At 69.1% G+C, this 56,508-nt stretch carries 56 protein-coding genes and 1 pseudogene (1 of these 57 only partly in view); 29 read left to right on the top strand and 28 right to left on the bottom strand.

Annotated features, from left to right (window positions below):
- The 4 genes in view from LPN01_RS12100 to LPN01_RS12085 are tightly spaced (at most 48 nt apart) and all read right to left on the bottom strand, a layout consistent with a single transcriptional unit that may run on beyond the window.
- On the bottom strand, positions 1–9 hold the 5' end (the start) of the coding sequence (locus LPN01_RS12100) for a hypothetical protein (protein WP_262828675.1). It extends 405 nt beyond the left edge of the window; only the first 9 of its 414 coding nucleotides appear in the window; the start codon lies at positions 7–9; the stop codon falls past the left edge of the window.
- On the bottom strand, positions 6–353 hold the full coding sequence (locus LPN01_RS12095) for a hypothetical protein (protein WP_262828674.1): 348 nt from the start codon (positions 351–353) through the stop codon (positions 6–8). Before LPN01_RS12095 ends, LPN01_RS12100 begins: the two co-directional genes overlap by 4 nt.
- A gap of 48 nt (positions 354–401) precedes the next feature.
- Complete coding sequence (locus LPN01_RS12090; RefSeq protein WP_262828673.1) at positions 402–833, bottom strand: CoA-binding protein; 432 nt, start codon at positions 831–833, stop codon at positions 402–404.
- Positions 834–843: 10 nt separating this feature from the next.
- Positions 844–1,791, bottom strand: a complete 948-nt coding sequence (locus LPN01_RS12085) for an Mrp/NBP35 family ATP-binding protein (RefSeq protein WP_262828672.1) — start codon at positions 1,789–1,791, stop codon at positions 844–846.
- A 70-nt stretch (positions 1,792–1,861) separates the two neighbouring features.
- On the opposite strand from LPN01_RS12085, the gene hflK reads away from it, so the two are divergent.
- From hflK to LPN01_RS12060, 5 genes are all read left to right on the top strand, one after another.
- Positions 1,862–2,998 carry an FtsH protease activity modulator HflK gene (gene hflK / locus LPN01_RS12080; RefSeq protein ID WP_262828671.1) on the top strand — a complete coding sequence of 379 codons (1,137 nt, stop codon included), beginning with the start codon at positions 1,862–1,864 and terminating at the stop codon, positions 2,996–2,998.
- Complete coding sequence (hflC, locus tag LPN01_RS12075; protein ID WP_262828670.1) at positions 2,995–3,870, top strand: protease modulator HflC; 876 nt, start codon at positions 2,995–2,997, stop codon at positions 3,868–3,870. The genes hflK and hflC overlap by 4 nt, the downstream gene beginning before the upstream one ends.
- 114 nt (positions 3,871–3,984) lie before the next feature.
- The gene (locus LPN01_RS12070; RefSeq protein WP_262828669.1) at positions 3,985–5,547 is read left to right on the top strand and encodes a Do family serine endopeptidase; all 1,563 of its coding nucleotides are present in this window, start codon (positions 3,985–3,987) and stop codon (positions 5,545–5,547) included.
- A 122-nt stretch (positions 5,548–5,669) separates the two neighbouring features.
- Entirely contained in the window at positions 5,670–7,310 is a 1,641-nt protein-coding gene (locus LPN01_RS12065; protein ID WP_262828668.1) for a DUF853 domain-containing protein, read from the top strand.
- Between the two features lie 82 nt (positions 7,311–7,392).
- Positions 7,393–8,607: a M20 family metallopeptidase gene (locus LPN01_RS12060; RefSeq protein WP_262828667.1), complete on the top strand. Its 1,215-nt coding sequence runs from the start codon at positions 7,393–7,395 to the stop codon at positions 8,605–8,607.
- 24 nt (positions 8,608–8,631) lie between these two features.
- Here the strand turns inward: LPN01_RS12060 and LPN01_RS12055 are convergent, their stop codons facing one another.
- Positions 8,632–9,588, bottom strand: coding sequence for an isopenicillin N synthase family dioxygenase (locus LPN01_RS12055; RefSeq protein ID WP_262828666.1), 957 nt, complete (start codon positions 9,586–9,588; stop codon positions 8,632–8,634).
- A gap of 313 nt (positions 9,589–9,901) precedes the next feature.
- Here LPN01_RS12055 and LPN01_RS12050 point away from each other — a divergent pair, with 313 nt between their 5' ends.
- The 7 genes from LPN01_RS12050 to mtnP all read left to right on the top strand — a co-directional run bounded on the left by LPN01_RS12050 (position 9,902) and on the right by mtnP (position 17,691).
- Entirely contained in the window at positions 9,902–11,056 is a 1,155-nt protein-coding gene (locus LPN01_RS12050) for a M23 family metallopeptidase (RefSeq protein WP_262828665.1), read from the top strand.
- Positions 11,057–11,360: 304 nt separating this feature from the next.
- Positions 11,361–11,699, top strand: coding sequence for an iron-sulfur cluster insertion protein ErpA (gene erpA / locus LPN01_RS12045; RefSeq protein ID WP_262828705.1), 339 nt, complete (start codon positions 11,361–11,363; stop codon positions 11,697–11,699).
- A 3-nt stretch (positions 11,700–11,702) separates the two neighbouring features.
- On the top strand, positions 11,703–12,473 hold the full coding sequence (gene xth, locus LPN01_RS12040) for an exodeoxyribonuclease III (RefSeq protein WP_262828664.1): 771 nt from the start codon (positions 11,703–11,705) through the stop codon (positions 12,471–12,473).
- On the top strand, positions 12,470–13,261 hold the full coding sequence (locus LPN01_RS12035; RefSeq protein WP_262828663.1) for a transporter: 792 nt from the start codon (positions 12,470–12,472) through the stop codon (positions 13,259–13,261). The genes xth and LPN01_RS12035 overlap by 4 nt, the downstream gene beginning before the upstream one ends.
- Positions 13,262–13,334: 73 nt before the next feature.
- Positions 13,335–15,377 carry a M13 family metallopeptidase gene (locus LPN01_RS12030; RefSeq protein ID WP_262828662.1) on the top strand — a complete coding sequence of 681 codons (2,043 nt, stop codon included), beginning with the start codon at positions 13,335–13,337 and terminating at the stop codon, positions 15,375–15,377.
- 62 nt (positions 15,378–15,439) lie between these two features.
- Entirely contained in the window at positions 15,440–16,837 is a 1,398-nt protein-coding gene (locus tag LPN01_RS12025) for an amino acid permease (protein ID WP_262828661.1), read from the top strand.
- Positions 16,834–17,691 carry an S-methyl-5'-thioadenosine phosphorylase gene (gene mtnP / locus LPN01_RS12020; protein ID WP_262828660.1) on the top strand — a complete coding sequence of 286 codons (858 nt, stop codon included), beginning with the start codon at positions 16,834–16,836 and terminating at the stop codon, positions 17,689–17,691. The genes LPN01_RS12025 and mtnP overlap by 4 nt, the downstream gene beginning before the upstream one ends.
- 16 nt (positions 17,692–17,707) lie before the next feature.
- Here the strand turns inward: mtnP and LPN01_RS12015 are convergent, their stop codons facing one another.
- The 4 genes from LPN01_RS12015 to LPN01_RS12000 form a co-directional block, all read right to left on the bottom strand.
- On the bottom strand, positions 17,708–18,181 hold the full coding sequence (locus LPN01_RS12015; RefSeq protein ID WP_262828659.1) for a DUF2141 domain-containing protein: 474 nt from the start codon (positions 18,179–18,181) through the stop codon (positions 17,708–17,710).
- 306 nt (positions 18,182–18,487) lie between these two features.
- Entirely contained in the window at positions 18,488–21,172 is a 2,685-nt protein-coding gene (gene acnA, locus LPN01_RS12010; RefSeq protein ID WP_262828658.1) for an aconitate hydratase AcnA, read from the bottom strand.
- 158 nt (positions 21,173–21,330) lie between these two features.
- Complete coding sequence (locus tag LPN01_RS12005) at positions 21,331–21,984, bottom strand: GAF domain-containing protein (protein ID WP_262828657.1); 654 nt, start codon at positions 21,982–21,984, stop codon at positions 21,331–21,333.
- 97 nt (positions 21,985–22,081) lie between these two features.
- Positions 22,082–22,732 carry a L,D-transpeptidase family protein gene (locus LPN01_RS12000; RefSeq protein WP_262828656.1) on the bottom strand — a complete coding sequence of 217 codons (651 nt, stop codon included), beginning with the start codon at positions 22,730–22,732 and terminating at the stop codon, positions 22,082–22,084.
- A gap of 161 nt (positions 22,733–22,893) precedes the next feature.
- Here LPN01_RS12000 and LPN01_RS11995 point away from each other — a divergent pair, with 161 nt between their 5' ends.
- The 6 genes from LPN01_RS11995 (at position 22,894) to LPN01_RS11970 (ending at position 25,945) form a co-directional block, all read left to right on the top strand.
- Positions 22,894–23,436 carry a hypothetical protein gene (locus LPN01_RS11995; RefSeq protein WP_262828655.1) on the top strand — a complete coding sequence of 181 codons (543 nt, stop codon included), beginning with the start codon at positions 22,894–22,896 and terminating at the stop codon, positions 23,434–23,436.
- 71 nt (positions 23,437–23,507) lie between these two features.
- Complete coding sequence (locus tag LPN01_RS11990) at positions 23,508–23,780, top strand: hypothetical protein (protein WP_262828654.1); 273 nt, start codon at positions 23,508–23,510, stop codon at positions 23,778–23,780.
- Positions 23,781–23,902: 122 nt separating this feature from the next.
- Entirely contained in the window at positions 23,903–24,577 is a 675-nt protein-coding gene (locus LPN01_RS11985; protein WP_262828653.1) for a helix-turn-helix domain-containing protein, read from the top strand.
- A gap of 37 nt (positions 24,578–24,614) precedes the next feature.
- Positions 24,615–24,965 carry a hypothetical protein gene (locus tag LPN01_RS11980; protein WP_262828652.1) on the top strand — a complete coding sequence of 117 codons (351 nt, stop codon included), beginning with the start codon at positions 24,615–24,617 and terminating at the stop codon, positions 24,963–24,965.
- 45 nt (positions 24,966–25,010) lie between these two features.
- Positions 25,011–25,481, top strand: a complete 471-nt coding sequence (locus LPN01_RS11975) for a hypothetical protein (RefSeq protein ID WP_262828651.1) — start codon at positions 25,011–25,013, stop codon at positions 25,479–25,481.
- Positions 25,478–25,945: a hypothetical protein gene (locus LPN01_RS11970; RefSeq protein WP_262828650.1), complete on the top strand. Its 468-nt coding sequence runs from the start codon at positions 25,478–25,480 to the stop codon at positions 25,943–25,945. Before LPN01_RS11975 ends, LPN01_RS11970 begins: the two co-directional genes overlap by 4 nt.
- A 13-nt stretch (positions 25,946–25,958) precedes the next feature.
- On the opposite strand, the gene LPN01_RS11965 is transcribed toward LPN01_RS11970, so the two are convergent.
- On the bottom strand, positions 25,959–26,147 hold the full coding sequence (locus LPN01_RS11965; protein ID WP_262828649.1) for a hypothetical protein: 189 nt from the start codon (positions 26,145–26,147) through the stop codon (positions 25,959–25,961).
- Positions 26,148–26,291: 144 nt separating this feature from the next.
- Here LPN01_RS11965 and LPN01_RS11960 point away from each other — a divergent pair, with 144 nt between their 5' ends.
- Positions 26,292–26,717, top strand: coding sequence for a phasin family protein (locus LPN01_RS11960; RefSeq protein WP_262828648.1), 426 nt, complete (start codon positions 26,292–26,294; stop codon positions 26,715–26,717).
- Between the two features lie 263 nt (positions 26,718–26,980).
- On the opposite strand, the gene LPN01_RS11955 is transcribed toward LPN01_RS11960, so the two are convergent.
- The 4 genes from LPN01_RS11955 to LPN01_RS11940 all read right to left on the bottom strand — a co-directional run bounded on the left by LPN01_RS11955 (position 26,981) and on the right by LPN01_RS11940 (position 33,627).
- The gene (locus LPN01_RS11955; protein ID WP_262828647.1) at positions 26,981–27,484 is read right to left on the bottom strand and encodes a GNAT family N-acetyltransferase; all 504 of its coding nucleotides are present in this window, start codon (positions 27,482–27,484) and stop codon (positions 26,981–26,983) included.
- Between the two features lie 71 nt (positions 27,485–27,555).
- A complete protein-coding gene (locus tag LPN01_RS11950) occupies positions 27,556–29,127 on the bottom strand; it encodes an efflux transporter outer membrane subunit (RefSeq protein ID WP_262828646.1) in 1,572 nt (523 codons plus the stop codon).
- Entirely contained in the window at positions 29,124–32,384 is a 3,261-nt protein-coding gene (locus tag LPN01_RS11945; protein ID WP_316747844.1) for an efflux RND transporter permease subunit, read from the bottom strand. The genes LPN01_RS11950 and LPN01_RS11945 overlap by 4 nt, the downstream gene beginning before the upstream one ends.
- Before the next feature lie 4 nt (positions 32,385–32,388).
- A complete protein-coding gene (locus LPN01_RS11940; RefSeq protein WP_262828645.1) occupies positions 32,389–33,627 on the bottom strand; it encodes an efflux RND transporter periplasmic adaptor subunit in 1,239 nt (412 codons plus the stop codon).
- A 168-nt stretch (positions 33,628–33,795) separates the two neighbouring features.
- Here LPN01_RS11940 and rpiA point away from each other — a divergent pair, with 168 nt between their 5' ends.
- From rpiA to LPN01_RS11905, 7 genes and pseudogenes are all read left to right on the top strand, one after another.
- The gene (rpiA, locus tag LPN01_RS11935; protein ID WP_262828644.1) at positions 33,796–34,485 is read left to right on the top strand and encodes a ribose-5-phosphate isomerase RpiA; all 690 of its coding nucleotides are present in this window, start codon (positions 33,796–33,798) and stop codon (positions 34,483–34,485) included.
- A gap of 71 nt (positions 34,486–34,556) precedes the next feature.
- The gene (gene tkt / locus LPN01_RS11930; RefSeq protein ID WP_262828643.1) at positions 34,557–36,647 is read left to right on the top strand and encodes a transketolase; all 2,091 of its coding nucleotides are present in this window, start codon (positions 34,557–34,559) and stop codon (positions 36,645–36,647) included.
- Entirely contained in the window at positions 36,640–37,764 is a 1,125-nt protein-coding gene (gene tal, locus LPN01_RS11925; protein WP_262828642.1) for a transaldolase, read from the top strand. Before tkt ends, tal begins: the two co-directional genes overlap by 8 nt.
- Before the next feature lie 262 nt (positions 37,765–38,026).
- A pseudogene (gene gnd, locus LPN01_RS11920) lies at positions 38,027–39,019 on the top strand (phosphogluconate dehydrogenase (NAD(+)-dependent, decarboxylating)); the annotation flags it as partial.
- On the top strand, positions 39,016–39,846 hold the full coding sequence (locus tag LPN01_RS11915) for a Cof-type HAD-IIB family hydrolase (protein WP_262828641.1): 831 nt from the start codon (positions 39,016–39,018) through the stop codon (positions 39,844–39,846). The pseudogene gnd and the gene LPN01_RS11915, both read left to right, overlap by 4 nt.
- A complete protein-coding gene (locus LPN01_RS11910; RefSeq protein WP_262828640.1) occupies positions 39,843–40,589 on the top strand; it encodes an HAD-IIB family hydrolase in 747 nt (248 codons plus the stop codon). Before LPN01_RS11915 ends, LPN01_RS11910 begins: the two co-directional genes overlap by 4 nt.
- Positions 40,590–40,719: 130 nt before the next feature.
- Complete coding sequence (locus tag LPN01_RS11905) at positions 40,720–41,493, top strand: hypothetical protein (RefSeq protein WP_262828639.1); 774 nt, start codon at positions 40,720–40,722, stop codon at positions 41,491–41,493.
- Positions 41,494–41,646: 153 nt separating this feature from the next.
- On the opposite strand, the gene glnA is transcribed toward LPN01_RS11905, so the two are convergent.
- From glnA to aroQ, 7 genes are all read right to left on the bottom strand, one after another.
- Complete coding sequence (glnA, locus tag LPN01_RS11900) at positions 41,647–43,059, bottom strand: type I glutamate--ammonia ligase (protein ID WP_262828638.1); 1,413 nt, start codon at positions 43,057–43,059, stop codon at positions 41,647–41,649.
- A gap of 55 nt (positions 43,060–43,114) precedes the next feature.
- Positions 43,115–43,453, bottom strand: a complete 339-nt coding sequence (locus LPN01_RS11895; RefSeq protein WP_262828637.1) for a P-II family nitrogen regulator — start codon at positions 43,451–43,453, stop codon at positions 43,115–43,117.
- Between the two features lie 166 nt (positions 43,454–43,619).
- A complete protein-coding gene (locus LPN01_RS11890) occupies positions 43,620–43,955 on the bottom strand; it encodes an arsenate reductase family protein (RefSeq protein WP_262828636.1) in 336 nt (111 codons plus the stop codon).
- Positions 43,952–44,482 (bottom strand): hypothetical protein, encoded by a 531-nt coding sequence (locus LPN01_RS11885; protein ID WP_262828635.1) that lies wholly within the window; start codon positions 44,480–44,482, stop codon positions 43,952–43,954. Before LPN01_RS11885 ends, LPN01_RS11890 begins: the two co-directional genes overlap by 4 nt.
- A complete protein-coding gene (accC, locus tag LPN01_RS11880) occupies positions 44,458–45,825 on the bottom strand; it encodes an acetyl-CoA carboxylase biotin carboxylase subunit (RefSeq protein WP_262828634.1) in 1,368 nt (455 codons plus the stop codon). The genes LPN01_RS11885 and accC overlap by 25 nt, the downstream gene beginning before the upstream one ends.
- A 6-nt stretch (positions 45,826–45,831) precedes the next feature.
- On the bottom strand, positions 45,832–46,317 hold the full coding sequence (accB, locus tag LPN01_RS11875) for an acetyl-CoA carboxylase biotin carboxyl carrier protein (protein WP_262828633.1): 486 nt from the start codon (positions 46,315–46,317) through the stop codon (positions 45,832–45,834).
- A gap of 14 nt (positions 46,318–46,331) precedes the next feature.
- On the bottom strand, positions 46,332–46,766 hold the full coding sequence (gene aroQ / locus LPN01_RS11870) for a type II 3-dehydroquinate dehydratase (protein ID WP_262828632.1): 435 nt from the start codon (positions 46,764–46,766) through the stop codon (positions 46,332–46,334).
- 312 nt (positions 46,767–47,078) lie between these two features.
- Between aroQ and thiS the strand changes: the two genes are divergently transcribed.
- From thiS to LPN01_RS11850, 3 genes are all read left to right on the top strand, one after another.
- The gene (gene thiS / locus LPN01_RS11860) at positions 47,079–48,086 is read left to right on the top strand and encodes a sulfur carrier protein ThiS (RefSeq protein ID WP_316747833.1); all 1,008 of its coding nucleotides are present in this window, start codon (positions 47,079–47,081) and stop codon (positions 48,084–48,086) included.
- 105 nt (positions 48,087–48,191) lie between these two features.
- A complete protein-coding gene (locus LPN01_RS11855; RefSeq protein ID WP_262828631.1) occupies positions 48,192–48,374 on the top strand; it encodes a CsbD family protein in 183 nt (60 codons plus the stop codon).
- A gap of 95 nt (positions 48,375–48,469) precedes the next feature.
- Complete coding sequence (locus LPN01_RS11850) at positions 48,470–48,754, top strand: hypothetical protein (protein WP_262828630.1); 285 nt, start codon at positions 48,470–48,472, stop codon at positions 48,752–48,754.
- Positions 48,755–48,778: 24 nt separating this feature from the next.
- Here LPN01_RS11850 and LPN01_RS11845 read toward each other — a convergent pair whose 3' ends face one another.
- The 7 genes from LPN01_RS11845 to LPN01_RS11815 all read right to left on the bottom strand — a co-directional run.
- Positions 48,779–50,428, bottom strand: coding sequence for a thiamine pyrophosphate-binding protein (locus tag LPN01_RS11845; protein WP_262828629.1), 1,650 nt, complete (start codon positions 50,426–50,428; stop codon positions 48,779–48,781).
- A gap of 100 nt (positions 50,429–50,528) precedes the next feature.
- Positions 50,529–50,939 carry a hypothetical protein gene (locus tag LPN01_RS11840; protein WP_262828628.1) on the bottom strand — a complete coding sequence of 137 codons (411 nt, stop codon included), beginning with the start codon at positions 50,937–50,939 and terminating at the stop codon, positions 50,529–50,531.
- A 102-nt stretch (positions 50,940–51,041) separates the two neighbouring features.
- Positions 51,042–52,022, bottom strand: coding sequence for a type II secretion system F family protein (locus LPN01_RS11835; protein ID WP_262828627.1), 981 nt, complete (start codon positions 52,020–52,022; stop codon positions 51,042–51,044).
- A 15-nt stretch (positions 52,023–52,037) separates the two neighbouring features.
- Entirely contained in the window at positions 52,038–53,012 is a 975-nt protein-coding gene (locus LPN01_RS11830; protein ID WP_262828626.1) for a type II secretion system F family protein, read from the bottom strand.
- A 50-nt stretch (positions 53,013–53,062) separates the two neighbouring features.
- Positions 53,063–54,352 (bottom strand): CpaE family protein, encoded by a 1,290-nt coding sequence (locus LPN01_RS11825; RefSeq protein ID WP_262828625.1) that lies wholly within the window; start codon positions 54,350–54,352, stop codon positions 53,063–53,065.
- Position 54,353: 1 nt separating this feature from the next.
- Entirely contained in the window at positions 54,354–54,992 is a 639-nt protein-coding gene (locus LPN01_RS11820) for a CpaD family pilus assembly protein (RefSeq protein ID WP_316747826.1), read from the bottom strand.
- A gap of 38 nt (positions 54,993–55,030) precedes the next feature.
- Positions 55,031–56,508: type II and III secretion system protein family protein (locus LPN01_RS11815; RefSeq protein ID WP_262828623.1), on the bottom strand; the 1,478-nt coding region annotated here is incomplete at its 5' end.

Here is a 56,508-nt window from a genome sequence, read left to right as displayed (position 1 = left end):
CCAGATCACGGCGCGAGCTTGCGGTCGGTCGTGCCGGTCAGGCCGTTGCGGCTGCTGACCGTCACGCCGGCCATGCCGCCGCCGACGAGGAACGGGCTCAATTCTCTCACCGGGTTGGTGCGGTCGAGCAGCCGGTCGCGCTCCACCGCCACCGCCTCGTGGCGCGGATCGCCCGCGTCGTGCACGACGAAGGGCACGCGGAACCGGTCTGCGTTGCGCCGGCCGCACACGGTGATGTCGGTGGCATTCGGGTTGGTGGTGCAACGTTGGCCCGCGATCATCGTCCGCGACCGGTCGAGCAGCGCGGCGGCATCATCGGCGGGCAGGACGATCGACAACAGCAGGGCGAACATCGGGCCATCCTCCGCAATGCGCCGTTGTCGGTCAGGTCCGGCCCGAGATCAAGTGGCGATCGGCGCGAGGCCCAGCCGCGGGATCTCGATCGCCGGACAGCGGTCCATCACCACCTGCAATCCCGCCGCCTCGGCGCGCGCGGCGGCGGCATCGTCGACGACGCCGAGCTGCATCCACACCGCCTTCGCACCGATCGCGATCGCTTGATCGACGATCGGCCCCACCGCGTCGGACCGACGGAAGATATCGACGATATCGATCGGATCGCCGAGCTGGTCGAGGTCGCGGAACACGAATTCGCCGTGGACATGTTCGCCGGTAATCTGCGGATTGACCGGGATGACGCGATAGCCGTGGCGCTGGAGCGTCGCCATGACCCGGTGCGACGGGCGATCGGGGCGGTCCGACGCGCCGACCAGCGCGATCGTGCGCGCGCCGTCCAGCAGCGCCCTGATGTCGGCATCCTCGGTCAGCGGCATGTGCGTCTCCTTAGGCCAGCCAGGCGTCGACCTGTGCGGCTATGGCATGGAACGCGGTCGCATCGGCGCCGTTCCCGGCGGCGGGCGGCTGGCCTGCGTCCGACGCGGTGCGGATGCCGATCGCCAGCGGCACGCGGCCGAGGAACGGGATGCCGAGCCGTGCCGCGGTGTCCTCCGCGCCGCCATTGCCGAACGGATCCGATGCCACGCCGCAATGCGGGCAGACATAGCCCGCCATGTTCTCGACCAGCCCGATCACGGGAATGCCCGCCTTGTCGAACAGGTCGATCGCACGCGTCGCGTCGATCAGCGCCAGATCCTGCGGCGTCGACACGATGATCGCGCCCGCCGGCTTGTGCTTCTGGATCATCGTCAGCTGGACGTCGCCGGTGCCCGGCGGCAGGTCGAGCACCAGCGTGTCGGTCGCGCCCCAATCGGCATCGACCAGCTGCGTCAGCGCGCCCGCCGCCATCGGCCCGCGCCACGCGATCGCCTTGCCGGGCTCGATCAGCTGGCCCATCGACAGCATCGGCACGCCATAGGGCGTCGGCACCGGATCGAGCACCTTGTCCTTGGCGGTCGGCCGCTGGTCCTCCGCCGCCATCAGCCGCGGCTGCGACGGGCCGTAGATGTCGGCATCGACCAGCCCGACACGGCGCCCGCGCGCCTTCAGCGCGATGGCGAGATTGGCGGCGAGCGTCGACTTGCCGACGCCCCCCTTGCCGCTGGCGACCGCGATCAGGCGGCGGGCGACGCGTTCGGCGGTGACGACGACGCGCACCTCGCCGGTCCATTTTGCCGCCGCGGCGGCGCGGACGGCATCCTCCAGCGTGTCGCGCTCGCGCCCCGACAGGCCGGTCGCGTCGAGCACGATGCCGGCGCGCGCGCCCTCGAAGCGCAGCGTCGCCCGCTCTCCCGCGGCCGCACGGACCGCCGCGATCGTTACATCTTGTGTCATGCCGGGGCAGATAGGCCCGCCGCGGCGGCTTGCCACTGTTTTTCCGCGTTGGCTCTCCTATAAGGGAGGGATGACGATCCTGCCGGGCTGCAACGGGCGCCCTCCCATTCTCGCCGCCGAAACGCCGAAAGGTCCCTGGGGCCAGGGCGACGATGCCAACGGCAGCCCCGGTAGCGGCGGCCCGCGCAACCCGTGGTCGCTGCCGCCGGGCGGCCGCAAGCCGGGCGCCAAGCCGACCGCGCTCGACGATTTCCTGAAGAAGGCGCGCAATGCGGGCGGCGGCGGCGGCGGTGGCGGCGGTTTCAACGGCCTGCCCGGCGCGCCCAACGCGCGCGCACTGTGGCTGATCGGGGCGGGGATCATCCTGCTCGTCTGGGTGCTCTACACCTCGATCCACCCGATCGCGCCGCAGGAACGCGGCGTCGTGACCTATCTCGGCCGGTATTCGGGCACGCTCGATCCCGGCATCGCGATGACGCTGCCGGCGCCGATCGCTCGCGTCGTCAAGGTCGACGTGCAGAACATCCGGATCGAGAATTTCCCGGAGACGGGCTCGGAAAACCTGATGCTCACCCGCGACCAGAACATCATCGACCTCGCCTATGCGGTGCGCTGGAAGATCTCGAGCCCGCAGAACTACGTGTTCCAGATCGACAAGCCGCGCGAGACGGTGCGCGCGACCGCCGAAAGCGCGATGCGCGAGGTGGTGGCGAACGTGACGCTCGATTCGGCGCTCGGGCCGGGCCGCGCGATGATCGAGAACCAGGTGCAGGAACGGATGCAGAAGGTGCTGGACGACTATAAGTCCGGCATCGTCGTCGTCGGCGTCGGCATCAAGCAGGCCGATCCGCCCGCCCGCGTCAACGACGCGTTCAAGGACGTCACCGCCGCGCAGCAGGACGCGCAGGGCGTGCGCAACCAGGCGCAATCCTACGCCAAGCAGGTCGTGGCGCGCGCCGAGGGCGAGGCATCGCAGTTCGACAAGGTGTACGAACAGTACAAGCTCGCCCCCGAAGTGACCCGCCGCCGCATGTATTACGAGACCATGGAGGCCGTGCTGGCCAAGTCCGACAAGACGATCGTCGAACCGAGCGGCGTCGTGCCGTACCTGCCGATGGGCAATGCCCGCCGCATTCCGGACGCCGCCGCGGCGGGCCAGCCGGGGCAATCGGTCCAGCCCGCGGTGACGTCGGGAGCCGGCCAGTGACCGGCGTCTGGCGTCACCCGATCGCGCTCGGCCTCGCCGCGCTCGTCTTCGTCATCCTGCTTGCCGCGACGGTCACGATCGTGCCCGAGACGCAGCAGGCGGTGATCCTGCGCTTCGAACAGCCGGTGCGCACCGTCAACGCGTGGAAACAGGGCGAACAGTTCGGTCGCACCGGTGCGGGGCCGATCCTGCGCATCCCGTTCGTCGATCGCATGGTATGGCTCAACAAGCGCGTGCTCGACGTCGATTACGACAACCAGCAGGTGCTCTCGTCCGACCAGCTGCGGCTCGAGGTCGACGCCTATGCGCGCTTCCGCATCATCGATCCGCTGAAGGCGGTGAACGCCACCGGCAGCACGTCGCAGACCGAGACCGCGATCACCGAGGCGCTGCGCCCGTTGCTCGGCAGTTCGATCCGCAACGAGCTCGGCAACCAGCCGTTCGCGACGTTGCTCAGCCCGGAGCGCGACCGGGTGATGGACAATATCCAGGCGCGCCTGCAACGGCTCGCCAGCCAATATGGCGTCCAGATCGTCGACGTGCGGATCAAGCACGCCGACCTGCCCGACGGCAGCCCGCTCGACCGCGCGCTCGCCCGAATGGCGACGGCACGCCAGCAGCAGGCGATCACGATCCGTGCGCAGGGGCAGAAGGACGCGCAGATCATCCGCGGCGAGGCCGATGCCGCCTCGGCGCGCATCTATGCGCAGAGCTTCACCAAGGACGCCGACTTCTACGATTTCTACCGTGCGATGCAGTCGTACCGCCACACCTTCGGTGCGGACGGCGGACCGGCGCCGGGCGGCTCGACGTCGATCATCCTGTCGCCGGGAAACAGTTACTTGCGCGAATTCGAAGGCCGGGGGCGTTGATCGTCGAGGATTAGCACCCAGCTTGCCGGCGTGTGAACATTCAAGCGGCGTTCAGGCGTTTGGGTCCAGTAAGTCACCCATTCCGAACGCCCTTAACGAGAGGATTATCCCCTAGTGCGCTACGCCTACGCCATTACCAGTGCGCTTCTGCTCGGCGGCGCGACCGCCACGCTCGCCCTCCAGCCCAGCAATGCACAGCAGGCGCAGAACGAGCCGGGCGCGATCCAGGCGGCGGTGCCGCGCGGCGGCGCGCCGATGAGCTTCGCCGACATGGTCGCGAAGCTTCAGCCCGCGGTCGTCAACATCTCCACCAAGCAGACCATCGTCCAGCGGCAGGCGGCGAACCCCTTCTCGGGCACGCCGTTCGGCGAATTGTTCGGCGGCATGGGCGGGCAGGGCGGTGCGCCGGTCAAGCGCGAGGGCGCGTCGCTGGGTTCGGGCTTCCTGATCTCGCCCGACGGCTATGTCGTGACCAACAATCACGTCATCGCGCCGGGCGCAGAGGGCGCGACGGTCAATTCGATCACGGTGACCCTGTCGAACAACCGCGAATATACCGCGCGCGTGATCGGCAAGGATCAGGATTCCGATCTGGCGCTGCTCAAGATCGACGCCGCCGGCCTGCCGTTCGTCAAGTGGGGCGATTCGAGCAAGTCGCGCGTCGGCGACTGGGTGCTGGCGATCGGCGAGCCCTTCGGCCTCGGCGGCACCGTCACGGCGGGCATCATCTCGGCGATCAACCGCGTGACCGGGCAGGGCGGCGCCTACGACCGGTTCATCCAGACCGACGCGTCGATCAACCAGGGCAATTCGGGCGGCCCGATGTTCGACCTCAACGGCAACGTGATCGGGGTCAACAGCCAGATCTTCAGCCAGTCCGGCGGTAACATCGGCATCGGCTTCGCAATCCCTGCGGCGACCGCCAAGCCGATCATCGAGACGTTCATGAACGGCGGCAAGATCAGCCGCGGCTATATCGGCGTGAGCATCGGCGGCCCGGTCGACGACGACGCCGCCGCGGCGCTCGGCATCCCCAAGAATGCGGGCGAGCTTATCGCGCGCGTCGAGCCCGCCGGCCCGGCGGCGCGCGGCGGCCTGCGCGTCGGCGACGTGGTGACGAAGATCAACGGCCAGCCGGTGACCAAGGAACAGTCGCTGACCTACCTCGTCTCCAACCTCAAACCCGGCACGACCGCGCGCTTCGACGTGCTGCGCGGCGGCCAGCCGGTGAGCGTCGGCATCGCCGTCGCCACTCGGCCGTCCAACGACCAGCTGCAAAAGGCGATCCAGGGCGAGGACGACAGCGGCGGCTTCGGCGCCAATCCCGGCGCCGGGTCGGGCGACGACGGCGACGACGACACCTCGTCGGTGCCCGCATCGAGCACGGCGCCGCTGGGCCTCACCGTCCAGCCGCTGACGCCGGGCATCTCGCGCGCGATCGGCGTCGACAGCAGCGTGCAGGGCGTGGTGATCGCGACGGTCGACGCGTCGAGCGATGCGGCGGGCAAGCTGAAGCGCGCCGACGTCATCACCGCGGTCAACGGCGTGCCGGTCCGTACCGCGGTCGACTATGCGCGGGTCGTCGCGCAGGCCAAGGCGGCCGGCCGGCCGCAGGTGCTCCTGCTGGTCCAGCGCGGGCGCGGCAATCCGGCGTTCGTGCCCGTCAAGATCAAGTAGCACCAGCGCCCGGCCATCGCCGGGACGTGCACCCCAAAGGGTCGTCGCCTTCCCCGGGCGGCGGCCCTTTCCTTTTGCGCGTCCATGGCGCTAGGTCTGTCGGCAGGACCAAAGGAGCGGATATGGGCGACGGCATTTTCATCGGTCTGGGCGGCGGCACGCCGCAGGTGCTCGACCTCAGGCGCGCCAATCGCCACGGGCTGATCGCGGGCGCGACCGGCACCGGCAAGACGGTGACGTTGCAGGGCATCATCGAGGGATTCAGCCGGATCGGCGTGCCGAGCTTCGTCGCCGACGTGAAGGGCGACCTGTCGGGCCTCGCCATGGCCGGATCGCCACAGGCGAAGACGCATGCCGCCTTCGCCGCCCGCGCCGCGGAAATCGGCGACACCGACTGGGTCTATGCCGACAATCCGGTGCAATTCTGGGACCTGTACGGCGAACAGGGCCATCCGATCCGCACCACGGTCAGCGAGATGGGGCCGCTGCTGCTGTCGCGGCTGATGGACCTCAACGAGGTGCAGGAGGGCGTTATGACGATCGCCTTCCACGTCGCCGACAAGGACGGGCTGCTGCTGATCGACCTCGACGACCTCCAGGCGATGCTGGCGCATTGCGCGGATCGGGCCGACGAACTGACCACGACCTACGGCAACGTGTCGAAACAGTCGATAGGCGCGATCCAGCGCTCCCTGCTCCAGCTGCGCACGCAGGGGGGCGAGCATTTCTTCGGCGAACCCGCGCTGGAAATGGACGACTTCATCCGCACAGACGACAGGGGCAGGGGGATCGTCAACGTGCTGGCGGCCGACAAGCTGATGGCCGCCCCCAAGCTCTACAGCACGTTCCTGCTGTGGCTGATGAGCGAATTGTTCGAGCATCTGCCCGAGGTCGGCGACCCTGAAAAGCCCAAGCTCGTCTTCTTCTTCGACGAGGCGCATCTGCTGTTCGACGAGGCGCCCAAGGCGCTGCTCGACAAGATCGAACAGGTCGTGCGGCTGATCCGGTCCAAGGGCGTCGGCGTCTATTTCATCACGCAGAACCCGATCGACATCCCCGATACGGTGGCGGGCCAACTCGGCAACCGGGTCCAGCATGCGCTCCGCGCCTTCACCCCGCGCGACCAGGCGGCGGTGCGGTCCGCGGCGGAAACGTTCCGCGCCAACCCCGGTGTCGACGTCGCCACCGCGATCACCGAGCTGAAGGTCGGCGAGGCGCTGGTGTCGCTGCTCCAGCCGGACGGATCGCCGTCGCCGGTCGAGCGCACGCTCATCAAGCCGCCCGCCAGTCGCGTCGGCCCGGTGACGCCGCAGGAGCGCGGCGTGATGATCCAGACCGATGCGGTCGGCGACAAATACGACACCGCGGTCGATCGCGAATCGGCGGAGGAGATGCTCGCCGCCAAGACGCAGGAGGCCGCCGCCGCCGCCGCCGCCGCGCGCGCCGCGACCGACGCCGAAAAGGCCGCGGCGGTACAGGCCAAGGAGGATGCGCGCGTCGCCAAGGAGGCCGCGCGCACCCAGGCCGCGCAGGCGAGGGCCGACGCGCAGGCGCAGCGCGCGGCGGACCGCGAGGCGGCGAATTCGCCCTGGACCAAGGCGGTCGGCTCCGCCACCCGCGCGGCCAGTTCGTCGATCGGACGACAGGTGGCCAACGAGATCGGCAAGCAGGTGTTCGGTGGCGGATCGCGGCGCGGATCGTCGGGCGGCGGGCTGGTCGGCACCGTGCTGCGTAGCGTGCTGGGCAATCTGATGCGGCGGTGAGGCGGGCGGGGACGACGCCCACCGCCCGGCTCGACAATGGCGCCGGGCGGGCTCACAAGGTCGGGATCAACGGAGCCCGATCATGTCCCTTGACGACCACAGCATCAGCGACTGGACCGCGGCCGGCGAGGCCGAACTCGACGATATCGTCACGCTGCGCCGGGCGATCCATGCGGAACCCGAACTCGGCCTCGACTGTGCGCTGACCACCGCGAAGATCAAGGCCGCGCTCGCCGGCCTGCCGCTCGACTATCACGAGGGTCCGTCGACCAGCGGACTGATCGCGATCCTGCGCGGACAGGACGGGGGCAACGGCCGGACCGTGCTGCTGCGCGGCGACATGGATGCGCTGGCGATGCAGGAGGAGACCGGGCTGCCGTTCGCGAGCACGGTCCCCGGCCGCATGCATGCCTGCGGCCACGATTCGCACACGGCGATGCTGGTCGGTGCGGCGCGCGCGCTGTCCGCGCGGCGCGACCAACTGCCCGGTAACGTCGTCTTCATGTTCCAGCCCGGCGAGGAGGGACATCATGGCGCGCGCTTCATGATCGACGACGGGCTGCTCGACATCGCCGCGCCCGACGCCGCCTTCGCGCTGCACATCACCCCCAACGCGCCCGCCGGGACCGTCATCACGCGCAGCGGGTCGATCATGGCGTCGGCGGACACGCTGCACGTCGTGATCCGCGGCGCCGGCGGCCATGCCGCGATGCCGCACGACTGCATCGATCCGGTGCCGGTCGCCTGCGAGATCGTCACCGCGCTCCAGACCTTCGTCGCGCGGCGTATCGCGGTCACCGATCCCGCGGTGCTGTCGATCACCAAGATCGAGGCGGGATCGGCGCACAACATCATCCCCGGCGAGGTACGGATGCTCGGCACGTTGCGGACGTTGTCCGAGGCGACGCGCGACACGATGCACGCCGCCTTTCGCCGGATCGCCGAGAACATCGCCGCGGCGCATGGCGCGACCGCGGAAGCCTGGATCGACACCGGCTATCCGGTGACCGTCAACGATCCGCGCGGTGCCGCGTTGGTCGAGGCGGTGGCGGACGATCTGGGCGCGGCTTTCGCGCGGATGCCGCAGCCGATGATGGGGGCGGAGGATTTCTCCTACGTCCTGCGCCGCTATCCCGGCGCGTTCGCGTTCCTGGGCGTCGCGCCGGCGGGCAGCGACCCCGCGACCAACCCGCCGCTCCACAATACGCGCATGACGATCGAGGAATCGGTGATGGCGCGCGGCGTCGCGATCCATTGCGCGGTCGCGACGCGCTACCTGGAGCGCGGGTTCGACTGACCCGCGCCCCGGCGTCGGCGCGCCCTATGCCTTGATGAGCCCGATCTCGACCAGCCGCTGGTGGAGATAGTCGTGCGCCGTGATCGGCTCGGGGTAGCGGTTCGGGTTTTCCGCGGTGATCGTCTGCGGCAGCGTCTCGATCAGGAAATCGGGCGCCGGATGCAGGAAGAAGGGCATCGAATAGCGCGAATGGCCGCGCCGTTCGGGCGGCGGGTTGACGACGCGGTGCGTCGTCGAGGGCAGGACGTGGTTGGTCAGCCGTTGCAGCATGTCGCCGACGTTGACCACCATCGCGCCTTCGGGCGGCTTGATCGCCAGCCAGCGCCCGTTGGCGCGGTCGAGTAATTCGAGTCCGGCCTCCTCGGCACCGAGCAGCAGCGTGATGAGGTTGATGTCCTCGTGCGCGCCGGCGCGGACCCCCTCGGCATCCGCGGGGATCGGCGGATAGTGGAGCAGGCGCAGCACCGAATTGCCGTCCTTCACCGCGGGATCGAACCAGTCCGGATCGAGCTTCAGGTGGCGCGCGATCGCCGACAGCAGCCGGTCGCCGGCGCGATCGAACGCGGTGAACAGTTCGAGGAACGTGTCCCTGAACCCCTCCGGCCGCGTCGGCCAGATGTTGGGCGACATGCTGTCGGCAAAGCGGTGACCCGCCGGCAGTTCGCGGCCGACGTGCCAGAATTCCTTCAGGTCGACGTGGCTGGCGTCCTTCGCGATCTCCGTCTTGAACGGGGTGTAGCCGCGCGCGCCGCCACCGCCCGCGACGAAATAGCCGCGCTTTTCCGCTTCGGGGCGCGCGAACAGTTCCTCGGTCTCGCGCCACGCGCGCTCGATCAGCGGCTGCGGCACGCCGTGGTCGGCGACGATCGCGAAGCCGTAGCGTTCGAACGATTCGCCGAAGGCGGCGGCGAAACCGTCGGGGTCGTGCTCCTGGTCGGCGAGGCTGAGCGTCGGGACCTGGGCGGAAGGGGTGTCGAGCATAAGGGCCATCCGTTTGATGAAGCGGGCAGTATAGGCGGGCGCGCGGGCCACGTCATGTGTCTCGTCGCCACGGCAGGATTCGGCGGCGAAAATGGCAGAATGACGTGCCTTTCACCGTGTCGGGACGCCGCCGGGCCATCGACTCGGCGCGGCCCGCTGCCGGTTGGCCGCGGTAGCGGTACCCACGCACTTGTGGTGAACGGCGGATTGCAGGCACACACTCGGCGTCTGGGGCGCGGTGGGGCTGCGAGCAGGACGATCGAAATCAGTCGCATCCGGCGGGGCCGGGTACGGCGCATTGTGTTGGGGTCCGATGAACAGCTTCGCCCGTACTGCTTCCTCCTTCGGTTCGCGCCTTCGCGCCCTCTTCGCCACCCGCGACGTCCTGATCCACGACGGCCGGTCGCTGCGCCGGATCAGCATCACGGGCCGCCGCCAGGCCGCCGCCGCCGCGATCGGCGCGCTGACCATCGGGTTTTCGGGCTATGGCGCGGCACAGGCGGCGCAGGTCGTCGCGGCGCCGGTCGATACGCGGATCGCGCACATGGCGCGCCAGATCGACGCGATGCAGGCGCGCGTGAGCGACATCCGCCACGTCGCCAAGGCGCATGCGGAGCGCGTCGAGCAGCGCCAGGCGCTCATCACCGCCGCGCTGACCGGCAAGGGCGACGAGGCCGAGCTGGCGCTGGCGACGCTGGCGATCGATCCCACCCGCGATCGCCTCGCCGCCGACGTCGTCAAGCCACTGGTCAAGGTCGAGGGGCGTCAGGCGCAGCTCGCCGATGCGGCGCAGCAGGTCGTCGACCGGCGCCTCGCGCAGACCAACGCCACGCTCAGGAAGCTCGGGGTCGCCGGTCGCGTCGCGAAGGGCGGCATGGGCGGCCCGATGCTCGACGCCAACGGTGCCGAGGCGCAGGCCGACCTGAAGGCCGACGCGCAGTTCCGTACGCTGTTCCAGAGCTGGAAGAAGCTCGACACGCTCCAGCAGGGCGCGATCGCCATCCCGTCGGTGCAGCCGGTCCAGCACCTGCAATTCACCAGCAATTTCGGGATCCGCTCCGATCCGTTCCGCGGCACCGCCGCGATGCACGCCGGCGTCGACATCCCCGGCCCGGTCGGCACGCCGATCTATGCCACCGCCGACGGCATCATCGATCACGCCGCGCGGCAGGGCGGCTATGGCAACATGGTCGAGATCAACCACGGCAAGGGCATCGCCACCCGCTACGGCCATCTGTCGAAGATCCTCGTGGCCGACGGTGCGCGCGTCACCCGTGGCCAGCTGATTGCGCTGATGGGCTCGACCGGCCGCTCGACCGGCCCGCACCTCCATTACGAGGTCCGCATCGACGGCCATGCGGTCAACCCGATCCCGTTCCTGACCACCGCGGACTATCTGCTCGCGTCGCAGGACCGCGCGGTCCACGCGATCCCGGTGTCGACCGACGGGCCCGCCGCGCAGGACTGATCCGACGCGAGTCGACGATGGGTGGCATCCGTCCCCGGGATCGACGAACGGGCGGGATCTGAACGACATTTCCGATCCCGGCCGAGATCCTGGACAAGCTTTGGGATGTACGCCGCGGTCGGAGTGGGCGGGCGTTTGCGCGACCCTTTCGTCACCGTAGGCGCTGGGACCGGTCTGGGGTGACCATACCGCCGTTAGAGTGCCGACTCCTCGCGCCCCAAGCCCGATAGTCGGACCCTGACGCCGCCATTGCGCGCCGCCATCGATGGTTGCCCCGCCCTCGCGCCGCGCCTATCTCATCGTCATGGCCACACTCGCCCCAGACATCATGCTCACGCCCGCCGCGGCGGCGCGCGTCGCCGCGATCGCCGGCAAACAGAACAAGCCTGCGATCCTGCGCCTGTCGGTCGACGGCGGCGGCTGTTCCGGTTTCCAGTACAAGTTCGGTTTCGCCGACGCGCCGGAGGGCGACGACACCGTGGCCGAAACGGACGGCGTACGGCTGGTGGTCGACAGCGTCAGCCTCGACCTCGTCCGCGGTTGCCAGGTCGATTACGTCGAATCGCTCGGCGGCGCGGCGTTTCGCGTGGAGAACCCCAATGCCGCGTCGGGCTGCGGCTGCGGCTCCAGCTTTGCGATCTGACGGTTGAAGCTCGTCACCTACAACGTCAACGGCATCAAGGCCCGGTTGCCGCGACTGATCGAATATCTCACCGAGGCACAGCCCGACATCGTCTGCCTGCAGGAAATCAAGTGCAGCGACGACACCTTCCCGGCGGCGGACATCGAGGCTGCGGGCTATGGCGTGGTGTGGCACGGCCAGAAGGGGTTCAACGGCGTCGCCGTGCTCGCGCGGGGACGGACGCCGGTCGAGCGTCAGCGCGGCCTCGACGGCGAGGCGGAGGACGAGCATAGCCGCTACCTGGAATGCGATGTCGACGGGCTGGTCGTGGCGTCGATCTACCTGCCCAACGGCAATCCGCAGCCCGGCCCCAAGTTCGATTACAAGCTGCGCTGGATGGAGCGGCTCGCGCGGCGGGCACAGGCGCTGCTCGCGGACGAGGTGCCGACCGTACTGATGGGCGATTACAACGTCATCCCGAACGACGACGATACCTTTTCCGTCGCCGCCATGGCGGACGATGCGCTGATGCAGCCGGAAAGCCGCGCGGCCTATCGCCGGCTGCTGGCGCAGGGGTGGACCGACGCATTGCGGACGCGCCGGCCCGGCGGCGGCGTATGGACGTTCTGGGATTATCAGGCCGGCGCGTGGCAGCGCGACGCGGGTTTCCGCATCGATCACCTGCTGCTCAGCCCGCAGGCCGCCGACCGGCTGGTCGATGCCGGCGTCGACAAGGACTATCGCGGCCGGGAAAAGGCGAGCGACCACGCCCCGACCTGGGTCCGCCTGACGTGAGGCGAATCCTCGCGGCGGTGCTGACGCTGGCGGCGTCGCCCGCGTTGGCGCAGGAACGCGAATATTGCCCCGAACGGCCGGGTCTCGATACGCCGGCGTGCATCGTCGACCGCGGCCGCGTGTCGGTCGAGACGTCGCTGCTCGACTGGACGCTCGACCGCCAGCCAAACAGTCGGACCGACACCATCCTGATCGGCGACACGCTGGTGCGCGTGGGCGTCGACGACACGGTCGAGGCGCGGATCGGCTGGACACCCTATGGCCACCAGCGCGTCCGCGATCGCCAGACCGGCGCAGTCGATGCCGTCGGGCAGAGCGGCGACGTATCGTTCGGACTGAAGGCGTCGCTGCACAATCCCGACGGCAGCGGGCTGTCGGTCGCGGCGCTGCCCTATGTCACGCTGCCGGTCGGCGGCAGCCGCATCGGCGGGGGTGCGGTGGGGGCGGGGCTGCTGATCCCCGTGACCTATGCGCTGGGCGACACGGTCCAGCTCGACGCCACGCCCGAGATCGATGCCCAGCCCAACGCGGAACGATCGGGCCGCCACCTGCGCTACAGCGTGGCGGGCGGTGCCACGGTGGAGTTGACCAAGTCGCTGTCGGCCGCGCTGGAGGGACAGGTGATCCGCGACCGGGATCCCGACGATCGCACGACGCAGACCTTCGCGGCGGTGTCGCTGGCATGGCAGGCGCGCGACGACCTGCAACTCGACGCGATCTGCGTGGCCGGGCTGAACGCCGCCGCGCCCGACGTCCAGCTCGCCTTCGGCGTGTCGCGCCGCTTCTGACGCGGGGCCTCTGGATCGCGGCCGCAGGCGGGTGTATCGCCGCGGCCATACACATCCGGAAGGCCATCGCCCCATGACGCGTACCGCTCTGTTCCTCGCCACCACCCTGCTCGCCGGCACCGCGGTCGACGCGCAGGTCAAGCCCGCCGGGGTCGATCCGACCGCGATCGACCGGACGGTCAAGCCTGGCGACGATTTCGAACAATATGCCAATGGCGCCTGGCGCGCCCGGACCGAGATTCCGGCGGACCGATCGTCGGTCGGCATCTTCCTCACCGTGTCGAAGATCGCCGAGGACCGCAGCGCCGCAATCGTCGCCGATGCCGCCCGCGCGCAGGACAGGCCCGGCGGCGACCAGCGCCGCATCGCCGATTACTACGCCGCCTACATGGATGGCGCCGGGATCGAGGCGCGCGGCATCGCCCCGCTCAGGCCCGCGTTCGCGGCGATCGACGGCGTGCGCGACCGGACCGCGCTGTCGCGGATGCTGGGCGCAAACACCCGCGTCGACGTCGATCCGCTCAACGCGACCGATTTCAAGACGGGCAACCTTTTTGGCCTGTTCGTGACGCAGGCGTTCGACCAGCCCACGAAGACGGTGCCCTATGTCCTGCAAGGCGGGCTCGGCATGCCCGACCGCGACTATTACCTGTCCGACACCGCAGCGATGAAGGAGGTGCGCGACGCCTATCGCACCTATGTGACGACGCTGTTCCGCCTCGCCGGCTTCGACCGGCCCGAGGCGCGCGCGGGCCGCGTCCTCGACCTCGAAACGAAGATCGCGCGCGCGCAGGTCGACCTCGTCACCAGCCAGGACGCGCACAAGGCGGACAATCCGTGGAAGGCGGCGGACTTCGCGACCAGGGCGCCCGGCATCGACTGGGCGGCGTTCTGGCCCGCCGCGCGGCTGGGGCGGCAGCAGGATTTCATCGTCTGGCAGCCGGGTGCGATCACCGGCCTGTCCGCGCTGGTCGCCAGCGAGCCGCTGGACGCGTGGCAGGACTGGCTGCGTTTCCATCGCATCGATGCGGTCACCGCGGTGCTGCCGCGCGCGTTCGACGAGGCGAGCTTCGCCTTTCACGGCAAGGCGCTGAGCGGCACGCCGCAACAGCGTCCGCGCGACAAGCGGGGGCTCGACGCGGTCAACGGCGCGCTCGGCGATGCCATCGGCCGTATCTACGTCCAGCGTTATTTCCCGGCGTCGTCGAAGGCGGACATCCAGCAGATGGTGGAGGGGATGCTGAAGGCGTTCGACACGCGCGTCGCCGGCCTCGCCTGGATGAAGCCCGCGACCAAGGCGGAGGCGCGCAGGAAGATCGAGACGATGATCGTCGGCATCGGCTATCCCGACCGCTGGGCCGATTACGGCGCGCTCTCGATCCGCGCGGACGATCCGGTCGGCAATGCCGAGCGTGCCGAGCTCGCCAACACCGAACGCCAGCTCGCCAAGATCGGCCGGCCGGTCGACCGCCGCGAATGGTGGCTGACGCCGCAGACGGTGAACGCGCTCAACCTGCCGATGCAGAATGCGCTGAACTTCCCGGCGGCGATCCTCGAAGCGCCCTTCTATGATCCGAAGCGCGACGCCGCCGCCAATTACGGCGCGATCGGCGCGGTGATCGGGCATGAGATCAGCCACGGGTTCGACAATCTCGGTGCCGACTTCGACGCCGCCGGGCGGCTGCGCAACTGGTGGACGGCGCAGGATCTCGCGCGGTTCGAGGCACAGGGTCAGGCGCTGGTCGCGCAATATGACGCCTATGAGGCGCTGCCGGGGCTGCACGTCAACGGCAAGCAGACGCTGGGCGAGAATATCGCCGACGTCGCCGGGCTGACCGCCGCGCTCGACGCCTATCACGCCTCGCTCGGCGGCAAGCCCGCGCCGGTGATCGGCGGCATGACCGGCGACCAGCGCCTGTTCCTGTCGTTCGCGCAGACCTGGGCCTCCAAGTTCCGCGACAGGGCGCTGCGCGCGCGGGTGCAGGGCGACGTCCATGCCCCGGCCCGCTTCCGCGCACAGACGGTGCGCAATCTCGACGGCTGGTATGCGGCGTTCGGCGTGAAGCCGGGCGATGCGCTGTACCTCGCGCCCGACAAGCGCGTGCAGGTCTGGTAGGGGACAGCTACCCACGGTCGCCCGGGCCGCTTATACCCCCTCGCAACATCGAGGGGGTCCGCATGAGTCTATTTCGCCGCAAGACGATCGGGGCGCAGCCGCCGGGGCAACAGCTCGCGCGGACGCTGGGCTGGCCGCATCTGGTGGCGCTCGGCGTCGGCGCGATCGTCGGCACGGGCATCCTGACGCTGATCGGCGTCGGCGCGGAACGGGCGGGACCGGCGGTGATCGTGTCGTTCGTCGTCGCCGGCGCGATCTGCGCCTGCGCGGCGCTCTGCTATGCCGAAATGGCGACGATGATCCCGGCCTCGGGCTCGGCCTATACGTACAGTTATGCGGTGCTGGGCGAGGTGATCGCCTGGGTCGTCGGGTGGAGCCTGATCCTCGAATATTCGCTGGTCGTGTCGACCGTCGCGGTCGGCTGGTCGGGCTATGCGGTCGGCTTCCTCAAGGGGCTGGGCGTGACGGTGCCGGCGGCGTTCGCGAACGGGCCGGGCCTGGGCGGCGTCGTCAACCTGCCCGCGGTCGCGATCATCGGCGTCGTCGCCGGACTGCTGATGCTGGGCACGCGCGAAAGCGCGCGGATCAACACCGCGCTGGTGGTGCTGAAGATCGTCACGCTGGCGCTGTTCGTCGGCGTGGCATTGCCGCATTTCGACGTCGCCAACCTGCATCCCTTCACCCCCTATGGCTATGGCAGCCCCACGGGGGAGGGCGGCGTCAAATATGGCGTGATGGGCGCGGCGGCGATCATCTTCTTCGCCTTCTACGGCTTCGATGCGATCTCGACCGCCGCGGAAGAGGCAAAGAACCCCGAGCGCGACCTTGCCATCGGTATCGTCGGGTCGATGGTGGCGTGCACCGCGATCTACATGATCGTCGCCGCGACCGCGGTGGGCGCGGTCAGCTATACGCAGTTCGGCAAGAGCGCGGAGCCGCTGGCCCTGATCCTGCGCGAGCTGAACCAGCCGAAGGTCGCGACGATCGTCGCCGCCGCGGCGGCGGTCGCGCTGCCGACGGTGCTGCTGGCGTTCCTCTATGGCCAGAGCCGCATCTTTCTCGTCATGGCGCGCGACGGCTTCCTGCCGCCCAGCCTCGCCAGGGTCAGCGCGCGCGGCACGCCGGTGCGGATCACCGCGATGACCGCGATCTTCGTCGCGATCATCGCCGGGCTGGCGCCGCTCGACGTCATCGCCAGCCTCGCCAATGCCGGCACGCTGTGCGCCTTCGTCGCGGTCGCCGCCTGCGTGCTGGTGCTGCGCCGGCGCGATCCGGCGGCGCGACGGCCGTTCCGCACGCCGCTTGCCTGGGTGGTCGCACCGCTCGCCATCCTCGGCTGCCTGTACCTGTTCACCAGCCTCCAGGTGGTGACGCAGGTCGCCTTCGTCGGCTGGAACGCGTTCGGGCTGCTCGTCTACTTCCTCTACGCGCGCGGTCGGGCGGAGATCGCGCGCTCGTGAGCGGCTGGCATATCGGGATCATCGGCGGATCGGGCCTCTACGACGTCGCAGGGGTAGCGGACGGCCGCTGGGTAGAGGTCGCCGGACCCTGGGGCGCGCCGTCCGATGCGATCTTCACCGGCCGCGTCGGTCCGGTCGCGGTGTCGTTCCTGCCGCGCCACGGCCGCGGGCACCGGATCAGCCCGGAACAGCTCAATCCACGCGCCAACATCGACGCGCTGAAGCGCCTCGGCGTCACCGACGTGCTGGCGGTGTCGTCGGTGGGGTCGCTGGTCGAGGATCGTCCGCCCGGCAGCTTCACGATCGTCGACCAGTTCGTCGACCGTACCAAGGGCCGCGTGTCGAGTTTCTACGGCACCGGCTGCGTCGCGCATCTCTCGATGGCGGATCCGGTCTGTCCCCGCCTCAGCGCGTTCGCCGCCGACGCGGCCGGTGAGGGGACGACGTCGGGCGGCACCTATCTGGCGATGGAAGGCCCGCAATTCTCGACGCGCGCGGAAAGCCACCTCTACCGGCAATGGGGATGCCACGTCATCGGGATGACCGCGATGCCGGAGGCGAAGCTCGCGCGGGAGGCCGAGCTGCCCTATGCTTTGGTCGGCATGGTCACCGACTATGACTGCTGGCGGGCGGACGCGGCCGCGGTCGACGTCGCGCAGGTGCTGGCCCAATTGTCCGCAAACGCCGCGCGGGCGCGCGACATGGTGATGCGGCTGCTTCACGCGCTGCCCGCGGAACGGACCGCCTCGCCGATCGACACATGCCTCGATGCCGCGCTCATCACCGCCCCGTCGGCGCGCGATCCGGCGCTGGTCGCGAAGCTGGATGCCGTGGCGGGGCGGGCGCTGCGCTAGACCCCGCAGGCCCGCGCTAGCGATCGGGACCGACGCCGAAGCCGTGGCGGTAGTTGATCGTCACAGCGATCCGGCTGGTGCCGGCGGCTAGCGGCACCGCGACCTGCGCGAAGGCGGGTTTCAGCCGCAGCAGCGACAGTTTCGGGTCGCGCGAGAAACCGCCGCCGTCGCCGCCGTCGGACTTGCCGTTGGCGTTGGCGTCATGGCGGACCGCGATGCCATAGGTGCCCGGCCGCGGCACGGGCACGCACAGCTCGACACTGCGCCGCCCGCCGCCGGGCACTTCGACCCGCGCGATCCAGCGGCCCTTTTCGAGGAACCCGTCCTCGTCGTACAATTGCACGCGTACCGCCCCGGTCGATGCGCGCAGCCCGCGGATCGCGACGAGCACGCGGTGCGGAGTCCCAGCGGTGCAACCGGCGGTGTTGCGCTGCGCCGGGGCCGGCGTGGCGAGCAGTAAGGCTGGGGCGAGGGCGATGAAGCGAAGCATGCGGCGATAAGGGTCCGGGAAAAGGATCAGTATAGCGCCGGATATGGCGAGGGTGTGTCGCTCACGGGGCAGCGTTGCACGCGATCCGGCTCCCCGGACACTCCAACGCGCACTGCATTGGTTCGAGGTCGCCGCGAACGTCCCTGTCCTGCGCCGGGGAACAAGAAGGGTTATCGACGTTCGCAGAAACCGCGAATACGTCCGGGGTGACGGAGTGGGGAGGGCGCGCCTGCGCTCGAAACCCCCATGAAAAGGGGGAGGCACCCCGCGGCACCTCCCCCCCGGAACAGACGCTTCGGCCGTCGCTTATGCCGCCAGGTTGCGCAGCACGTACTGGAGGATGCCGCCGTTGAGGAAATATTCCAGCTCGTTGACGGTATCGATCCGGCAGCGCGTCTCGAACGTCTCGACCGTGCCGTCGGCGCGGGTCAGCGTGACCTCGACCGTCTGGCGCGGGCGCAGGGCGGCGACGCCGGTGATGGTGAACGTCTCCGTCCCGTCGAGCTTCAGCGTCTGGCGCGTCACGCCGTCGGCGAACTGGAGCGGCAGCACGCCCATGCCGACGAGGTTCGATCGGTGGATGCGCTCGAAGCTTTCGGTGATGACCGCCCGCACGCCGAGCAGGTTGGTGCCCTTCGCCGCCCAGTCGCGCGACGAGCCGGTGCCATATTCCTTGCCCGCGACGATCACGAGCGGCGTGCCGTCCTCCTTGTGACGCATCGCCGCGTCGTAGATCGGCATCGTCTCGCCGGCATATTGGGTCATGCCGCCCTCGACGCCCGGCACCATCTCGTTCTTGATGCGGATGTTGGCGAAGGTGCCGCGGACCATGACGTGGTCGTTGCCGCGGCGCGCGCCATAGCTGTTGAAGTCGGCGCGGCTGACCTGCCGCTCCATCAGCCACTTGCCCGCCGGGCTGTCGGCCTTGATTGAACCCGCCGGGCTGATGTGGTCGGTGGTGATCGAATCGCCCAGGATGGCGAGCGGCTTGGCGTCGATGATGTCGGTCACCGGCTTCGGCGTCATCTCCAGCCCGTCGAAATAGGGCGGGTTGGCGACATAGGTCGACCCCGACGGCCACGCGTAGGTGTCCGATTCGGTGATGTCGATCGCCTGCCACTTGGCATCGCCGGCATAGACGTTGCCGTAGCGGTTGCGGAACATCGTGTCGTCGATGTTCGCCGCCATCACGTCGGCGATCTCGAGGTTGGTCGGCCACACGTCCTTCAGGAACACGTCCTGTCCGTCGCTGCCCTGGCCGAGCGGCGTTTCGGTCATGTCGAGCGTCACCGTGCCCTTCAGCGCATAGGCGACGACGAGCGGCGGCGAGGCGAGGAAGTTGGCGCGCACGTCGGCGGACACGCGGCCCTCGAAATTGCGGTTGCCCGACAGGACGCTGGCGGCGACGATGTCGTTGCCGTTGATCGCCTTCGAGATCGGCTCGGCGAGCGGACCGGAATTGCCGATGCAGGTCGTGCAGCCATAGCCGACGAGGTTGAAGCCCAGGGCATCGAGATCGGCGGTCAGGCCGGCCTTGTCGAGATAGTCGGTGACGACCTGGCTGCCGGGGGCGAGGCTGGTCTTGACCCAGGGCTTGGGCTTCAGGCCCAGCGCGTTCGCCTTGCGCGCGACGAGGCCGGCGGCGACCAGCACCGACGGGTTGGAGGTGTTGGTGCAGCTGGTGATCGCGGCGATCACGACGTCGCCGTCGCCGATGTCATGGTCGCGGCCGTCCACCGCGACGCGCTGCGGCCGCTCCTTGTGATAGATCTTGAACAGGTCGCCGTTGAACACCTCGTCCACCTTGCCCAGGCTGACGCGGTCCTGCGGGCGCTTCGGGCCGGCCAGCGACGCGGTGACACTGCCCATGTCGAGCTCCAGCGTGTCGGTGAACACCGGCTCGGGCGCGTCGTCGTGGCGCCAGAAACCGTTCGCCTTCGCATAGGCCTCGACCAGCGCGATGTTGTCCTCGGACCGCGCGGTCAGGCGCATATAGTCCATCGTCTTGTCGTCGATCGGGAAGAAGCCGCAGGTCGCGCCATATTCGGGCGCCATGTTGGCGATGGTCGCGCGATCGGCGAGCGTCATCGACGACAAGCCGGGGCCAAAGAATTCGACGAAGCGGCCGACGACGCCCTTGGCGCGCAGCATCTGCGTGACGGTCAGCACCAGGTCGGTCGCGGTGATGCCCTCGCGCAGTGCGCCGGTCAGCTTGAAGCCGACGACTTCCGGGATCAGCATCGACACCGGCTGGCCGAGCATCGCGGCTTCCGCCTCGATCCCGCCGACGCCCCAGCCGAGCACGCCCAGGCCGTTAATCATCGTCGTGTGGCTGTCGGTGCCGACCAGCGTGTCGGGATAGGCGACCGGGGTGCCGTCGCCATGGTCGCCGACGCTGTCCGACGACCACACCGCCTGGCCGATATATTCGAGGTTCACCTGGTGGCAGATGCCCGTCCCCGGCGGCACGACCTTGAAATTGTCCAGCGCGGCCGATCCCCATTTCAGGAATTCGTAGCGTTCGCCGTTGCGCTGGTATTCGAGATCGACGTTGTCCGCGAACGCCTGCGGCGTGCCGAATTCGTCGACCATCACCGAATGGTCGATGACGAGGTGGACGGGCACCTGCGGATTGATCTTCGCCGCGTCGCCGCCCAGCTTGGTGATCGCATCGCGCATCGCGGCGAGGTCGACGACGCAGGGGACGCCGGTGAAATCCTGCATCAGCACGCGCGCGGGGCGATACTGGATCTCGCGGTCGCTGCGGCGCTCCTTCTGCCAGTCGACGATCGCCTGGACGTCCGCCTCGGTCACGGTCCTGCCGTCCTCGAAGCGCAGCATGTTTTCGAGCAGCACCTTCATCGAGAAGGGCAGGCGGCTGATGTCGCCGAACTTCGCCGCGGCCTTGTCCAGGCTGTAATAGGCATAGGTCTTGCCGCCGACGTCCAGCGTCGTGCGGGTGTTCAGGCTGTCCTGGCCGATAGCGGTCATGTTGGTCCCTTCAAATTGGCCCAGGCCGCGCACGGGGAGGCGGCCACCAGGGCCGCGCGGGCGCGCGAGAGCGCTGCAAGCGAAAGCGTATGTCGCCGCGGCCTTAGCAAGGGGTTATCGGCGGGGGAAGCGCAGATGCGGCGTCCGCGGCGAAGAGGCTAGCGCGCCCCCAGCCGCAACGCGTCGACCTCGACGATCACCTGTTCCAGCCGGGCGAGTTCGGCGGTGGCACCGACCAGGTCGAGCGCCGCCCAGGCCTTGACCAGATGCTCGCTCGCCTGCGCCAGCCATTGCGTGTCGGTGGCGGGGCCGGCGTCCTCGCCGCGCGCCTCGTCGAAATCGCGCCGCAATTCCAGCGCGGCCACGGTACGGCGGGCAAGGTCCTCCAGCGCGACGCGCTCCTCCTCGTCGAGGCCCTCGCGCGGCACGACGTCGACGACGCAGATCGTCCCGATCCGCGCACCGTTGCGCATCTTGAGCGGCGCGCCGGCGTAGAAGCGGATCTTGGTCCCGCCGGTCACGTTCGGGTAATCCTGGAACCGCTCGTCCAGCGTCGCGTCGGGCACGACGACCACGTCGTCCTGCTCGATCACCCTGGCGCAGAACGATTCCTCGATCGGACCCTCGGCGACGTCCAGCCCGATCCGCGCCTTGAACCATTGCCGGCGCGCATCGATCAGCGAGATCGTCGAGATCGGCGCGTCGAGCTGTTGCGACGCGGCGTGCACCAGCGCGTCGAACTGGGGCTCCGCCTCGGTGTCGAGCACATTGTATTTGGCCAGCGTCGCCAGCCGCTCTTCCTCGTCCCCCATGTCCCGCTTTCCCGCACCCCGTGGCCTGCGCGTCGATGTAACCGCAGGGCCGATGCCAGATCAAAACATTCCGCGGCGGTCGATGCAAGGGCGTCGGTCAGCCGATCAGCGCCTCGCCGGTCGCCAGCGTCCTGCCGCGCGTGATGATGACCTTGTCGCCCGGTTTCGCCTCGCGGAACAGCAGGCGGGCAAAGGCCGTGGGCACGCCGATGCAGCCGTGGGTCGCATAGCCCCACGCCACCTCGGTGCCATGGACGGACACGCCGTCCGCGGTCAGCCGCAGCGTATAGGGCATCGGCGCGCCATAGGTCGCGGACACGTGGTCCGCATCCTTCATCAGGATGGGAAAGGTGCCGAGCGGCGTCGGCTTGTCGTCCGCGCCGTACAGGATGGCGGTCGCGCCGATCTCGTAACCGCCGCGGAAGACGGACAGGGTCTGCGCGGCCAGATCGACGGTGACGATCAACGGGCCGTCGGGAACGCCCTTCGCGTCCCAGGCATACTCGCCGAACCGGATCGGGCCGATCGGCAGGATCCGCTTGACCGCGAGCGGATCGGCCGGCGGCGGGACGGCGGGGGCGGGGGCGGGCGCGCGCCGCGCCGGCATCTTCGCGGTGCGCGGGGCCGCGCCGACCGCCGCCGGGCGATGCGCCGCCCCGGTGGCCGCCACCGTCGCCACGGCAGCGATCGCCGGCGTCGCGAGGGCGAGGATCAGCTTGGCCGCGAGGGCCCGGCGGGGTGCGGGCAAGGGGTAGGCTCCGGTCGGATGGAATGTGCAGGATGCCCGGGATCGCGGATGCTGGCCAGTGCCCGGATCGGCCCGTCCCGCGATGGCACGAAGCCGGTGGCCGGTAACCTGTCGCGCACCGCCGCTGGCCGACACCCGCCATGGGCGATAGGATCGCCGCCATGGCGAAGCTCAAGGTCTATCGCACCCCGATCGGGTTCCACGACGCCTATGTCGCGGCGACGAGCCAGAAGGCGGCGCTGGCGGCCTGGGGCAGCACGCACGACCTGTTCGCGCGCGGGGTCGCGGAGGTCGTCGACGATCCCGCGCTGACCGCCGCGCCGCTGGCCAGCCCCGGCACGGTCGTCAAGCGCTCGCGCGGTACCGCGGCGGAACAGATCGCGGCGCTGCCCGCCGCCCGCCCGACGCGACGGGCGGCCCCGCACGACGCGGCCGAACCCGATGCCCCGGCACCAGCGCCGGTGCGGAAGGCCCGCGCGCCGAGGCCCGACCGGTCGCGCCTCGACGCGGCGGAGGAAGCGGTGACGCAGGCGGCCGCCCGGGCCAGCAGCGCGCAGCGGGCGCTGCGCGCCGAGGAAACGGCGCTCGCCAAGCGGCGACGGACGATGGAGCGCGAGCAGGAGGACGAGCGCGAGCGCCTGGACGCGGCGCGGCAGGCGGCGGCCGACGCCTATGACGGCGCGATGCGACGCTGGCGCGGGTGAGGCGCGCGCGCCCCGCCAGCGGAACATTGACGCGCGGCCTGGGGTTGGGAGCAGCTGAAAGGAAACAGCCCATGTCCCATATTCCGAGTTCGGTGATGAAACACGCCGGCCCGACCCATCACGAGGATACGGCGCCGGCCGCCGAGGCCACGCACGCTGCCGCCCCCGCCGCGGGCGGGATCGGTACCGGCGCCTGGATCGCCATCGGCGGCACGTTGCTGGCCGGCGCGGCAGCGGCGATCGCGGTGCCCCTGCTGCGCAGCCGCAAGCCACCCGTCGCCACGCGCCGGGGCCGCAAGGCGACCGCATCGAAGCCCAAGCCCCGCAAGACCGGCAAGGCCTGATCCGCACGCGCGCCGGGACGGCCGGTCCCGGCGGCGAAAGGATCGATTGATTGACCCGATCTGGTGGTTACGCTGGCATGCCCGTCAAATCGTGCTAATCGGCGATGAGCAACGGGTGAGTAATGGTGTCGGCCGAGACGGAGCAGGTTACGGCAGGCCGTGGCGACGGCACGTCGGTGCCGTCCGGCGGCCATGTGCGCGAAAACGGGGGGCATGCCGCCCGGACCGATGGCGCGCCCGCGCCGCAGACGCGGTTCGACCGCCTGTCGCCGCGTCATCGCGACTGCCTGCGTGGCGTCCGCGACCTCAAGGGATCGAAAGAGATCGCCGACGCGCTCCGCATCGAGAAATCGACCGTCGACGGCTATCTGACCGATGCCGTGAAGATCCTCGGCGCGCGCAACCGGCGCGATGCGGCGCTGCAATGGGCCGCGCACGAAGCGGGGCCATCGCCGGCAAGTCATTCGGAAACAACGATTCCTGCCCCCGATAAAATCGGGGGGCATTCTGCGCGGCTGGTCCAGCCGGCGCTCGCCCTGCCATCAGCCGTGTCGCCGGACGAGGGGATCGTCGGGGCTTCGGTGGTTTCCGGAGCGGTGCCGTCCAGGCGGCCCGCTCCGGAACTACGGTTGCCCTTCCGGCGGAAGGGACAGAGGGACAACGACCTTTCGGTCGGTGACCGCCTGATCTGGATACAGGTCATCGCATTGGGTATCGCCGTCGGTTTCGGCATGCTGATGTCGGGCCTCCAGGTGCTGACGGGACTGATCGAGGCCGTGACCCAACGCCTTTCCTGACTTCAACGGAAGCGCCCGACAGGGTGGAAAGGTGGCTATGTCCTACGCGAATACGCAAGCCGCGGCCGATGCCGTGGCGCAGCTGCTGTGGCGGCTCGAAACGCAACTCGACGAGGCGTTCGCCACCGGCGGCGACCTGCTCGCCGCCCTGCCGCGCGCTCGTTCCGCCGCCAACCTGCCCGCGATCGCGGGCCAGCAGGCATTCGAGGTTCTCGGCCACGCGATTCTCGCGATCGGCACCGCGCGCGGTCATACCGTCGCCGGCCACCGCATCATCGAGAAGCTGGGCAAGCAGATCGGGTTCGAAACGAGCTTCGGCGACGAAAAGCCGAAGCCCGAATTCGCCCCGACGGGTGCCGACGTCAGTCATCTGCGCGTCGCCGCCTAGGTGTCATGGCTTGGCCTCCAGACTGCTCCTTTGGCCGGCCAAGCCATGATCCACATCGCGCTGTTCAACGTCGTGCTCGCGCTGGTCTGCGGCTATGCCGTCCGGGTCGGCGGCGCGCCCGAACGCTGGACGGCGTTCCTGTTCGTGACCGCCGCGGTCGCGACCTATCTGGCGCCGTTCTACAACGCGCTGCGTCCCTTTGCGCAGATGGAGCCGATGCTGCTGTCGGTCGACCTGCTGATGCTGTTGGGACTGATGGGGATCGCGGTGCGGGCCGACCGCTACTGGCCGCTCTACGTCAGTGCGCTGCACCTCATCACCATCGCCATCCATGGCGTGAAGGCGTTCCAGCCGACGCTGGTGCCGTGGATGTACGCCGGCGCGAGCAGCAAGATCGCCTATCCCATGCTCGCGCTCCTCGCGATCGGTGCGTGGCGGCACCGCCATCGCCTCGCCCGCTTCGGCAGCGACCGGGACTGGTCGCCGCTCCGCCATCCGGATGACGAACGACCATGAGTGCCGATATCCGACTGTTACGCTGGCACGATCGCGACCGGGAAGACTATGAACGGCTGGCGGCGACGCTGGCCCGTTTGCGCGACCTGAGCGCGCGGGGGCGGGGCGAGATCGTCGCGACGGTGCCCGCCGGACCCGAACAGCCCGACGACGCCGATCGCGCCCGCGCGCTGCTGGCGCAGCGCCGGTGCCGCGATGCCGCGGCGGGCCCGCTCGCCGAATTGTTCGGGGAGCCCGGCTGGGACATGCTGCTCAACCTGTTCATCGCCTACGAGGAGGGGCGCGCCCTGCCCGAGGCGGCGATCGCCGACGTCATGGGCGTGCGCGCCGCGGTCGCGGTTCGCTGGCTCGAGGTGCTGATCGAGCGTGGCCTCGTCCGCAGGATCGGCGGCGAGGGGCCACCGGCGGTGTCGCTCACCGAAGCGGGCACGGTGCTGGTGCTGCGCTGCATCGGCGACGCCTGACGCCGCCGGTCGGTCAGGCGGACCGGTCGAGCAGGCGATCGGCCTCGTCGCGCATCAGTTCGATACCCTGGCAGATATGCAGTCCGGCGACCGACAGGCCCAGGTCGTCGGACAGCCGCATCAGTTCCTCGCCCAGCGCCACCGCGCGATGAAGCAATTCACCGCGGATCCTGCGCTGGGTCGGGTCTTCGGGCGTGTCCATCGCGGGCGTTTTACCGACGCGAGGGCACGACGCAACGGGGATCGCGCGCCACGGGGCGGGGAGCAAAGCCGGGCATCGCACGTTGACCGGATCGCAGGCTATCGGCCGCCCGGCCGGCGGATCGATGCATAGAGGAGAGTGACGATGGCGGATGGCAACGACGGCGGCGAAGCGACGGGCAACGGTGGCTTTGGTGGCGGTGCCGGCGATGCGATGCGCGATGCCGCGAACCGCGCGCGCGAGGGCTTTTCGGACCATGTCATCGATCCTGCCCGCCGCGCCGGGGAGGCGATGCGCGCGTCCGGACAGAAGGTCGCCGATGGCAGCGCGACGATCGGGCTGAAGATCATCGAACAGGCCGAGCAGAATTCGCATCAGGCGTTCGAAGCGATGCGCGAGGCGGCGAGCGCCAAGGACCTGAGCGACGTGATGCGGATCCAGGGCGACTATCTGCGCGCCCAGGGCCAGCGGTCGATGGATCAGGCGCGCGAGATCGGCGAACTCATCATGCAATTCGGCCGCGATGCGGTAACCCCGCTGCGCGCCGCCGCCGAGCGCAAGCCCGACTGACCGCGGTACCGATCGACGGTCGGGAGGGGCGTGGGTACCCCTCCCGCCGTCACTTCGAACGTGGTCGACCGCTAGGCGACAATCCGAGGTCTTGCCCGGTTGAGGCCGGGACCCGGTCGGGAGCCGTTTACTGGACTGCGCCGATGCCCCATACCTGGGCCCCGGCCTGCGCCGGGGGCGCGGACGTATCGGGTAATTTCGCAGATCCCTCGACCAGTCCGGGGTGACGCCGGCCCTGCAAGCTTCCCCGCCGGCCGGAACCGTCAGCCGGTCGGCATCGCGCGCGCCAGCACCAGCAGGTCGTGCGCGATCCCGTCGCTGGCCCGGACGTGGTCCGCCAGCGTCGCTTCGCGGCGGAAGTTCAACCCCTCGAACAGCGCGATCGACGCGGCCTGATCGACCGTCATCGACGCGGTCAGCTTGGCAAGGCCGTGCGCATGCGCGATGCCCAGCAGCGCCTCGAGCAGGTCCCCGCCCAGTCCGGCACCGCGCCGCTCCGGCGACACCAGCAGGCGTATTTCACCGACATGTCCGCTCCAGCCGAGCGGATCGCGGACGAGCGCGGCGCTGGCGACGATCCGGCCATCGTCCTCGGCGATCAGGCTGTCGATCCAGCCTTCTCCGATCGCCTGCTGCCACGCCTCGATCACGCGCGGATGGCGCAGGTCGCGGCCGAGGAACAACAGGTCGTGTTCGGGCAGGGTCGCCGCGAACGCGAGCATCGCGGCGTCGTCGGTCGGACGAAAACGGCGGATCGTATAGTTCATGGCGGGCGGCTCCTGCCGCGACCATCGGCGGCGGCGGCGGCCGGGTCAACCCGATCCGTCGGCGCGGCCGGTCAGTCCCTGCGCGGCGCGCCGCCTGGCGTCACCGGCTGCGGGCCCTGCGGCGTCGCCTCCAGCGACGAATCGCCGCCGATGACACGGTACAGCGTCACCCGGTTGGTCGCGCCGACCAGCGCCGTCGCCACCAACGTCCGCTGGGCGGTGTAGAGCGAGCGCTGCGCATCAAGGCTCGACAGGAAGGTGTCGATGCCGCCCTGGTAACGCGCGTTGACGAGGCGCAGCGTGTCCGCGGCGGCGATCTGGAAATTGGTCTGCGCGCGCAGCTGCGCCGCGAGCGTGCCCTGGCGGGCGAGCGCGTCGGCGGTTTCCTGAAACGCGGTCTGGATCGTCTTTTCGTATGTAGCGAGCGCGGCGTCGCGCTGCGCCTCCGTATAGCGGACGTTGGCGCGGCCGGCGCCGGCCTGGAAGATCGGATAGCTGACCGACGGCGCGACCGAATAGTTGAACGCGCCGCCGCTGAACAGCGACGACAGCGCGGTACTCGCGAAGCCGACCAGCCCGGTCAGCGAGATACGCGGGAACAGCGCCGCCCGGGCCGCGCCGATTTCCGCATTGTAGGCGCGCAGTTCGTATTCGGCCTGCACCACGTCGGGGCGGCGCAGCAGCACGCCGCTGTCGAGCCCGGCGGGCAGCGTCGCGATCGTCGCCTGCGCCTCGTCGATCGAGGCGGGGAGCAGCGTGGCATCGATCGGCGCACCGACGAGCAACTGCAACGCATTGACGTCCTGCGCGACCAGCGTCGTCTGTGCGGCGAGATCGGCGTTGGCGGTTTCGAGGATCTGTTCCGCCTGGCGCAGGTCGGTGCGGGGGCTGATGCCGCCGTCCAGCCGCGCGCGGGTCAGCCGGACGCTCTTCTGCGCGCTCGTCGCGGTGTCCTGCGCGATCTTGAGCAGGCTGCGGTCGGCGGCATAGGTCAGCCACGCGGTCGCGATGTCGCCGACCAGCGTCAGCCGCGTCGCGCGCGCCGCCGCCTCGGTCGCGAAATAGCGGTCGAGCGCAGCGCGCGACAGCGACCGGATGCGCCCGAACAGGTCGAGTTCGAACGCGGTGGTGCCGACCTGCGCGGAAAAGGCGCTGTTGGACGAACCGCTGGTGGTGGTCACCGTGCCCGTGCTCGTGCCGGTCCCCGTGCCCGTTCCGCCGGTGCCCGTGCCCGTTCCCGTGTTGCCGGTGCCGGTGTTGCCCGTGCTGCCGCTGCTCGCGGTGCTGCGCGCGCCGTCGCCACCGCCCGAATAGCTGTAGCGGCCCGATGCGTCGATCGCCGGGAACAGGTCGGCGCGCTGGATGCGATATTGCGCGCGCGCCGCGGCGATGTTGGCGGCGGCGATGCGCAAGTCGCGGTTGTTGGCGAGCGCCTGGTCGATCAGCGTCTGGAGCCGCCGGTCCCGGAACACGTCGCGATAGGTGATCGCGGGTAGTGCCGCCTCGCTCTGTCGCAGATAGGCATCGCCGACCGGCCACGACGGCGGCACCGGCAGGTCGGGCCGCACGTATTTGGGCTCCATCGAACAGCCGGCGAGCGCGCTGCCGCCGAGCGCCAGGGCGAGGATCAGGCGGCGCATCATGCGGGCTCCGGTGCGGGCTGCGAAGGGGGCGTGGCGGGCGGCATCGGCGGCGCCGGCGGATGGTCGTCGGTCTTGCCCTGATGCCCGGTCGGCCGGCCGCGCAGCCGGGCGATGCCGTCGCGCACGCCGCGGCGGACGAGCACGAAGAACAGCGGGATGTAGAAGATCGCGAGGAACGTCGCCGACAGCATGCCGCCGATCACCGCGGTCCCGATCGCGATCCGGCTGTTCGCGCCCGCGCCAGTCGAGATCGCGAGTGGCAGCACGCCGAAGATGAAGGCGAACGACGTCATCAGGATCGGCCGCAACCGGATCTTCGCCGCTTCCAGCGCGGCGTCGATGACGCGCGCGCCCTTGCGTTCGGCCTGTTCGGCGAATTCGATCATCAGGATCGCGTTCTTCGCCGCCAGCCCCATCGTCGTCAGCAGCCCGATCTGGAGATAGACGTCGTTGGTCAGGCCGCGCAGCGTGACGAACGCGATCGCACCGATCAGCCCCAGCGGGATAATGAGCAGCACCGCGAACGGGATCGACCAGCTTTCATACAGCGCCGCGAGGCACAGGAAGACGACCAGGATCGACAGCCCGTACAGCAACGGCGCCTGTCCCGACGACAACCGCTCCTGATAGGACAGGCCGGCCCAGGCGACCGAGGTGCCGGGGATCTTCGCGGCCAGCGCCGCGATCCGCGTCATCGCATCGCCCGAGCTCTTGCCCGGCGCGGCCGATCCCTGGAATTCGAACGACGCGATGCCGTTGAAGCGCGACAGCGTCGTCGGCGCGGTCGACCAGCCGGTGGTGGCGAAGGACGAGAAGGGCACCATCTGCCCGTTCGACCCGCGCACGAACCATTGCTTCAGGTCGTCGGGCGCCGAGCGATACTGGGCATCGCCCTGAACGTAGACGCGCTTGACGCGGCCGCGATCGATGAAGTCGTTGACATACTGGCCGCCCCACGCGGTGGTCAGCGTCGAATTGGCGTTGGTCTGCGTCAGTCCGAGCGCGGTCAGCTTCTGCTGGTCCATGTCGACGCGCAGCGTCGCGATGTCGGGCAGTTCGGTCAGGCGGACCGAGGCGAGCTCCGGGTCGGCGTTGGCGGCGGCGAGCAGCTTGTCGCGCGCGGCGTTGAACTGGTCCTGGGTCAGGCCGCCGGTGTTCTGCAATTCCATCGTGAAGCCGTCGGACGACCCCAGCCCGCGGATCGCCGGCGGAACCAGGGCGAACACCTGTGCATCGCGCAGGCCGCGGAACGCCGCGGAGGCACGGCCGGTGATCGCGTCGGCGGTGTTTTCCTTGCCCGTGCGTTCCGACCAGTCGACGAAGTTGAGGAAGCCCTGACCCGTGTTCTGGCCGCTGACGCCGCCACCGCCGCCGCCCGCGACGGTGAACAGGACGGAGGCGTTCTTGGCCTCGTTCTGGGTGAAATAGCGTTCCACCTGCCGCTGCACCTCGAGCGTGCGCGCCTGCGTCGCACCCGGCGGCAGGCGGAACTGGACGATCGCCGAGCCCTGGTCCTCGGTCGGCAGGAAGCCCGTCGGCAGCCGCAGGAACAGCACCGCAAGCAGCGCACAGACGCCCAGGTAGATGAGAAGGAATAACCACTTGCGGTCGATGACCTTCTGCACGGCCCCGGTGTAGCGGGTCACGCCGCGTTCGAAGTTGCGGTTGAACCAGCCCGATGCCTTGCCGCCCCAGCCGGCGACGCGCGGGAACCGGCGTGCGAATCCCTGCGTCTCTTCGGCTTCCTTCGACTTCTGCTTCAGCAGCGAGGCGGTGAGCGCCGGGCTGAGGATCAGCGCGACGAGCACCGACAGGACCATCGCCGACACGATCGTCAGCGAGAACTGGCGATAGATGACGCCGGTAGATCCGCCGAAGAACGCCATCGGCAGGAACACCGCCGACAGGACGAGCGCGATCGCGATCAGCGCGACGCTGATCTCGTTCATCGATTCGATCGTCGCCTCGCGCGGCGACATGTCGGGATTTTCCTCCATCAACCGCTCGACGTTCTCGACGACGACGATGGCGTCGTCGACGAGCAGGCCGATGGCGAGCACCAGCCCGAACAGCGTCATCGTGTTGATCGAGAAGCCGGCAAAGGAGAAGACCGCGAACGTGCCGAGCAGCACCACCGGGACCGCGATCGTCGGGATCAGCGTCGCGCGCCAGCTTTGCAGGAACACGAACATGACGACGACGACCAGGATCACCGCCTCGATCAGCGTCTTGACGACCTCTTCGATCGACAGCTTGATGAACGCGGTGGTGTCGTTGGCGTAGGCGACCTTCAGCCCCGCGGGGAACCCCTTGGCGACGCGCGCGACCTCCGCCTTCACCAGCTCGGCGGTTTCCAGCGCGTCGGCGCCGGGGGCGAGCAGCACCGCGATGCCGGCGCCCGGGTGGCGGTTGATCCGGCTGACCGCGGCGTAGCTTTCCGCCCCCAGCTCGATGCGCGCGACGTCGGACAGGCGCACGGTGGCGCCGGACGGCAACGTCTTGATGATGATCTGGCGGAACTGTTCGGGCGTTTGCAGGCGCGACTGCGCGGTGACGGTCGCGTTGAGCATCTGTTCGGGACCGGACGGCAGGCCGCCGATCTCGCCCGCGGCGACTTCGGTGTTCTGCGCCTGGATCGCGGTGCTGACGTCGGACGGGATCAGCGAATAGCTCGCGAGCCGTTCGGGATTGAGCCAGATACGCATCGCATATTGCGATCCGAACACGTTGACGTCGCCGACGCCCTGCACGCGGCCGAGCGGATCCTGGAGGTTGGAGACCAGATAGTCGCTGACGTCCATGTTGGTGCGCTGGTCGGTTTCGTCATAGACGCCGACGATCAGCAAGTTGTCCGGGTTGGACTTGCGGACGACCAGTCCCTGCTGCTGCACCTGTTGCGGCAGGCGCGCGACGCCCTGCTGCACCTGGTTCTGCACCTGCACCTGCGCGATGTCGGGATCGGTGCCCTTTTCGAACGTCGCGGTGATCGTCACCGCGCCGCGGCTGGACGAGGACGAGCTGAAATAGAGCAGCCCGTCGATCCCGGTCAGCTGCTGCTCGATGATCTGCGTCACCGAATTCTGCAACGTCTGCGCCGATGCGCCGGGGAAGGTCGCGCGGATCGACACCTGTGGCGGGGCGACGTCGGGATATTGCGCGATCGGCAGGCTGAGGATCGCGCCCACGCCGGCGAGCATGACGATGATCGCCAGCACCCATGCGAAGATGGGACGATCGATGAAGATGCGACTTATCACGGGGTCAGCCGCCCTTGCTCTGGCCGGCGCCCTGTTGTTTCCCGTCCGCCCCCTGTTTGGGTGGCGCGACGACCTGCGGGCTGTTCGCCGCGACCGGCTTGATCGCGGCGCCCGGGCGCAGGTTGTTCAGACCCTGCGTGATGATCCGGTCGCCGGCATTGAGCCCGCTGGTGACCACCCAGTAGCGGCCCTGCGTGCGCGCGGCGGTGACGGTGCGCTGCACCACCTTGTCGCCCGGTCCGACCAGCATCACCGTCGCCGCGCCCTTGGCATCGCGGCTCAGCGCCTCCTGCGGCACCAGGAACGCGCGTTCGTTGATCGCCTGCGCGAAGCTCGCGCGCACGAACATCCCGGGCAGCAGCAGCCCCTGCGGGTTGGGGATGCGCCCGCGCAGCGTCACCGTGCCGGTTTCCGTGTTGACCAGCGCTTCGGCGAATTCGACCGATCCGGTCAGGCCATAGTCGCTGCCGTCCTCCAGCTTCAGCCGCACCTGCGCGCGCGTCGGCACGATGCCGTTCTGCGCAAGGCTGCGGCGCAGCGCCAGCATGTCGGCGGCGGATTGCTGGATGTCGACGAACATCGGGTCGAGCCGCTGGATCTGCGCCAGCGGGTCGGTCTGGCTCGCCGACACCAGCGCGCCGACGGTGAACAGGGATCGCCCGATCCGCCCGGAGATCGGCGCAGGAACGGTGGTGAACTTGAGGTTGATCCGTGCCGTCTCCAGCGCGGCGCCGGTCTGCGCCACCGAAGCGGTCGCCTGGCGCGCGGTGGCGATGGCGTTGGTATATTCCTGCTTCGACACCGCCTCGATCGCGGCGAGCGGCTTGTAGCGCGCGGCCTGGATCCGCTGCGCCTCCTGATTGGCGCGCGCGCTTTGCAGGTTGGCCTGCGCCTCGTTGACGGCGGCGCGATAGAGGCGCGGGTCGATTTCGTAGAGCGGCTGCCCGCGCCGGACCAGCGATCCCTCGGTAAAGAAGCGGCGGCGGATGATCCCGTTGACCTGCGGACGGACGTCGGAACTTTCGAACGCGCTGGTACGCGCGGCGAGTTCGGTGACCATCGCGGCGCTGGTCGGCTGGACGACGACATAGCCGACGGTCGCGGGGCCCTTGTTGGCGCCGCCCTTGCCCGCGCCCTTCTGTTGCCCCTCGCTGCCGCCGCCACAGGCGACGAGCGTCAGGGCGAGGGCGGCGGCAGCGGCGCCGGCGAAGAACCGGCGTCCGCGAATCGATGCTGTGGTCAAGTATGTCACCCGATCGTATCTCGGCTCGCGCAGCCGGACCGCGCGACAATGCACGATACCGGGGTTTGGTTGCTCTGTCGGCCCAATGGCTGCGTTGCGACCGGAAATGCAACCCGACGACGGCGTTATTAATGTCGCAATTTGTCGCAGTGCGGAAAGGACGAGGCCATGAACGCGGACGCGAGGGGCGAGGAGGACAAGGCGCTGGCGGCCCGCGCGGCAGTCGCCGAAATCGCCGACGGCATGCTCGTCGGACTGGGCACGGGCTCGACCGCGGCGCATGCCATCCGCGCGCTCGGCGGGCGCGTCGCGACGGGGCTGTCGGTACGTGCGGTCGCCACGTCACGGGCGAGCGAGGCGCAGGCGCGCGGGCTGGGGATCGCGATGCTCGATTTCGCCGACGTGCCACGCGTCGACCTGACCATCGACGGGGCGGACGAGATCGACGGACGGCTGTACGCGGTGAAGGGGAAGGGCGGCGCGATGCTGCGCGAGAAACTGGTCGCCGCGGCATCCGACCGGATGGTGGTGATCGCCGACGCCGCCAAGCGCGTCGCAGCGATCGGCGCGGTGCCGGTGCCGGTGGAGATCCTGCCGTTCGCGCGCGCATCGCTGCTGTCGACGCTCGGCGCGGGCGCGGTGCTGCGGATGGCGGACGGGTCGCCCTACGTCACCGACAACGGCAATTTGATCGCCGACTGCCGGCTCGACCTGACCGATCCGCGCGCGACGGCGGCATGGCTCGACGGCATCCCCGGCATGCTCGGCCACGGGCTGTTCCTCGACGAGGTCGACGCCGCCTATATCGCCGCCGGCGGAGTCGTTTCGCGGCTGGAACGGGCCGGCGCCTCCCGCTAAAGGCGCGTCCATCCGCAACGGATCGGGCGTGCAGGCGTTCGACGCAGGATTAGAGCGAGGGCAGCCATTCCATGACCGATACCCAGATCCAGACCCAGCCGAACGGGATCCACGAAGACGGTTCGCTGGAGCGCCTGACGATCGACACGATCCGCACGCTGTCGATGGATGCCGTGCAAAAGGCGAATTCGGGCCATCCCGGCACGCCGATGGCGCTGGCGCCGGTCGGCTATACCCTGTGGTCGCAGTTCCTGCGCTACGATCCGTCGAAGCCCGACTGGCCGAACCGCGATCGTTTCGTGCTGTCCGTCGGCCATGCGTCGATGCTGCTCTATTCGTTGATCCACCTCGCCGGGATCGAGGAGATCGACGCCGCGGGCAACAAGACCGGCCGCGCGGCGCTGACGCTCGACGACCTGAAGGGCTTTCGCCAGCTCGCCTCGCGCACGCCCGGCCACCCCGAATACCGTCACACCACGGGGGTCGAGACGACGACCGGGCCGCTCGGCGCGGGCTGTTCGAATTCGGTCGGCATGGCGATCGCCGAGCGCTGGCTTGCGGCGCGCTACAACCGGCCCGGCTTCACGCTGTTCGACCATGACATCTACACGCTGTGCGGAGACGGCGACATGATGGAGGGTGTGTCAGCCGAGGCGGCGAGCCTCGCCGGGCACCTCAAGCTGTCCAACCTCTGCTGGATCTACGACAGCAACCACATCTCGATCGAGGGCGGCACCGACCTCGCCTTCGACGAGGATGTCGGGCTGCGCTTCCAGGCCTATGGCTGGAACGTCATCCACCTCGACGATGCCAACGATACCAAGGCCTTCGCGAAGGCGATCGAGACGTTCAAGGCGACCGACGACCGGCCGACCTTCATCGTCGTCCATTCGGTGATCGGCTGGGGCAGCCCCAAGGCCGGCAGCGAGAAGGCGCATGGCGAGCCGCTGGGCGAAGACAATGTTCGCGCCACGAAGCGGGCCTATGGCTGGCCGGAGGACAAGGACTTCTTCGTCCCCGACGGCGTCGCCGCGCATTTCCACGATGCCATCGCCGATCGCGGCACGACGCTGCGCCAGGAATGGGAGGCGCTGTTCGAGGGTTATCGCGGCGCGCATGCCGAGCTCGCCGCCGAACTGGATTTGATGCTGAAGGACGAACTGCCGCAGGGCTGGGACGCCGACATCCCGGAATTCCCGGCCGACGAAAAGGGTCTCGCCAGCCGCGACTCCGGCGGCAAGGTGTTGAACGCGCTGGCGAAGCGCGTCCCATGGCTGATCGGCGGATCCGCCGATCTCGCGCCGTCGACCAAGACCGACATCAAGGGCGCGCCGTCGTTCGAGGCGGACAATTACGGCGGCCAGAACTTCCACTTCGGCGTCCGCGAACACGGCATGGGCGGCGTCGTCAACGGCATGACGCTGTCGCACCTGCGCAGCTACGGCTCCACCTTCCTGGTGTTCGCCGACTATATGCGCGCGCCCATCCGCCTGTCGGCGATCATGGAGCTGGCCAGCGTCTGGGTCTTCACCCATGATTCGATCGGCGTCGGCGAGGATGGCCCGACCCACCAGCCGATCGAGCACCTCGCGACGCTCCGCGCCATCCCGGGCCTCGACACGATCCGCCCCGGCGACGCGAACGAGGTCGCCTATGCCTGGCGCGCCGCGCTGGAGGACGCCAGCCGGCCGACCGCGCTTATCTTCTCGCGCCAGGCGCTGCCGACGCTCGACCGCGGCACCTATGCCCCCGCCGAGGGCACGCTGAAGGGCGGCTACGTCCTTGCCGACTGCGACGGAACGCCCGACGTGATCCTGATCGGCACGGGCAGTGAACTGGCGCTCGTCGTCAAGGCGCACGAGGCGCTGCGCGCCGACGGGGTGAAGAGCCGCGTCGTGTCGATGCCGAGCTGGTATCGCTACGAACTGCAATCGGAAGAGTACAAGGAAAGCGTGCTGCCTTCGGCGGTCCCGTCGCGCCTGGCCGTCGAGCAGGCGGGCGAGATGGGATGGCACCGCTACGTCGGGCTGAAGGGGCGGACGGTCACCATGTCGACGTTCGGTGCCTCCGCCCCCATATCCAAGCTGCAGGACAAATACGGCTTCACCGTCGACAATGTCGTCAAGGTGGCGCGCGAGATGCTGGAGAAGAACAATGGGTAAGCTGGCCGACCTGTCCGCCGCGGGGACCGCGGTGTGGCTCGACTTCGTCGATCGCAAGTTTCTGGAGGCCGGCGGTCTCAAGACGCTGGTGGAGGAGGACGGCCTGACCGGCGTCACCTCCAACCCGTCGATCTTCGAAAAGGCGATGGGCCATGGCGACGCCTATGACGCCAGCCTCGCCGACTATGACCGCGAGCATCCCGGCGCGGCGACGATCGACCGCTACGAGCATCTGGCGATCCAGGACATCAAGGCGGCGGCGGAAACGCTTCGCCCGGTCTATGACCGGCTCGATGCACGCGATGGCTATGTCAGCCTCGAAGTGTCGCCCTATATCGCCGACGACACCGACGCGACGATCGCCGAGGCGGAGAAGCTGTGGCATGCCGTCGACCGCCCGAACCTGATGATAAAGATCCCCGGCACGCCGGCCGGCGCACCGGCGATCAGCGCGACGATCGCCAAGGGGATCAACGTCAACGTCACGCTTCTGTTCGCGCTCGACGCCTATGTCCGCGTCGCCGAAGCCTATGCCACGGGGCTCGAGGAACGCGTCCGGCAGGGGCAGCCGATCGACCGGATCGCCAGCGTCGCCAGCTTCTTCGTCAGCCGCATCGATGCGATGATCGACAAGGAGATCGACCGCCGCGTCGCCGACAACGATCCCGAGGCGGAGACGCTCAGGTCCCTGCGCGGCAAGGTCGCCATCGCCAACGCCAAGATGGCGTACCAGTGGTTCCTCGATTTCGAGAGGTCGGATCGGTGGCAGGCGCTCGCCGCCAAGGGTGCGCAGCCGCAGCGCCTGCTCTGGGCGTCGACCGGGGTGAAGGACAAGGCCTATGCGGACACGCTCTACGTCGACACGCTGATCGGCCGCGACACCGTCAACACGATGCCGCCCGCCACGATGGACGCCTTCCGCGAGCGCGGGACGGTGGCCGACACGCTGACCGCGGACGTCGACGACGCCCGCCGCGTGCTGGCGGAGGCGGAGCGGCTGGGCCTCGACCTCGGCGGCGTGACCGATACGCTGGTCGAACAGGGCGTCGCGTCCTTCGCGAAGGCGTTCGACGACCTGCTGGGATCGATCGCGGCCAAGCAGCCGGCGACGGCGTGATCCGGTGCCCCGCCCATGACCGGGTGGGGCAACGGTCTGCGCCCCGGACCCTTTCCGGGGGTCCGCTTCGGGGCGGGAAGGGCGGCCGGAGACTGGCTCGTGACCCCCGCGATCCGGTAGCCCCGGACACGTCCGGGTGACGGAGGGGCGACGGTTTCACCCTCCCTTTGACCCACTTTCGTGACCTTCCGCGGCCCGTGGCGCCGCCACCCGCAACCCAACCGCCTTCGCCCCGTTTAGCCCCCATCACCGCAGAAGCAGGACAGCAGACATGAAGATCGGACTGATCGGCCTCGGCCGCATGGGCGGCAATATCGCACGGCGGCTGATGAAGGCGGGGCACGAGATCGTCGCCTACGATCGCAGCGCCGATGCGGTGCAGGCGCTGGCGAAGGACGGTGCGATCCCCGCTATTTCGCTCGACGACGTGCGCGGCAAGCTCGACCAGCCGGCGATCTGGTGGGTGATGCTGCCCGCCGGCGGCCCGACAGAGGATACGATCGCCGCGATCGGCGAGGGCGCGCGCGACGGCGACATCGTCATCGACGGCGGCAACAGCTTCTACAAGGACGACATCCGCCGCGCGAAGGCGCTGGCGGACAAGGGCGTCCATTATGTCGACGTCGGCACGTCGGGCGGCGTCTGGGGGCTGGAGCGCGGCTATTGCATGATGATCGGCGGCGATGCGGAGACGGTGACGCTGCTCGACCCCGTGTTCGACGCGCTCGCCCCCGGCCTCGGCACGATCCCGCGCACGCAGGGGCGGATCGCCGGCGAGGTCGACGAGCGCGCGGAGAAGGGCTATATCCACGCCGGCCCCGCCGGTGCCGGTCATTTCGTCAAGATGGTCCACAACGGCATCGAATACGGCCTGATGCAGGCCTATGCCGAGGGGTTCGACATCCTGAAGTCGAAGAACAGCGACAAGCTGCCCGAGGACGAGCGCTTCGACCTCAACATGACCGACATCGCCGAGGTCTGGCGGCGTGGCAGCGTCATTTCGTCGTGGCTGCTCGATCTCACCGCGCTCGCGCTCGCCAAGGACGAAAAGCTGGAAGGCTTTTCGGGCAGCGTCGCCGATTCGGGCGAGGGCCAGTGGACGATCGACGCGGCGATGGAGGAAAAGGTGCCGGCGAACGTCCTCACCGCCTCGCTGTTCGCGCGCTATCGCAGCCGGATCGAGCACACCTATGGCGACAAGGTGCTGTCGGCGATGCGCTTCGGCTTCGGCGGGCACGTCGAGATGCCGCAGTGAGCGCTGACGAACAGGCCATCCGGCTGGTCGTGTCCGACATCGACGGCACGCTGGTCGACAAGCAGAAGGTGCTGACGCAGGCCACCGTCGACGCGGTCCGGCGGCTGGAGGACGCCGGCGTCGGCTTCACCGTCATCAGCGCGCGGCCGATGTCGGGGATCATGCCGATCGCGGAGGCGCTGGCGATCGACGCGCCGATGGCGGCGTTCAACGGCGGCATCCTGTTCCGCCGCGACGGCAGCGTCACGGAACACCACGTCATCGACGCTGGCGTCACCGCCGGCGTGATGGCGATCGCCGCGGACAGCGCGGTCGACACATGGGTGTTCGCCGACAATCTGTGGTACGCCTCGACCGACGCCGGCGAGCATGTCGCGCACGAGCGGCTGGCGTCGAACCAGGATCCGATCGTCACCACCGACTTTTCCGACCTGATCGATCACGCCGACAAGGTGACCTTCGTCAGCGACGATCATGCGATGCTCGCCGACCTCGCCGAGCGGTGCAAGGCGGGGCATGGTACGGATGCCACCATCGCGCAGAGCCAAGTTTACTACCTCGACGTCACAGCGCTCGCCGCCAACAAGGGCGACGGCCTGATCGCGCTGGCGGCGACGTTCGACCAGCCGCTGGACGCGGTGGCGGTGCTCGGCGACCAGTTTAACGACGTGCCGATGCTCGAACGCGCCGGCCTCGCCATCGCGATGGGCAACGCGCCCGATCCGGTGAAACAGATCGCGCATCGGGTAACCACCGGCAACGACGCCGACGGCGTCGCGCACGCGATCGACACGATCATCTTGCCCCGTATTGGAGTTTCCGCATGAAAGACCTGGTTGCCTTCGACCTCGACGGAACGCTGGCCGAGAGCAAGCAGCCCTTGCAGGCGCCGATGGGCGAGGCGCTCGCCGACCTGCTCGGCGTCGCGCACGTCGCGGTGATCTCCGGGGGCGACTGGCCGCAGTTCCAGAAGCAGGTCGCCAGCCGCCTGCCGGAGCGGGCCGACCTGTCGCGGCTGTGGCTGATGCCGACCACCGGCACCAAGCTGTATACCCATCGCGACGGCGCTTGGAGCCCGGTCTATGCCGAGCTGTTCGACGACGACACCAAGGCGCGTATCCTGAAGGCGTTCGACGAATCGCTCGAAGCGACCGGCTTCACCCCGGAGCGGACCTGGGGCGAGCGGATCGAGGATCGCGGCAGCCAGATCACCTTCTCCGCGCTCGGCCAGGAAGCGCCGATCGCCGAAAAGGAGCATTGGGACCCCAAGTTCGAAAAGCGCAAGGTGATCCAGGCCGACCTCAAGCAGCGCCTGCCGGGCCTGTCGATCAACATGGGCGGCGCGACGTCGATCGACATCACGCGCGAGGGCGTCGACAAGGCCTATGGCCTCAAGAAGCTGCGCGACGAGAGCGGCATCGCGCTCGACAAGATGATGTTCATCGGCGACGCGATCTTCCCCGGCGGCAACGATTATCCCGCGAAGGAACTGGGTCTCGACACGGTCCGCGTGCGCGATCCGGAGGAAACGATCTCGGTCGTCACCGCGATCGTCGCCTGTCAGAAGTGACGGACTGACACCTGGGTTAGGGGCGGAAGCCTTGCGATACCGCCACCTGCTCCGCGGCCTGCTGACTGCCGCCGCGGCGACCGGTGCCGGGGCAGCGGAGCCGCTTGGCCCTGTTTGGCATCGCGGTGATGTGTCGGTGGTCGTCACCCGATGTCCTCCGGGGGGCGACCATGACGCCAGTTGCCGCGCGGTCGAGGTTCGCCGCGCCGGTCGCGTCGTCCGGCTCGGCGGGGGATATCGGGCGGTGTCGATCATGCCCATCCCGGCGGCGCGGCCGGGGCAGCCTGCGGTGGTGGTGCTGGGCGACGACGGCGGGTCGGGCGGGGAGGGCGACCTGTTCGCGTTGACCACCGACCCTGAAATCTCGGTCGCCCGGTTGAGGGGAGAGCGGATCGACGGTGCCGTCGTGCATCCGGTCGCAGGGCGATTGGCGCTCGATCTGTCCTTCGACATCGAATATTTCAACGGTGCGCCGCATGCCGCCGTATCGATCGTCCGGATGCCGGTGGTCTGGCGGGAGGGCGATTTCGCCGCCGACCTCACCGCAATGGTCCGGCGACCGGCGAAGGTGGATATGCTGGCGATGCGGCGCGAGCTGGCCGGCTGGGCCGCCGACGCTGGCCGTCCTGCACGCCTGTTCCCGCCGCAGGCAAGCAATGGAACGCCCGGCACCGTCCGGGCTCTCGCCGCGCTCATCCTTTCGGGCCACGCCGCCGCCGCACGCGCCGCCTTGCATCGAGCATGGCCGCGCGACACGCGCGGCATGACGATCGGTGGGGAGGGGGCCTTCTGGTCAGCGGTCTGTCGGCAGATGGTGCGTCATCTCTGGTGGAGCCGGTTCGGGCTCGATCGCCTTCCCCAGGCGGCGCTCGTCCGCGCCGCCGCCGGCGGTTTGCGGGCATAGGACGTCGATATGGAAATGGGCGCCCGGTTTACCGAGCGCCCATGCCTGTATCGCGTGCCTCTGGCGCATGGCGCGTCGCGTTCGACGGTCTACGCGCGATCGCTGGCCGACAGCCCGGCGCGACGATGTCGCACCGGCTGCCGGCCGACAGCCTTACGCGCTGTAATACATATCGTATTCCACCGGGCTCGGCGTCATTTCCCAACGCGCGACCTCGGCCCACTTCACCTCGACATAGGCTTCGATCTGGTCCTTGGTGAACACGTCGCCCTTCAGCAGGAAATCGTGATCCGCGGTCAGGCAATCGAGCGCCTCGCGCAGCGACGCGCAGACGGTCGGCACTTCCGCCAGTTCCGCCGGCGGCAGGTCGTACAGGTTCTTGTCCATCGCCTCGCCGGGATGGATCTTGTTCTGGATGCCGTCCATGCCGGCCATCATCAGCGCCGCATAGGCGAGATAGGGGTTGGCCATCGCATCGGGGAAGCGGATCTCGACGCGCTTCGCCTTGGGGCCGGTGCCATAGGGGATACGGCAGGATGCCGAGCGGTTGCGCGCCGAATAGGCGAGCAGCACCGGCGCCTCATAGCCCGGCACCAGCCGCTTGTAGCTGTTCGTCGTCGGGTTGGTGAAGGCGTTGACCGCCTTGGCGTGCTTGATGACGCCGCCGATGAAATACAGGCACATTTCCGACAGGCCGGCATAGCCCTCCCCCGCGAACAGCGGGGTCTTGCCGTTCCAGATCGAGAAATGGGTGTGCATGCCCGATCCGTTGTCTTCCTTGATCGGCTTGGGCATGAACGTCGCCGACTTGCCATAGGCATGCGCGACCTGGTGCACGACGTATTTGTAGATCTGCATGCGGTCGGCGGTGGTGGTCAGCGTGCCGAAGGTCATCCCCAGCTCGTGCTGCGCGGCGGCGACCTCGTGGTGGTGCTTGTCGCAGGGCAGGCCCATCTCGATCATCGTCGACACCATCTCGGCGCGGATGTCGACGGCGCTGTCGACCGGGGCGACGGGGAAATAGCCGCCCTTGGCGCGCGGACGATGGCCCAGGTTGCCGCCTTCATAGGCGCGGCCGGTGTTGGTCGGCAGCTCGATATCGTCGATCTTGAAATAGGATTCGGCGTAGTTCGTGTCGAACTGCACGTTGTCGAACATGAAGAATTCGGCTTCCGGCCCGACGTAGACGGTGTCGCCGATCCCCGTGGTCTTCAGATACGCCTCGGCGCGCTTGGCGGTCGAGCGCGGATCGCGCGCGTAGAGTTCGCCGGTCGACGGCTCGACCACGTCGCAGAACACGATCAGCATCGGCGTCGCCGAGAACGGATCGGTGTAGACCGCGTCCAGATCGGGCTTCAGCACCATGTCGGATTCGTTGATCGCCTTCCAGCCCTCGATCGACGATCCGTCGAACATCAGGCCGTCGGTCAGCTCGTCCTCGCCGATCAGGCCGGCGACCATGGTGAGGTGCTGCCATTTGCCCTTGGGGTCGGTGAAGCGCAGATCGACCCACTCGATCTCCTCTTCCTTGATCTTGCTCAGGATGTCGTTGGCAGTGGCAGCCATGTGCTCTTCTCTTTCGTGTTGACGATGCGTCGGGAAATCGGATGGCGGGGGGAAATCAGATCGCGGCCTCGTCGCGCTCGCCGGTGCGGATGCGCAGCGCGGCCTCGACGGGGATGACGAAGATCTTGCCGTCGCCGATGCGCCCCGTCTGCGCGGCGGCGGCGATCGCCTCCACCACGCGTTCGGCGAGCGCGTCCTCGACGACGACCTCCAGCTTCACCTTGGGCAGGAAATCGACGACATATTCGGCGCCGCGATACAATTCGGTGTGGCCCTTCTGCCTGCCGAAGCCCTTGGCCTCGGTCACGGTGATGCCGCTGACGCCGATCTCGTGCAGCGCTTCCTTCACCTCATCCAGCTTGAACGGCTTGATGATGGCTTCGACCTTCTTCACCGGAATGCGCCCCTCGACTGAACCCTCGCCCCGAGCGCGGGTGTTGCACCAAACGTGCCAGCCCGCGCCCCTCCGGGCAATGCGGATTCGGCGCGATCTGCTGCCTGCGGAACGGGCAGCGGCGGGTGCACTGCCCGTTGTTCGGGCATGGCGGGCGGACCGGGGATCAGAGGAGGGTCAGCACGCGCTCGGGCGGGCGGGCGAGGACGACGCCCCGTTCGGTTTCGACCAGCGGACGCTGGATCACGATCGGATCGGTCGCCATCGCCTCCAGGATCGCCGCGTCGTCCTTGTCGGCCAGCGCCACGGCCGCGGGTTCGCTCATGCGCAGCCCGTCGCGCGGGCGCAGGCCCGCACGGGCGTAGAGGCGCGACAGGTCGGCGACGGTCGGCGGGGTCTTCAGATATTCGACGATGGTGACGTCGGCACCCGCTTCGGTGAGCAGCGCGAGTACGGCGCGCGAGGTGCCGCACCGCGGGTTGTGGTAGATGGTCGCGTTCACGGCGTCGTCTGTCCTTTCCGCCACGCATCGAGGGCGCTGCGATAGGGGGTGGAGGCGCGCAGCCGCGCCAGATAGCGGATCGGTCGGCGGCTGCCCCACGGCAACCCCTCGGCCGCGTAGCCGCCCCGCGCGCCGCAACTCGCCTGGCACGACCCGCCGTGATCGTCGAGGTTCAGCCAGCCGCGCCGGCGCGACAGCGTCATGTGGCAGCCGGCGGGTTCGGCGCCCGGCGGCACGCGATAGTCGAGGCGCGCCCCCCGCGCCCGCGCGATGCCGCTCAGACCGCAGCTGTGGCCGTTGAAGAAGGCGAGTTCGATGCGGAAATAGGCGTGGGACCGATCGACCGGCACGATCTCGACCACGTCGTCGCTCCAATACGCGCCGCCGTCGACGTCGCTGTTGGCGAAATGGTGCGAATAGCGTCCCGCCAGCGCGCGGACGGGATCGGGAACGGCGGCGGGCCCCGCCGCGACGGACAGCGTCGCGACCAGGCCCGCCGCGATCAGCCGGCCTGTCGCGCCAGCCATTCTTCCAGCCACTTGATCGTGTACTGGCCCTCCTGGAACTCCGGATCGTCGAGCAGCGCCTGGTGGAGCGGGATCGTCGTCGTCGGCCCCTCGATCACGAATTCCTCCAGCGCGCGCCGCAGCCGGCGCAGCGCACCCGCGCGGGTGGTGCCGTAGACGATCAGCTTGGCGATCATCGAATCGTAATAGGGCGGCACCCGATAGCCCGCGTACAGGCCGCTATCGACGCGCACGTGCATGCCGCCGGGCGCGTGATATTGCTTCACGAGGCCGGGGGAGGGAGCGAAGGTGCGCGGATCCTCCGCATTGATGCGGCATTCGATCGCATGGCCGCGAAACTGCACGTCTTCCTGGCGCAGCGTCAGCGGATGGCCTTCGGCGATGCGGATCTGTTCGCGGACGAGGTCGAGGCCGGTAATCATCTCGGTCACCGGATGCTCCACCTGCAGCCGGGTGTTCATCTCGATGAAGTAGAATTCGCCGTCTTCCCACAGGAATTCGATCGTGCCCGCGCCGCGATAGCCCATGTCGGCCATCGCCCGGGCGCAGATGCCGCCGATCCGCTCGCGATCCTCCTGCCCCAGGACGGGGGAGGGGGCTTCCTCCAGCACCTTCTGGTGGCGGCGTTGCAGCGAACAGTCGCGTTCGCCCAGATGGATCGCGTTGCCTTCACCGTCGCCGAACACCTGGATCTCGATATGGCGCGGATTGCCGAGATACTTTTCGAGGTAGACCGTGGCGTCGCCGAACGCGGCCTTGGCCTCGCTGCCGGCCTGTTGCATCAGCGTTTCGAGCTCGTCCTCGGACGTGCACACCTTCATGCCACGGCCGCCGCCGCCCGACGCCGCCTTGATGATGACGGGATAGCCGGCCCTGGCGGCGATCGCCTTCGCTTCGGCGATGTCGCTGATCGCGCCGTCGGAACCGGGAACCAGCGGCAGGCCGAGCGCGCCGGCGGTGCGCTTTGCCTCGATCTTGTCGCCCATCGTGCGGATGTGTTCGGGCTTGGGCCCGACGAAAAGCAGGTTGTGCAGCTCGACGATCTCGGCGAAGCGGGCGTTCTCGCTGAGGAAGCCATAGCCCGGATGGATCGCGTCGGCGCCGCTGATCTCCGCCGCCGAGATGATGTTGGGAATGTTGAGATAGCTCTCGGTCGCCGCCGGCGGCCCGATGCAGATCGCCTCGTCGGCAAGGCGGACGTGCATGGCGTCGGCATCGGCGGTGGAATGCACCGCGACGGTCTTGATGCCCATTTCGTGGCACGCGCGATGGATGCGCAGCGCGATCTCGCCACGGTTGGCGATCAGCAGCTTCTTGATCTGTCGCTTGGGGGTCGAGGACACGGGCGCTTACTCGACCACCACGAGCGGCTGGTCGAATTCGACCGGCTGGCCGTTCTCGATCAGGATCTGGCGGACGACGCCGGCCGACGGCGCGGTGATCGGGTTCATCACCTTCATCGCCTCGACGATCAGCAGCGTGTCGCCCGCCGCGACGGTCTGGCCGACCGCGACGAAGGGCTTGGCGCCCGGCTCCGCCGACAGGTAGCAGGTGCCGACCATCGGCGACTTGACCGCGTTGGCCGTGCTGGCGGGTGCCATCGCGCCCGCTTCCGCGGCGACCGGTGCGACCGCTGCGACGGGGGGCATGGCCATCGGCTGGGGCGGGGCATATTGCACCGGCGCGGCCTGTGCCGCCTTGCGCGCGACGCGGATCTTGCGGTCGCCTTCCTCCACCTCGATCTCGGTCAGATGGGTGGCGTCGAGCAGTTCGGCGAGCTGGCGCACGAGGTTCACGTCGACCTGCATGGCACCAGAAGAAGTCTGTTCAGTCATGGGGACGCCTCCTGTCAGAAGCGCGCCGCCGCTTCAAGCGCAAGGGTGTAGGACAGCGCGCCGAAACCGGCGATCGTGCCCCTGGCGGCGCGGCTTACGTAGCTGATGTGGCGGAATTCCTCGCGGGCGTGCGGGTTGGACAGGTGGACCTCGATCACGGGCGTGCGGATGCCCTTGATCGCGTCGTGCACGGCCACCGACGTATGGGTGAAGGCGCCCGCGTTGAGGATCACCGCCTTCGCGCCGCGCGCCTGCGCCTCGTGCAGCCAGTCGACGAGGTGCCCTTCGTGATTGGACTGGCGCATGTCGATTTCGAGGTCGAGTTCGCGCGCCCGGTCCTCGAGCTGCCCGGCGATGTCGTCGAGCGTATCGCTGCCGTAGATCTCCGGCTCGCGAGTGCCGAGCAGGTTGAGGTTGGGGCCGTTGAGGACGTAGATCGTGTCGGTCATGCCGCCGGCTTATCGTTGTTTTGCGGGGCGCGCAAAGCGGGGTGCTGGCACGCGAAGACTGAAGAGAAGAATGGTTCGCGCGGAGGCGCGGAGGCGCGGAGGCGCGGAGAAGAAGAAAAGGAGCCGCGCGCAGCGCTCTCCTTGCCCGCGTAGGAATTGAAGGCCCGCTGCCGCGGGCGGGACATCCTCCGCGCCTCCGCGCCTCCGCGTGAACCAGTCCTCTGCTTGGCGGCCTCGCGTGATTCCGATCCGCCAAAGGTGGACACTCGGGACAGGGTGCCTAGATGGAAGCCATCAAGGAGTGACAGCCGCATGCCGCACAGCGACGGAACCGTATCGATCACCGTGAACGGAGAGCACAAGCGGGTCGCGGCCGGCCTCAGCCTCGCCGATCTCGCGTCCGAGCTGGGGCTGATCCCCGAAAAGGTGGCGGTGGAGCGCAATCTGGAGATCGTGCCCCGCTCGACCCTCGCCGACGTCCGCGTCGAGGATGGCGACGACCTGGAGATCGTCACCTTCGTCGGCGGCGGCGATCACCCGAAACCGATTGCCGACGATAGCTGGACGGTGGCGGGGCGCACCTTTCGCTCGCGCCTGATCGTCGGCACCGGCAAGTACAAGGACTTCGCGCAGAACGCCGCCGCGCTGGAGGCATCGGGGGCGGAGATCGTCACCGTCGCGGTTCGGCGGGTCAATATCTCCGATCGCAGCCAGCCGCTGCTGATGGACTATATCGATCCGAAGACGGTCACCTACCTTCCCAACACCGCCGGCTGTTTCGATGCCGAAAGCGCGATCCGGACGCTGCGGCTGGCGCGCGAGGCGGGCGGCTGGGACCTCGTCAAGCTGGAGGTGCTGGGCGAGGCGAAGACGCTGTACCCCGACATGCACGAGACGCTGCGCGCGACCGAGGTGCTGGCGAACGAAGGCTTCAAGCCGATGGTCTATTGCGTCGACGATCCGATCGCGGCGAAGCGGCTGGAGAATGCCGGCGCGGTGGCGATCATGCCGCTGGGCGCGCCGATCGGCTCGGGCCTCGGCATCCAGAACCGCATCACCATCCGGCTGATCGTCGAGGGCGCCGGCGTGCCGGTGCTGGTCGATGCCGGCGTCGGCACCGCGTCCGATGCCGCGGTCGCGATGGAGCTGGGCTGCGACGGCGTGCTGATGAACACTGCGATCGCCGAGGCGAAGGACCCGGTGATGATGGCCGCCGCGATGAAATCCGCGGTCGAGGCGGGGCGGCTCGCCTATCGCGCCGGGCGCATGGGCCAGCGGCGCTACGCCGATCCGTCGAGCCCGCTGGCGGGGCTGATCTGACCGTCTGACGGATTTGTCACGGAACCGGTCCGAGTTAGACCCGTTTATTCCCCCGACAGATCAAGCGGACCGGCTGGCGGTCCGCAGTCATGGCAGGAGGTCCTCATGGGCGAACTCACCGACAAGATCAAAGGCACGGTCAACGAGGCCATCGGCAATGCCAAGGAAGCGATCGGCAAGCACACCGACAACGCCGACCTGACCGCCGAGGGCCAGGCCCAGCAGGTCGAGGGCAAGGGCGAGAAGGTCAAGGGCAGCGTCAAGGGCGCGCTCGGCGACGATATCTGAGCCAAGGCTTTAGTGACAGGAAGGGCCGTCCCGGGGAAGCGGGGCGGCCCTTTCCGTATGGCGGCGCGTGCCGCCGGGAAACAGGGGAAGACGACATGAACAAGACGATGGGTGCCGTGGCACTGGGCGCGATGGCGCTGGCATTGACCGCCTGCGGCGGCAAGGGCGACGACAAGCTGGGCAGCCAGGTCGAGGCCGCGGCGGACAACCGCGCCGATGCGATGGAAGCGACCGCCGACAATCTCGAGGCGCAGGCCACGCAGGTGCGCAAGAGCGGCGACCAGCAGGCCGACGCGATCGACGACGCCGACGTCAATGCCGCCGCGATGACCGACGACCAGAAGGCCGCGCTGGTCAACGGCAGCGAAAAGCTTCGCTGACGGGCGATGACGGCGATCGCGGCGTCAGCGCGCCGCGATCGCCGTCAATGTCGTGCCGGCCGTAATGACCTCGATGTCCGTCCGGAGGTGCAGCAGCCGGACGCCGCGCCGGTCCTGCGCACGGGCGAGCGCGGGGGCGAAGTCCTCGGTCCGCTCGACCGTTTCCGCCCAGCATCCGAAGGCGCGGGCGAGCGCGGCGAAGTCGGGGTTGGCGAGCGCCGTTCCTGTCACGCGGCCGGGGAATTCGCGCTCCTGGTGCATGCGGATCGTGCCGTAACCGCCATTGTCGATCACCAGCACGAGCAGCGACGCGTCGTGCTGGACCGCGGTCGCGAGCTCCTGTCCGTTCATCAGGAAACAGCCGTCGCCGGCGAGTGCCACCACCTGGCGGTCGGGATGGCGCAGCGCCGCGGCGATCGCCGCGGGCAGGCCATAGCCCATCGCGCCCGCGGTCGGCGCGAGCTGCGTGCCGGGGGCGGCATAGGGCCAATAGCGGTGCCACCAGCCGCTGTAATTGCCTGCGCCATTGCAGATGATCGTGTCGGCGGGCAGCGTCTCGCGCATCGCCGCGACGCACGGGCCGAGGTCCATGGCGACCCCGACGCGCGCGATCGGCGTCGACCAGGCGCGCCAGTCCGCATGCGCATCCGCACCACCCGCATGCGGAGGGCCGTCGATCGCGGCGAGCGCCTCGGCGAAATCGGCCATGCCGGCGCAGATGGCGAGGTCGGTGCGATAGGTCCGGCCGAGCTCGTCGGGATCGGGGTGGACGTGGACCAGCCGCTGGCCGGGATGGTCGGGGGTGACGAGCGCATAGCCGTCGGTCGTCGCCTCGCCGAGGCGTGGCCCCGCGACGATCAGCAGGTCGGCGGCCTTCACCCGGTCGACGAGTTTCGGGTTGGGGCCGTAGCCGAGGTTGCCCGCATAGCTGGGGCAGGCGTTGGGGATCGCGTCCTGGCGCCGGAAGGCGGCGGCCACGGGTACGCCGGTACGGTCGGCCCAGGCGGCGAAATCGTCCGCCGCGAGGCCGTTCCAGCCGGCGCCGCCGACGATCGCCAGCGGCCGTTCGGCGGTCGCGAGCATGTCCGCCAGCCGGTCCATCGCCGCATCGTCGCACGCCTGCGCCATGCGCTCGACCAGCGGGCGATCGACGGCGACCACCGCGTCGAGCAGCATGTCCTCGGGCAGGGCGAGGACCACGGGGCCGGGGCGGCCGTTCATCGCGACGGCATAGGCGCGCGCGACATATTCGGGGATGCGCGCGGCATCGTCGATCCGCGCCGCCCATTTGGCAAGCGGCGCGAACATCGCCTGGAAATCGACCTCCTGAAACGCCTCGCGGTCGCGCGTGCCGCGATCGACGTCGCCGATGAACAGGATCATCGGCTGCGAATCCTGCCGTGCGACGTGCACGCCGATCGACGCGTTGGTCGCGCCCGGCCCGCGGGTGACGAAGGCGATGCCGGGGCGGTGCGTCAGCGTGCCCTCGGCACAGGCCATGAACGCCGCGCCGCCTTCCTGGCGACAGACGACGGTCCGGATCGCGGGCGTGTCGTGCAGCGCGTCGAGCACCGCGAGGAAGCTTTCCCCCGGAACGGTGAAGATGCGCTCGCAACCCTGGGCGAGCAGCTGGTCGACCAGGATGCGGCCGCCGGTACGTGTGGGTCTCTCCATCGCGCCAATGTGACGGCTCGGGCGACGCAAGTCGAGCAACCGACGGGCGATTAATCGTCCGTCCGCCCCGCCGCCCCCGATCGGGAGGCGGCAGTGCGGGTCAGACGCGGGGGCGGTTGCCGAAGTCGAACCAGCCGGGCCGGCTGTCGGCTGGATAAGCCGGTCGCGCCGCACGGGCGGCCGGGCGGCCGGTGAACCGCTCGGTCAGCGTCGGCGCGGCGGCGACGGGGGCGGTGGCGACCGGGGCAGCGGCGACCGGGGCTGCCGCGACCGGCACCACCTCGGCGGCTTTCGCCAGCCGCGCGTTGTCGCGTTCGAGGTCGGCGATGCGGCGGTTTGCGTCGGCGAGCGCGGTGTCGCCCTGCTTGCGATAGCCGGCATGCGCCTCGCGCTCCGCGGCGTAGCGCGTCTTCCACTTGCGGCCGCCGCTGCTGCTGGCGAGGCCGAAGAACCAGCCTGCGATCAGGCACAGCGCCAGTGCGGCGAATTGCGTGGTCGTCGTGAACAGCATCGTAGGAGCCCTCCTGTTACGGGGGCATAACGATGGCGGTGGGCGTTGGTTCACATCATGCCCGCGGATCGCGGCCCGACGCCGCGATCCGCGAGGATCGGTTCAGAACGCGTCGCTGATCGAACAGGCCGCCGGGCCGAGGATGACGATGAACAGCGTCGGCAGGATGAACAGGATCAGCGGGATGGTCATGATCGCCGGAAGCCGCGCGGCCTTTTCCTCGGCGCGCATCATCCGTTCGTTACGGAATTCACCCGACAGCACGCGCAGCGCGGAGGCGAGGGGGGTGCCGTATTTCTCGGTCTGGATCATCGTCGTGACGACGCCCTTCACCGCATCGAGATCGACGCGGGTGGCGAGGTTCTCGAACGCCTGGCGCCGTTCGGTGAGAAAGCCCAGCTCGATCGCGGTCAGGGTGAACTCGTCGCCCAGTTCCGGATAGGCGCGCCCCAGTTCCTTGGCGACGCGGTGGAAGGCGGCGTCGACGGTCAGCCCCGCCTCGGCGCAGATCACCAGCAGGTCGAGCGCATCGGGCAGACCCTTGCGGATCGCATGGCTGCGCTTGGTGATCTTGTTCTTGAGGAAGATGTCCGGCGCCTTGTACGCAAGGATGAACGTGACCGCGACGAGGCCGTAGCGCTTCAGCGCCGACCAGGCCGGGAAATAGTCGAGGCCGTAGACGATCAGCACCATCAGGCCGCCGAACACGATCGGCAGCGCGAGACGCCCGAAGATCACGCCGACCGCCCATTCCTTGGACCGGATGCCGGCCTGCATCAGCTTGACCTGCGCGTCCTTGACCTGGCTGTCCTGCAACACCTTGAGCGACGACAGCAGGCTGCGCATGCGGTCGGTGGTGTCGTTGCGCTGCACCAGCTTGGCGCGGCGCTTGGTCGAGGCGGTGATGCCCGCCTTCAGCTGCTCGCGGCGGTCGTTCAGCGCCTTCACGCGCTTGCTCATGGGATCGCCGACCGTGGTCACGGCATAGATGGCGACCATCACGGCGAAGGCGGCGACGCCCGACAGGATCGTCGCGACCCACAATACGTCGATGCCCATCAACGTCGGTCCGGAAGACTGCATGTCGTATCTACCCGATCAGATTTCGAAGCTGACCATCTTGGCCATGATGAAGACGCCGATGCCCATCCAGACGAGCCCGCCGATGCCAGTGATGATGAGGCGCGGATCGACGAAGAAGTTCGCCATATAGCCCTGGTTGATGACCCAGATCATCGAGAAGACGATGAACGGCAGCGATCCGACGATATAGGCCGACGCCTTCGATTCGGACGACATCGCCTTGATCTTCAGCTTCATCTGCGCGCGCTGGCGCAGCACCGTGGCGAGGTTGGCGAGCGTTTCGGCAAGGTTGCCGCCGGTTTCGCGCTGGATCGCGATGGTGATGACGAAGAACTGGAACTCCGGCGTGCCGAGCCGGTCGGCGGTGTCCTGCAACGCCGCGTCCATCGACTTGCCGATCTTCATCTTGTCGGAGATCATGCGGAATTCCTCGCCGACCGGCCCCTCGACCTCGGCGCCGATGATGCCCACCGTTTCGGTGACGGGCAGGCCGGAGCGCAGGCCGCGGACGAGCAGTTCGATCGCGTCGGGGAATTTCGTCGTGAACCTGGTGACGCGGCGCTTGATGAAATAGCCGACCAGCTTGTGCGGCAGCCCGGCGCCGACCGCGACGCCCGCCAGCAGCGCGAGCAGGACGGGTGCGCCCTTCATGAGCAGCAGCCCGCCGACGACGACGATCAGGCCCGCGCTGACCATGCCGTACTGGCCGACGGTCCAGTCCTTGCCGGTCATCGCCAGCCGCTTGGCGAGCTGTGCCGGGTTGGGCAGCAACCGGCCGAAGGCGACGTCGGTCTTCGTCTGGACGCGCCCCGCGGCGATGCGGCGCATCTGCGCATCGACGACGGTCGCGCCGTCGCCGTGCCGTTCGCGGAGCGCCGCGATCCGGCGGGTCTGGGCGCGCTGCGGCGAGGGGCCGGCGAACGCGAACAGGACGAGGCCGAGCACGACGAGCCCGCCGAGGCCGATCATCAGGAGGGGGAACAGATCCATCGCGGCGCTTTTCGCCTCCGGTTCGCTTGGCCGCCGTCGGGCGGCGGTGGTTACTTGGCGGCGCGCCTGGGCAGCAGCGCCTGGAAGCCGCCGATCAGCGACTTGCCCTTGGGCTTGCCCGCCTTGCCGCCCTTGCCGGTGCCGTCCTTGCCGACGACCAGATCCTCGCCGATGCTGAGCACCTGGCGCGCGAGATCGAGGATCGGTGCGACCGTCTTCGAATTCTTGCCCGCCTCCGCCAGCGGTTTGCCGAGCTTCGCCGCCTGGGCCGCGAGCTTCTGGTCGAAGGGGATGACGTAATCGATCTTGCGCTCGATCGATCCTTCGAAATCCTTGCGGTTGATCTCCAGCTGGCCGCTGGCGTGCATGCGGTTCGCCACCACGGTGACCTGCGTCTGCGGTGCGTTGCTCTTCAGCCAGGACAGGATGCGGATCGTGTCACGCGCGGCGGCGAGCGTCAATTCGGTGACCACCACCGCGGCCTGGATCTCGCTGATGAGGTGCGGATGCTGGACCAGCATGCCGCGCGGCAGGTCGACCACGGTCGCCTCGAATGCGGCGCGCATCTCTTCCTGCAACTGGTAGAAGGCGCCGCCGTCGCTCATCAGCGGCGTGTTGATCGGCGCCTCGGCGGACAGCACGGCGAGCTTTTCGGTCGCCTTCACCATCGCACGTTCGATGAACAGGCCGTCGATGCGGCTGGGGTTCTCGATCGCATCGGTGAGGCCCCGGCCCGGTTCGAGGTCGAGCGTGAGCGCGCCGGTGCCGAAATGCACGTCGAGGTCGAGGAGCGCGGTCGATCGCTTCTCCTTCTCGCTGAGCAGCCAGGCGAGCGAGGTCGCGATCGTCGATGCACCGACGCCGCCGCGCGTGCCGATCACCGCGATCGCGCAATGCGGCCGGTCGACCACCGCCTCCGCCACCTTGGGCGCGTTGAGCATCGCCTGCGCATGGCCGAACGCCTCGCGCAACGCATCGGGATGCAGCGGTTTGAGCAGGTAATCCTGGATGCCGCTCGCGACGAGGTCGCGATAGAGGCGCACGTCGTTGACCTGACCGGCGGCGATCACCACCGTGCCGGGTTCGCAGACTTCGGCGAGCGCGTTGATGTCGTTCAGCGGATCGCCCGATTCGGCGAGGTCGACGAACAGGATCTGCGGACTGGCGGATACCGACAGCGACTGGACCGCGTTGCGCAGTCCGCCCTTGTTGACCTTGTCGACCGACCAGCCGAGCTCGGCGGCGATGGGGCGCAGGGTCTCGACCGTGGTGTCGTCGCAGACATAGGCGGCGAAGGGCTCGCGGTGGCCGACGCCGGCGGGCTTCCAGGGTGCGTTCATCTCACTTGCCTCCCGCGGATGCCAGCGCGCCCGCACCCGTCGCGGGCTTCTTGCGATACGCCTCGATCGCCTTGGTGTTGACCGCGGTGTCGGCGATCGTGTCGGGATCGGTGCCGCGGATCAGATCGCTCGGCCGCGCGATCATCGCGGCGAGGTTGGTGTTGGTCGCGCACCCGTAGTTGGACGAGGTGTTGGCATCGACTTCGTGGCTGCCGTCGCGGCTCCAGTCGGGGCAGCCGGGGACGCTCGCGCGCATCCGGCTGACGACGATCCGCAGCGTGCCGGGGGTCACCGGGGCGTTGGTCACCGGCCGTTCCTCCGACAGCAACAGGCCATAGCTGGCGACGAGGCCCGCCACTTCGTCGTGCGCGGGCGCGGCGCCATAGCCCGGGTCGTCGATCGCGACGCGGTCGCCGAAGCCGAGGTGCATCGTGTTCATCCAGCCCGCCAGCCGGCGACGCTCGCCCGCGGCGAGCCGCCCGCCCGCGGTGGCGAGGTCGAGCGCATAGTCGCTGCGCGACACCACCGGCTGGTGGACGGATTCGATGCCGTGGTTCTCGGTGCCCATGCACCCGCCGAGCAACAGGGCCGGCAGCGCGAGGGGTGCGAGACGGGCGAGGAGGTTCGAACGCTTGGTCATCGGAGCCATGTCCTTTTGCGCAGGCGGCGCGGGCAGCATCAGTTGGAGAAGCCGGGGGCGGGCGCCGCGCCGGTCTTTCTGGGCGTCGCACGGGTATCGGCGGCAACGACCGGGCCTTCGCGGCGCGGCTGGACGGGCAGGGCCGCCGCACGGCCGGTCACCGGCACCGGTGCGGCGGCGCCGATCGCGGGATCGGGACCGGGACCGCCGGGCGCGGCGACCGGGACCGGGCGCGGGCCCCCGCCACCGTTGCCGAGCTCGCCGAGCAGGATGCGCGCCGCGTCGCCCGGCGCGCGATAGCCGTCGGACGGCAGCGCGATCTGCGACGGGCTGTTCACCGGCTTCACCAGATAGGGGGTGATGATGATGACCAGCTCGGTCTCGTTGCGCTGGAAGCCGTTCGAGCGGAACAGCGCGCCGAGGATCGGCAGGTCGCCGAGGAAGGGCGTCTTCTGGATGTTGTTGTTGTGGCTGTTCTGGAGCAGCCCGCCGATCATCATGCTCTGGCCCGAGCCCAGTTCCAGCGTCGTTTCCGCACGCCGGCTGGTGATGCCGGGCACGCGCGTGCCGTTCAGCGTCACCGCGTTCGAATAGTCGAGCTGCGACACCTCCGGCCGGACGCGCAGCGAGATGCGGCCGTCGGACAGCACGGTCGGCGTATAGGCGAGGCTGACGCCATATTGCTTGTAGTCGACCGACACCGCGCCGAGGCCCTGTGCGATCGGGATCGGGATCTCGCCGCCGGCCAGGAAGGTCGCGGTCTCGCCCGACAGCGCGGTGAGGTTGGGATTGGCGAGCGTCGTCACCTGTCCGGTCGTCTCGCCGAGATCGATCGCGCTCAAGAGGTTGAGGCCGAGCAACTTGCCGGCGAGGCCGAGCGTGGTCGCACCGGCGGTGGCAAGGCCGCTGTTGTTGCCGGTCGGTGCCTGGTTGCCACCGACGAACAGGCCGCCGCCCGGCGTGTACAGCGTCGCCGCGCGACCCTGGCCGATGCCGAACTTGAACCCGCCCGAATTGTCGAACGACTGGAGGTTGACGCCGATGTTCTTGGCGAAGCCGCGGCTGACTTCCGCGATGCGGACCTGGAGGTTGACCTGGAGCGGGGTCGCGGTGCGGACGCGCGACAGGACCTTGGTCGCATCGCCGACATAGGCCTGGACCAGCCGTTCCGCTTCCGCGGCGTCGCCCGGACCCGCGACGGTGCCGGTCAGCAGCACGAGGCCGTTCATCGGCGTCGCGGTCAGCTGCGCATCGGGCATCGCGAGCTGGAGCATCGCGGCGATCGAATCGAGGTTGTTGCCGACGCGGACGGTGGTCGCATAGACGACCGCGCCACCCTTGGTGGTGGCGGAGATCGTCGTCTCGCCCGTCTTCTTGCCGAAGATGTAGAGCTGGGTCGGCGAACGGACCTGGACGTCGGCGACGTTCTCGTCCGCGACGAACACGTCGCTCATCGGCCGCGACAGCGTGACGAGGCGACCGCGGCCGGTATTGACCTGCACGACCGACGAACCGG

The organism is Sphingomonas sp. A2-49 (assembly GCF_025548555.1).
GTDB lineage: Bacteria > Pseudomonadota > Alphaproteobacteria > Sphingomonadales > Sphingomonadaceae > Sphingomonas.
This window is presented reverse-complemented; position numbering and strand designations above follow the sequence as displayed.

What these genes read in the sequence shown, in the direction of transcription:
- LPN01_RS12095 (WP_262828674.1), bottom strand. Translation starts at nt 353, where the DNA reads ATGTTCGCCCTGCTGTTGTCGATCGTCCTGCCCGCCGATGATGCCGCC.
- LPN01_RS12090 (WP_262828673.1), bottom strand. Translation starts at nt 833, where the DNA reads ATGCCGCTGACCGAGGATGCCGACATCAGGGCGCTGCTGGACGGCGCG.
- LPN01_RS12085 (WP_262828672.1), bottom strand. Translation starts at nt 1,791, where the DNA reads ATGACACAAGATGTAACGATCGCGGCGGTCCGTGCGGCCGCGGGAGAG.
- hflK (WP_262828671.1), top strand. Translation starts at nt 1,862, where the DNA reads ATGACGATCCTGCCGGGCTGCAACGGGCGCCCTCCCATTCTCGCCGCC.
- LPN01_RS12065 (WP_262828668.1), top strand. Translation starts at nt 5,670, where the DNA reads ATGGGCGACGGCATTTTCATCGGTCTGGGCGGCGGCACGCCGCAGGTG.
- LPN01_RS12060 (WP_262828667.1), top strand. Translation starts at nt 7,393, where the DNA reads ATGTCCCTTGACGACCACAGCATCAGCGACTGGACCGCGGCCGGCGAG.
- LPN01_RS12055 (WP_262828666.1), bottom strand. Translation starts at nt 9,588, where the DNA reads ATGCTCGACACCCCTTCCGCCCAGGTCCCGACGCTCAGCCTCGCCGAC.
- LPN01_RS12050 (WP_262828665.1), top strand. Translation starts at nt 9,902, where the DNA reads ATGAACAGCTTCGCCCGTACTGCTTCCTCCTTCGGTTCGCGCCTTCGC.
- erpA (WP_262828705.1), top strand. Translation starts at nt 11,361, where the DNA reads ATGGCCACACTCGCCCCAGACATCATGCTCACGCCCGCCGCGGCGGCG.
- LPN01_RS12030 (WP_262828662.1), top strand. Translation starts at nt 13,335, where the DNA reads ATGACGCGTACCGCTCTGTTCCTCGCCACCACCCTGCTCGCCGGCACC.
- LPN01_RS12025 (WP_262828661.1), top strand. Translation starts at nt 15,440, where the DNA reads ATGAGTCTATTTCGCCGCAAGACGATCGGGGCGCAGCCGCCGGGGCAA.
- LPN01_RS12015 (WP_262828659.1), bottom strand. Translation starts at nt 18,181, where the DNA reads ATGCTTCGCTTCATCGCCCTCGCCCCAGCCTTACTGCTCGCCACGCCG.
- acnA (WP_262828658.1), bottom strand. Translation starts at nt 21,172, where the DNA reads ATGACCGCTATCGGCCAGGACAGCCTGAACACCCGCACGACGCTGGAC.
- LPN01_RS12005 (WP_262828657.1), bottom strand. Translation starts at nt 21,984, where the DNA reads ATGGGGGACGAGGAAGAGCGGCTGGCGACGCTGGCCAAATACAATGTG.
- LPN01_RS11995 (WP_262828655.1), top strand. Translation starts at nt 22,894, where the DNA reads ATGGCGAAGCTCAAGGTCTATCGCACCCCGATCGGGTTCCACGACGCC.
- LPN01_RS11990 (WP_262828654.1), top strand. Translation starts at nt 23,508, where the DNA reads ATGTCCCATATTCCGAGTTCGGTGATGAAACACGCCGGCCCGACCCAT.
- LPN01_RS11985 (WP_262828653.1), top strand. Translation starts at nt 23,903, where the DNA reads ATGGTGTCGGCCGAGACGGAGCAGGTTACGGCAGGCCGTGGCGACGGC.
- LPN01_RS11980 (WP_262828652.1), top strand. Translation starts at nt 24,615, where the DNA reads ATGTCCTACGCGAATACGCAAGCCGCGGCCGATGCCGTGGCGCAGCTG.
- LPN01_RS11975 (WP_262828651.1), top strand. Translation starts at nt 25,011, where the DNA reads ATGATCCACATCGCGCTGTTCAACGTCGTGCTCGCGCTGGTCTGCGGC.
- LPN01_RS11970 (WP_262828650.1), top strand. Translation starts at nt 25,478, where the DNA reads ATGAGTGCCGATATCCGACTGTTACGCTGGCACGATCGCGACCGGGAA.
- LPN01_RS11965 (WP_262828649.1), bottom strand. Translation starts at nt 26,147, where the DNA reads ATGGACACGCCCGAAGACCCGACCCAGCGCAGGATCCGCGGTGAATTG.
- LPN01_RS11960 (WP_262828648.1), top strand. Translation starts at nt 26,292, where the DNA reads ATGGCGGATGGCAACGACGGCGGCGAAGCGACGGGCAACGGTGGCTTT.
- LPN01_RS11955 (WP_262828647.1), bottom strand. Translation starts at nt 27,484, where the DNA reads ATGAACTATACGATCCGCCGTTTTCGTCCGACCGACGACGCCGCGATG.
- LPN01_RS11950 (WP_262828646.1), bottom strand. Translation starts at nt 29,127, where the DNA reads ATGATGCGCCGCCTGATCCTCGCCCTGGCGCTCGGCGGCAGCGCGCTC.
- rpiA (WP_262828644.1), top strand. Translation starts at nt 33,796, where the DNA reads ATGAACGCGGACGCGAGGGGCGAGGAGGACAAGGCGCTGGCGGCCCGC.
- tkt (WP_262828643.1), top strand. Translation starts at nt 34,557, where the DNA reads ATGACCGATACCCAGATCCAGACCCAGCCGAACGGGATCCACGAAGAC.
- tal (WP_262828642.1), top strand. Translation starts at nt 36,640, where the DNA reads ATGGGTAAGCTGGCCGACCTGTCCGCCGCGGGGACCGCGGTGTGGCTC.
- LPN01_RS11910 (WP_262828640.1), top strand. Translation starts at nt 39,843, where the DNA reads ATGAAAGACCTGGTTGCCTTCGACCTCGACGGAACGCTGGCCGAGAGC.
- glnA (WP_262828638.1), bottom strand. Translation starts at nt 43,059, where the DNA reads ATGGCTGCCACTGCCAACGACATCCTGAGCAAGATCAAGGAAGAGGAG.
- LPN01_RS11885 (WP_262828635.1), bottom strand. Translation starts at nt 44,482, where the DNA reads ATGGCTGGCGCGACAGGCCGGCTGATCGCGGCGGGCCTGGTCGCGACG.
- accB (WP_262828633.1), bottom strand. Translation starts at nt 46,317, where the DNA reads ATGACTGAACAGACTTCTTCTGGTGCCATGCAGGTCGACGTGAACCTC.
- aroQ (WP_262828632.1), bottom strand. Translation starts at nt 46,766, where the DNA reads ATGACCGACACGATCTACGTCCTCAACGGCCCCAACCTCAACCTGCTC.
- thiS (WP_316747833.1), top strand. Translation starts at nt 47,079, where the DNA reads ATGCCGCACAGCGACGGAACCGTATCGATCACCGTGAACGGAGAGCAC.
- LPN01_RS11855 (WP_262828631.1), top strand. Translation starts at nt 48,192, where the DNA reads ATGGGCGAACTCACCGACAAGATCAAAGGCACGGTCAACGAGGCCATC.
- LPN01_RS11850 (WP_262828630.1), top strand. Translation starts at nt 48,470, where the DNA reads ATGAACAAGACGATGGGTGCCGTGGCACTGGGCGCGATGGCGCTGGCA.
- LPN01_RS11845 (WP_262828629.1), bottom strand. Translation starts at nt 50,428, where the DNA reads ATGGAGAGACCCACACGTACCGGCGGCCGCATCCTGGTCGACCAGCTG.
- LPN01_RS11840 (WP_262828628.1), bottom strand. Translation starts at nt 50,939, where the DNA reads ATGCTGTTCACGACGACCACGCAATTCGCCGCACTGGCGCTGTGCCTG.
- LPN01_RS11835 (WP_262828627.1), bottom strand. Translation starts at nt 52,022, where the DNA reads ATGCAGTCTTCCGGACCGACGTTGATGGGCATCGACGTATTGTGGGTC.
- LPN01_RS11830 (WP_262828626.1), bottom strand. Translation starts at nt 53,012, where the DNA reads ATGGATCTGTTCCCCCTCCTGATGATCGGCCTCGGCGGGCTCGTCGTG.
- LPN01_RS11825 (WP_262828625.1), bottom strand. Translation starts at nt 54,352, where the DNA reads ATGAACGCACCCTGGAAGCCCGCCGGCGTCGGCCACCGCGAGCCCTTC.
- LPN01_RS11820 (WP_316747826.1), bottom strand. Translation starts at nt 54,992, where the DNA reads ATGACCAAGCGTTCGAACCTCCTCGCCCGTCTCGCACCCCTCGCGCTG.